This window comes from Mucilaginibacter pankratovii (assembly GCF_014773265.1).
GTDB classification, from domain to species: Bacteria; Bacteroidota; Bacteroidia; order Sphingobacteriales; family Sphingobacteriaceae; genus Mucilaginibacter; species Mucilaginibacter pankratovii.
Genome location: NZ_JACWMY010000002.1, coordinates 518,143 through 575,813, shown reverse-complemented (window position 1 = coordinate 575,813; position 57,671 = coordinate 518,143). Strand labels below are relative to the sequence as shown.

Here is a 57,671-nt window from a genome sequence, read left to right as displayed (position 1 = left end):
GACCAAAACACCTACGCAGTGGAGTAATAATTTCTTCGAAAACCTGCTGGGTTTTGAGTGGGAACTTACAAAAAGCCCCGGTGGCGCTCACCAATGGGTGGCTAAAAATGCAGAGGCTTTTATTCCGGATGCATATGATAGCTCGAAAAAGCATTTGCCAACCATGCTCACTACCGATCTTGCTTTAAGGTTCGATCCGTCTTACGAAAAAATATCAAGGCGCTTTTTAGAAGACCATGAAGCATTCTCTGATGCCTTCGCGCGTGCCTGGTTTAAATTAACCCATCGCGATATGGGCCCGCGTGCCCGCTACCTGGGTGCCGATGTACCACAGGAAATATTGCTTTGGCAGGACCCTATCCCCGCAGTTGACCATGCCTTAATAAATGATGCTGATGTTGCGGCCATTAAAGCAAAGGTTTTAGGTTCTGGTTTAAGCGTGTCTGAACTGGTTTCCACAGCCTGGGCCTCGGCCTCTACTTTCCGTGGTTCTGATAAGCGTGGTGGTGCCAATGGCGCGCGTATCCGTTTGGCACCGCAAAGGTACTGGCAGGCAAACAACCCGGCACAGTTGCAAAAAGTGCTGGGCGTACTGGAAGGTATTCAACAGGAATTTAATAGTGCAGATGGTAAGCAGGTTTCGCTTGCCGACCTGATCGTGCTTGCCGGCAGCGCGGCTGTTGAAAAAGCGGCTAAAGATGCGGGACAGGGTATTACTGTACCGTTTACACCCGGCCGTGCCGACGCTTCGCAGGAGCAAACCGATGTAGAATCGTTCGGGTACCTGGAGCCTGCTGCGGATGGTTTCCGTAATTACCGCAAATCAAAGATCCCGGTTTCAACCGAGGAACTGCTGATAGATAAGGCCCAGCTGCTTACCCTTACCGCGCCGGAATTAACCGTGCTTATAGGCGGTTTGCGTGTGCTGGATACCAACTTTGATGGGTCTAAACACGGCGTATTTACTTCTACTCCGGGCTTACTTACCAACCATTTTTTTGTAAACCTGCTGGATATGGGCACCGCCTGGAAAGCCGCGGACACCAGCAGGGAGATCTACGAGGGAAAGGACCGCAGTACCGGCGAAGTAAAATGGACCGCTACCCGTGCCGACCTCGTGTTTGGTTCCAATTCCGAATTGAGGGCCCTTGCAGAAGTTTACGCAAGCGCAGATGCCGGCGATAAGTTTGTGAAAGACTTTGTAGCCACATGGACCAAAGTAATGAACCTGGACAGGTTTGACCTGGCGTAAGTTGGGTTAGGAGCAAATTTAATATAACATGCAAGAGGCTGTTTCAGAGATATGAAACGGCCTCTTTTTTTTATTCCGCAATACTCAAAATAAAGGATATCTAATAATTGTCCCATGAAAATTACAGGCCGTGTTATCTTTTATTGATGATTGGATATTTACATTTGCCTGGTTTTGTAACAATAATATAAATGGAAATGATGATAAGGCCCTTGGGATCGATAGCCGCTCAAACATCTCTTTTAGGTAGAAGACGATTGATGATAAGAAACTTATTTTTCATTGGCCTCGTTGGATGCATAACCCTGGCCTCCTGCGGCGGTAAAAAACAACAGGATGCCGACGCGCCCGGTACGCAGGTATTAGATTATAAGGTGCTTGAACTGCAGCCGCGCAATGCTACGCTAAGTGTAGATTATCCGGCCAGCATACAGGGCCAGCAGAATATCGAAATAAGGCCGAAGGTTGATGGCTACGTAGAAAAAATATTTGTAGACGAAGGCAGCATCGTAACCAAAGGCCAGTTGCTTTTCAAAATAAACGCCCCGCAGTACGAGCAGGAAGTACGCACCGCCCAGGCAGGCATCAAAACCGCCGAAGCCGACCTTGCCCTCGCCCGCATGCAGGTGAACAAAGTAAAACCCCTTGTAGAAAAAGATATCATCAGCAAGTACGAACTGGAGTCGGCGGAGTATACACAGCAATCTAAGGCGGCGGCTTTGGCGCAGGCAAAGGCGGCGCTGGCCAATGCGCAGGTTAACCTGGGGTACACCACCATCACCAGCCCGGTAAGCGGGGTTATTGGTTCGTTGCCATTTAAATTGGGTAGCCTGGTAAACGGCACTACAACAGATCCGTTAACCACGGTTTATAATACCGCCAATGTGTACGCGTATTTCGCAATGAACGAAAAACAATTGCTCGATCTGAATAGGGATAGCACAGGCACCCGGTCGTTAAAAGCGGTTATCAATAAAATGCCAAACGTATCGCTTATCTTGTCGGATGGCACCACCTATGAGCACACCGGCCGGGTAGAAACCGTGAACGGCCTTATTAACACCGCAACCGGTGCCGCCAATGTACGTGCCGATTTTGTTAATCCGCGCGGGCTTATTCGCAGCGGGAGCAGCGCCTCGGTACGCATCCCCAATATCATAAAGGATGCCCTATTGGTACCGCAAAGCGCTACCTACGAATTACAGGACAAACGTTTTGTGTACGTTATAGATGCGCAGAACAAGGTGAAGAACGTGGCTGTAAAAGTAATGGATAATACCGCCGGCAAATTTTATGTGGTTACCGAAGGCTTAAAAGCCGGGGATAAGATTATCCTGGAAAGCTCAGGCAACATTGCCGATGGCACAGCCATTAAGCCTATTCCGGTTAGCGCCCAATCGGTTTACGGCGATCTTAAATAATCAAATTTCAGCTTACACACTAAAGCAATATCATGCTTAAAAAATTTATAGAACGCCCGGTTTTATCTACCGTAATATCAGTGATACTGGTAATACTGGGTGTGCTGGGCCTTATTACCCTCCCCGTATCGCAATACCCGGATATAGCGCCGCCAACGGTGCAGGTGCAGGCTTTTTATAGTGGTGCTAATGCCGATGTGGTTTTAAAAAGTGTCATCATCCCAATGGAGGAGCAGATAAACGGGGTGGAGAACATGACCTACATGACCTCCAGCGCCAGTAACGACGGCTCGGCATCAATCACCGTTTATTTTAAAGTAGGTACCAACCCCGATCTGGCAGCTGTAAACGTGCAGAACCGCGTATCAAGGGCAACCAGCTTACTGCCGCTGGTGGTAACACAATCGGGTGTGTCGGTATCCAAAAGCCAAAGCAGTAATCTTCTTATTTTTTCGCTATACAGCGAGAATAAAACTTACGACGAAACCTTTCTGCAGAACTACACCAAAATAAACCTGGTGCCGGCCATACAGCGTGTAACGGGTGTGGGTAACGCCATGGTATTCGGCTCTAAAGATTACTCGATGCGTATTTGGCTGAAACCTGATGTTATGTCGCGCTACAGCTTAATACCCGATGATGTTACCGAAGCACTCAACGAGCAAAATATAGAAGCGGCGCCGGGTAAGTTCGGCGAGAACAGCCACGAGCCTTTCCAGTATGTGATCCGTTATAAAGGGCGTTTGCAATCGGCCAAGGAGTTTGGCGATATCATCATCAAATCGGTAGGCAACGGTCAGCTATTGCGATTGAACGATATTGCCCGGGTAGAGCTGGGCGCGCTGGACTATTCCTTCCAGGAAGTGACTAACGGCCATGAATCGGTGGGTGTGGCTATCAGTCAAACGGCGGGGTCAAACGCCCGTGATGTAATTGATAATACCAAAAAGATCTTAGATGAAGCATCAGAGAAATTCCCGAAGGGCGTCAAAATAGCCTACCTGGTTGATGCCAATGAGTTTTTAAATGCCTCGATAGAAAAAGTGATCAGCACATTAATAGAGGCCTTTATACTGGTTTTTATTGTGGTGTTTGTTTTCCTGCAGGACTTCCGCTCTACGCTGATACCCGCCATTGCTGTACCCGTAGCAATTTTGGGTACATTCTTCTTTCTCAACCTGTTTGGCTTTACCATCAACCTGCTAACCTTGTTCGCGCTGGTACTGGCTATTGGTATTGTGGTGGATGATGCCATTGTGGTAGTAGAGGCCGTGCATGCCAAAATGGACCAGGGTTATAAATCGGCACGAAAAGCATCCGTCGATGCCATGAACGAGATCTCGGGCGCCATTATTTCCATCACATTGGTTATGTCGGCAGTATTTTTGCCGGTTACTTTTATCTCCGGTTCAACCGGGGTGTTTTACAAACAATTTGGTATTACCCTGGCGGTGGCTATTTTATTATCCGCTGTAAACGCTTTAACCTTAAGCCCCGCATTGTGCGCGCTGTTTTTAAAGCCGCACGAGAAGGGAACAAAAAAGCATGGCTTTATCAATCACTTTTATGTGGTGTTCAATACCGCCTTTGATGCGGTAAGCGGTAAGTATAAAAAATCTGTTGGCTTCCTGTCGCACCGTAAGTGGATAGCGCTTTTGGCTGTGGCCGTGTTCTCGGCTGTGTTTGTTTACCTGGTAAAAACCACACCATCCAGCTTTGTGCCTAATGAGGACCAAGGGACGATATTCGCTGCTATCAGCTTGCCGCCTGCTTCGTCAATGGAGCGTACTGCAGCGGTTGCCACTAAGATAGACAGCATAGGCCGCACTTTTCCCGAAGTAGAAAACTCGCTAAAACTGGTGGGCTTTAACTTCCTCGCGGGCTCGGGAAGTGCCTACGCCATGGTGATCTTAAAACTGAAGGACTGGGACCAGCGCAAAGAAAAGGAACAAAGCCTGGAAGCCATTATTGGCCAGTTGTTTTATAAAACCAAGGACCTTCGCGAAGCGAGCGTATTCTATTTTTCGCCGCCAACGCTGCAGGGTTTTGGTAACAGCGACGGCTTTTCTTTTGAATTGCAGGATAAAGGTGGCCATACCGTAGAAGAGCTATTTAAGGTGAGTAATAACTTTCAGGCAGCGCTTGGGCAACGTGCCGAAATTCAAAGTTTAAACTCTTCGTTCAATCCAAACTTCCCGCAGTTCCAGGTGGATATAAACGTAGCAAAATGTAAAGAGGCAGGCGTAACCGTAAACTCGGTACTAAGCACTTTGCAGGGATATTACGGTGGTTTATATGCATCAAACTTTAACCAGTTTGGCAAGCAGTACCGCGTTATGGTACAGGCCGATTATGACTACCGCGCCAAGGAAACCGGGCTGAGCAAAATATTTGTACGCAACAACGCCGGTGTAATGGCACCCATCACCACCTTCATCACGCTAAAAAAAGTGTTTGGCCCCGAGGCTATCTCCAGGTTTAACCTGTTTACAGCCATTTCGGTATCGGGGTCGCCAAAACCGGGTTACAGTACCGGGGATGCTATCAACGCCATTAAGGAAGTTGCCAAAACACATCTGCCGGCAGGTTACGATTATGAATTCTCGGGTTTAACACGCGAGGAGCTGAGCACAGGCTCGCAGTCGGCTTATATATTTATTTTGTGTTTGGTGTTTGTATATTTCTTATTGAGCGCGCAGTACGAAAGTTACATTCTGCCTTTCGCGGTATTGCTTTCGCTGCCGGTTGGTTTGGCAGGCACCTATATCTTTGCCACCATATTTGGTATAGGCAGTAATATTTACCTGCAGATATCCCTCATTATGCTCATTGGCTTATTGGCCAAAAACGCCATTTTGATAGTGGAGTTTGCCTTAGACCGTCGCAGGGCGGGGATGGACCTTATTCCATCGGCTATTGCCGGGGCTGAGGCACGCTTACGCCCCATCCTGATGACCTCCTTCGCCTTTATCTTCGGTATTATGCCATTGATGTTCTCTACCGGCGCAGGCGCTAACGGTAACAGATCTATCGGCGTAGGCGCGGTAGGGGGCATGTTTGTGGGGACGGTATTTGGTGTATTTGTGATACCTGTGCTGTTTATCATCTTCCAGCATTTGCAGGAGAAGGTGGGCCGCGATAAATCGCACGACGACGACGATGATGATGTGGTGGCTGAAGTAAAACCAGCCAATTAATTTTGAAGATATTTTAACAATGAACAGATCTGTCATAAAATACATAGCCCTTTTTGCAGTAGTGGCGGTTATCCTGCAGGCCTGCAAGGTTGGTAAAACGTATAAAACGCCCGATGTAAATACCGCCGGTTTGTACCGGGGCGTTGCCGCAACGGATAGCGCCACCATGGCGACCTTACCCTGGCAAAGCCTGTTTGCCGATACCGCCCTAAAAAGTTTGATACAGGAGGGTATCAGTAATAACCTCGACTTGAAATCGGCCGTGCAGCGAATATTGGCTGCTCAGGCAACTTTGCAGCAAAGCAAGGCCGCATTTCTGCCAAGCTTAAGTGGCAGCGCTAATGTAACCCGCTCCAAACAATCGCAGGCAGGTTTAAATTTCCCGGCAGGCATCAGTTTTAATACTTTAACCACTACCTACCAGGCTGGTTTAAGCACTTCGTGGGAGGCTGATGTATGGGGCAAATTAAGCAGTACCAAACGCGCCGCCTTAGCCAACTTTTTGCAAAGCGATGCTGCCAAACGTGCGGTACAAACGCAGCTGATAGCAGATATTGCCAATAACTATTTTACCCTGCTGGCTTTAGACAAGCAACTGGAGATCACACTCGAAACCCTGAAAAACAGGATAAGGGATGTAGAGACCATGAAGCAGCTGAAAGAGGGTGCCGTAGTTACCGGCGCAGCCGTGGTACAAAGCGAAGCCAACCGCTATGCCGCCGAGGTATCAATCCCGGATATAAAACGCAGCATCCGCGAAACCGAGAATGCTTTGAACGTTCTATTATCGCGCCCGCCCGGTCCGGTTAGTCGGACCACGCTGGCAAGCCAAAACATAGCGAGCGACCTGCAAACCGGTTTCCCGGCGCAACTGCTAACGAACCGCCCGGATGTGCAGCAAAGCGAACTGGCCTTCAGGGTTGCGTTTGAGAATACCAATGTTGCCAAAAGCTATTTTTATCCGCAGTTTACCATCACTGCGCAGGCCGGCCTATCCACCCTGCAATTGAGCGACTTTTTTAATAAATCGATATTTTATAATGCCGTGGCGGGGCTTACCCAACCCATATTTAACCAGGGTATTAATAAAGCCCGTTTACGCACCGCGCAGGCACAGCAGCAACAGGCGTTAAACAGTTTCCAGAAAACCTTGTTGGTAGCAGGGCAGGAGGTATCTGATGCCTTGTACGCTCATCAAACAGCTATCGAAAAGGAGGATGCCCGCAGTAAGCAGATAACCGCGCTGCAAAAATCGGTAGAGTACACGCAGGAATTATTGCGTTACAGTTCGGCTACCAACTATACGGATGTTTTGACATCGGAGCAAACGTTGTTATCGGCGCAACTAAGCGGTGTGAACGATAAGCTGCAGGAATTGCAGGCGGTTGTGAACCTATACCGTGCTTTAGGCGGCGGCTGGCGATAACGAAAAAAGGAGATGCTCTGAATTGAACATCTCCTTTTTGATTCAGAAGGGTTAAAATCGAAACTTATCCCTTTTTGGTAACCCTAACCCAGTCTACCAGCATTTTTGCTTTTTGATTTTTAATGAGATTTAACGCTTTCTCGGATAGGCCGTAATAAGGCTTTTTGAGGCCGTTTATTTTGAATGGATAAATACCACCTACAGCAAAGTTCAGTATCAGGTATTGCTTATCGGTGAAAACCCATTTGCCATAATGCTGCGCCATGGTTTTTGTCACCCGGAACATAGGCACGCCATCGTATTTAAACACAAAGCTTTCGGGGGTCCAGTCAACCGCGTAGGTATGCCATTTGGTTGCATCATTGTTTTTATTTAAATATAAGCGGTTTACAAATGGCGTTTCGCCGCTATAACCGGGGCCATGTACGGCAGCGCTAACCCAGTCGGCTTCGCCTATAAACTCCATAATGTCGGTTTCGCCGCCGGCAGGCCAGTTAGGGTAGCCTAACATCCACCAGGCGGGCCATAAGCCATCAGCTGCTACCAGTTTAATACGTGCCTCGGCGGTGCCATAGGTAAAATCAAACTTATTTATGGTGGTGAGCCTTCCCGAAATGAAATCGAAGGTTTGCCCATCGAAAGTTCTAAACCCGGGCGAATACCTTGGGCTTAATACAAGCGCGCCATTACGCGCACCTTCGGCGGCGGCACCGTTTACAAACGAGATCACATTGGCAGAATCTACGTAGGCCTGTAATTCGTCGTTAACATGAAAGCCGGTAACTATTGGCGTCCATTTGCTGCGGTCGAGCTTATTTCCCGAAAAATCGTCAAAAAAAATCACCTTACCGGCTGGTTTCGCCGCGACCGGCTTTTTTGTTTGAGAAAGGGCGGGCAAGGCAATTATCGCCGCCATAGCAGCAGCAAAAAAATATTTTTTGTAAAGCATAAACTAATAGGGTTATGGTCATATAAAAAGGAGCACCAATGTTGGCGCTCCTTTTTATAGATGTTGTTATCTGTAAACTCGTACGTACTCAACCTCCATGGTGGCATTGGTGATGGCCGGATCTACTGCGCCGCCAAAGTTACCGCCCATCGCCACGTTCATGATGAGGAAGAAATTGGCATTAAATGGTTTGCTTGAGTCATTGGCGAAAGTATGGAACACCGTACCATCAACAGAAAACTTCATTTGGGTAGCGGTCCACTCCATGCTATAAATATGGAATTCGGTTGATGCTGTAGGTATCATGGTGGTATTGCCTACCCCGTTGCCCCCGGAATGGCCCGTGTAATGCAGCGTAGCAAATATTTTGTTCTGCTGGTTACCTACATGTTCCATAATATCTATCTCACCGCAGGCAGGCCATGGGGTGGTATCTATACTGCTGCCCAGCGCCCAAAGCGCAGGCCAGGTGCCCGCACCGGCAGGTAGTTTTGCCTTAAATTCTACGCGGCCATATTTAAAGTTGAACTTACCTTTTGACAGCAATCGGGCAGATGTATAGTTAAAGCCGCTGAAGTTTTCTTTCTTCAGCATGATCTTCAGCTTGCCATCTGCTACGATAACGTTATCGGCGCGGTTGGTGTAATACTCCAGTTCGTTATTGCCCCAGCCGCCGTTGTTGCCCAGGTCGTAACCCCATTTACCGGGATCGGGAGCACCGGCTTTATCAAACTCATCTGAAAAGATAAGCGATTCGCTCGCCGCCACGGTAACCTGTGTGGTTTGCGTGGTTACGCTACCTGCAGCGCTTTTTACAGTAACCTTTACGGTATAGGTACCCGCAACCGGGTACTTGTAAGTAAGCGTACCGGTAGTGGAGCTTTGGTAAACGCCGTTGCCGAAATCGAACTCGTACGATGCCGCGTTGGTGGCCGTAACCGTGAACGCTACGTTGCCGCTGTTATCGGCACTCGGAACTGTCTTTATCTCGATATTCGCCGGCTTATTAGGGTCGGTTTTGTTAGTTTCTTTGCTGCAACTTGCGAACACGGCCACAAGCGCAATTATCATATAGGAGCCTAATTTTTTCATATCCTTATTATTTAACCTTAAATTTTTGATACCATGCAAGCCCGTCGATACCGATGTTACGCAAGGTAATTGTTGTTGCGGTAAGCGATAGTATTTCATAAGTATTGCCACCGGTGCCAAAGTTTATCAAACCGTTACCGGGAACTACGAATTGTATGCGTGTAGAGTTTGCGGCTGTTGAGCCGGAAGTTGCATTCATGAAAGTAAGCTTACGCGGCGCTGTTATATCAATGTTATAGCAGTTGTCGCCACCGGACGCTCCATAGAACGCTGTTGCCCCTGCGATAAAGAACGATTGGCCCTTGTTATTGATAGTAAGCGTAATGTTATTATTAGCATCCTTACTAAAGGTCATTTCATCATCGTACAGGCACTCCGCGCGCTGGTTTGGCTCGGCGCTGTAATAATCAGAACTGTAGGTGTTGGTTGGCCCTACACCCACGTGGCCGGGGGTTTCGCGTGCGGTAACCCATGTTCTCGAACTTCCGTTGGTCAGGTTCTGTAATATGGCAGCCGGGATCTCGAAGGCTACAAAAACCGTTATCTTTTTGGTAGCGGTTGATGTTACGCCGCCGGTACCAATTGCGCTTACGATGATGGTATAATCTGATGTGCCCGGGTTAGCGTATTTATGCGTTACCTTACCGGTTGGCACAATTTCCACATTGCCATCGCCATAATCTACTTTGTATGATACGGCACTGGTTGCCGTGGTAGTAATGCTTACATTACCACTGCCGCCGCCATTAGGGTTGGCAGCATCTACGCCTTCAATTTGGGTAGTTACAGTCACATCGGTAGGGGTGATGATCTTCCCGAAGGTATACTCCTGCTTTTTACAGCTCACCACCACTATAACAGCCAGCAGGCAAGCCGCTGTTAATACTTTTATATTGATTTTCATTTTTGTTAAATTAATTAAGTGTTATATCATCAAAATAGAAAGTGAAGTTGGCCGAACCGTCACCTGCAGTACCATTGTCAAATATCAGTACTACTTTCTGATAAGAGTTTGCGGTATTGATGGCGCTATAGTCGAAGGTCAATTCTTCCCATTCGTTGGCTTTGGTAGTCAATACTTCTTTTTCGAAGCTGATACCGCCATTGGTAAGGTTCTCAACCTTAAGCAACACCTTTGCACCAATCCTCGGCGACCATACCTTCATTTTAATGATCTTTTTGCTGAAATCGATAGGATTATCAAGCGCGATGAAACTACCTCCATAAGTTGCACCGGGATTTTTGATCATTTTGGCAACTTTTGTGCTGGTGTTTATTCCGCCCGAAGCAGGGTTGTTTACTACGGTAACGTTACCTCCTTCAAAATCGGTAAAGACGTAGTTTAGGGTTGATGACTGAAAATTAAGTGGGATCCCTAAAACCGAAGATGGTGCAGGTACTGCCTTCAGGTCGTCCCAATAAAATACCTTGCCGGATCCGGCTACGCCAAAATCGAAGAATACGGACGCTTTATCGTAGTTGGTAGTTGCGTTAAAGGCCGGTGTACCTGCCGAATTGTTGAGGAAGTTGAATGTCAAAGTTTCCCAAGCGTTAGCGACGGTGGTTACCGCGTCTGTCTCAACAGATTTTGCGCCGTTGGTATGATCCTCCAGTTTTAATTTAATGGTGAGGCCTGCCGCAGGTGAGTATACACGCAGCGTCATTTGGGCAAAGTCGGCAGCAATGGGCACTTTGGTTGCGAAACCGGCTGGCGTGCCAATAGTTGTACCTGCCCAAACTTCGGCGCCGCCTGGTTTGGTGGTCTTTTTAACCTTATTGGCCGCGTTTAACGGGTCAACTGCATCGATACTACTGTTGTTGCCAAAATCGGTAACGGTGTAATCTGTATTTGCTGCGTCAAAGGTCACCGGTAAGCTAATTTGCTGAATAGGGACACTCATTTTCAGGTCGTCCATATAAAACACTTTACCGCTGCCACCGTTGCCAAAGTCGAAGAACATTGACGCCTTATCGTAAGTAAAGGCCGGGTTTATAGCCGGGGTGCCTGCCGAGTTATTATTAAAATCGAAGGTTAGTGTTTCCCATTGATTTGCTTTGGTAGTTTTGGAGTCTGTTTCAACAGAGTTTGCGCCGTTGGCATGATCCTCTAATTTTAACTTGATAGTTAAGCCCGCAGCAGGGGAGTAGATCCTCGCTGTCATTTTTGAGTTAGCAGCGGTAATGCCCACCTTTGTTGCAAAACCCGCTCCTGTACCCAAAGTTGTACCGGCCCAAACCTCGGCACCGCCTGGTTTAGTAACTTTTAAAACTTTGTTTGCCGCATTATCGGGGTCGGCAGTTACGCCGGATTGGTTGCCACCAAAATCGCTGGTGGTGTAATCAAAGTTAGGATCATCAAAGGCCAGCGGCAGGTCTATCTGCTTACCAACCTTAATGGTTTGCGTGGCCTGGGTGGTGGCTACGCCCCCGCTAAGTGCTACAACGCGTACGGTGTAGGTGCCTGCAGCCTTGTAGGTGTGCGCAGCCGGTTGCCCTTCCAGAAATGTATCGAAAGGTTCGGGAGTGGTGCCGGTTTCGTCGCCATAGTACACATGATACATAGTTTCGTAATCGGCTTTTGCATCAACCGTAACCGTTAAACCGTTGGTGTTTACCGCAGGTACAAGGTTGGCCGGTGCGCGGAACGATACCGTAAGCGCCTGGGTAAACTCAACGGTTTTACCGCCAATGTTGTGCCCAACCAATTTTACGTTATAAACACCCTCCGCATACTTATGGTCGATAGTTTTGCCTGCACCTACTTTGGTGTAGGTTTCGCCACCATCGCCAAAGTAAACATCGTAGCTGGTAACGCCCTCGCCGCTTGGTATGATAGTAACCAGGCCGGTGTTATCCTGCGTAATGTTAAATAACACGCCCAACTTACCCGGCTCAGCGGCCTGGGTAACAAAAGATGTATCAATATAATCCTTTTTACAGCCCGCTACTGCGGCCAGTGCCAGGGTTAATCCTAAATAATATTTTATTGCCTTCATATTTTAAAAATTAAGGTTAATAGCCGGGGTTTTGTGTGATACCTGTAATAGTTATCTCTGTCTGCGGGATAGGGAACAGCTCGTGTTTACCCGCTACAAAACCGGTTAGTTTGCTTGCTGCCTGCCCGGTCCTCACCAGGTCGAAGAAGCGATCTCCGTCCATAGCCAGTTCCAGCCTGCGCTCGTCCCAAATGGCCAGTTTAAGTGCATCGCCGGTGGCGGTAACATCATGTGCATTGTCTTTAAATGCACGGCGGCGTACCTGGTTAAGGTAACCCAGTGCTTTTGCATTATCGCCACCGCTGCGGTTAATTGCTTCGGCTGCCATCAGTAAAACTTCAGAGTAACGCATTACACGGAAGTTATTCAGGTAATTCAACTCTATCTGGCCGGATGTTTCGCCTTTACGTGGTAAGTATTTACCGTTATAAAGGCCGGTGTTTTTATAAGGCGCCACCTGGTAGCTGATGCCAAATTCCGGGTGCGCTGTTTTATAAGCCTCGATATTGAAAGCTGTAATATCCTTACGCTGATCGCCTGCTGCGTAAGCATTGGCCAGGTTTTGCGATGGAAGGTTAGTGCTCCAGCCTGCTGCGTAAGGCATTGCGCCACCGCCGCTAAGGCCCCTTATACCGTTTTGCTGAACCGCGTAGTTACCCTGGCCGCGGGTTGCACCACCCCAGTTATAATATGGCGAGCCATTGGTGTATTGTACCTCGAAAACAGATTCTGTACCGTTTTCGCCCGATGCCAGGTAGATAGATGGATAATCGGCTACCAATGTAAATGCGTTTGAAGCAATTATCGGTTCCAACACGGCATCAGCCTCGCTGAATTTATTCTCGTACAAATAAACCTTTCCTAATAAACCCTGAGCAGCATATTTAGTAATGCGGCCCGGCTGTGTTGATGTTGTTGGCAACACGGCGATTGCGGCAAGCAGGTCTTTTTCTATCTGGGCGTACACTTCCGTCTTTGGTGAACGGGCAAGGCCCCTTGCGTCGGTAAGCGAGATGCGTTTATCCAAAAATATTGGCACATCGCCCCACATTTTTACCAAAGTAAAATAGTAATAGGCACGTAGGAAATAAACCTCGCCGTACATGGCATCTTTACCGCTGAAATTAACGGTTTCACCTGCGGGGTTTTTGTCCTTATACTGAACAATATAATTGGTGCGGTTAACACCTTCATAAGCAACCCTATACAGGTCCTCCAGCGCGGAGTTGATAGGTGTAAGCGTAAAATCATCTATCTGTTGCAGCGCCAGTACGTCTGATGCGCTTTCGCCGCCTGCTACCGAGTTATCAGAAGCAATATCGCCAATTACGGTAACCTGGTTAAGCCATTGCACCGGCGTATAAGCGCTCACCACCATGTTGCGGTAATCGCTTTCCGATTTAAAGTAATCCAGATCGGTTACAATAAAATCTTCGTGCGGGTTATAATCAATAAACTTTTTGCATGAACCCATTAGTGTTGCAACAACAACCAGGGCAATCATCTTCATATATATCTTTTTCATTGTTTTCCGGTTTAATTCATTACAAGTTAATATCAAGCCCTACTGCGTAAATACGTGCCTGCGGGTATGCACCACGGTCCACGCCGTTCTCTAATAAGTTGCCGCCGCCCGATATTTCAGGGTCGTAACCGTTATATTTGGTAATAACGAACGCGTTTTTCACCTGCGCGTAGATCCTAACCGACCTGAACACGTTTTTCAACGCAGCTTTCGAGAAGGTGTAACCCAACTGGATGTTTTTTACTTTCACAAAAGAACCATCTTCAACATACCTGTCTGATACGCGGATGTTGCTGTTTGGGTCGGTGAAAGAGTAACGCGGGTAGCGTGCATCGTTGGTGCTGCCTTCGCCTGTCCACCTGGCCAACACCGCGCGGTATTTGTTGCTGAAGTTGGCGTTACGCTCGTAAGCACGATAGATATCGTTACCTATTGAAGCGTAGGTTAAGGCGCTGAAATCAAAGCCTTTGTAGGCCATGCTCAGGTTCCAGCCTAAAGTAAAGTTAGGGAAGGGGTCGCCTATTTTTACCCGGTCATCGGCGTTTATCAGGCCATCTTTATTGGTATCAACAAAGCGGATATCGCCCGGTTGCGCGCCTGCCTGTGTTGGCGCTGCTGCAATTTCGGCGGCGTTTTGGAACAAGCCATCGGTTTTATAGCCGTAGAAATAAGCAGGCGTTTGGCCTTTCTCAAACACGGTAACTGTTTGCGACTGGCCGTTAAAGAAACCACCACCCAGGATCCGTGCGGTACCATCGGCGTTGGTAGCCGTTACCATGTTTTTAATAGTGGTAATGTTGAACGAGTTGTTCAATTTAAAGCCGGTACCAATGGTTTCGTTGTAACTTATGGTAATATCTAAACCGGTGCTTTTTGTGGAGCCAATGTTATACGGCGGCACGGGTATGGTACCGTAGATGCCCGGCGCATTTGGGGTAAACAACAATCCACTAACCCTTTTTTGATAATAATCGGCAGAGATAGACAGTTTGTGGAACATGGTAAGATCGAACCCGATGTTGCCTTGTTTTTGTTTCTCCCAGGCCAGGTCGTCGTTACGCGATGAAGCAAGCGTTGAGCCGGTGTAGAAAACGTTACCATAGTTGTAACCGTTGCTGTTGGCCGTAGAGCCATAATCAGGGCCGCCTGTGTTTATTTTATTATACTGAGGGGACACATTTTCGTTACCGGTTACACCGTAGCTGCCGCGGATCTTCAGAAAATCGATGAACGATGGTTTAAAGAATTCCTCGCTGGTAACTACCCAGCCTAAGGAACCTGCATAGAAATCGGCAAATTTGTTGTTGATACCGAATGCATACGAACCATCGCGGCGTGCCGAGAATGAGGCCAGGTAACGGTTTTTGTAATCGTAGTTAACACGACCGAAGTACGATAAGTTCCTCCTGAAGTACTGAAAGTAGCCGCCTGTTTGCGCATTTGGGTTATCGGCACTGTTGGTGCCTGTTGCAGCAGAATAATCGGCAAACTCCCACGAGTTGAACGGAACATCCTGCCGGCCTACATTCATACCGTTGCCGGTGATCTTAGCCATTGAGAAACCTAATACGGTCTCAAAATGGTGATCTGTAGCAACGTTGAAATTGTAGTTGGCAAAGTTTTCCCATGTGTAGTTGAAATTGCTGTTTTTGCTTTGGTTTACGCTGTTGTGCCTGCCTGCAATGGGGTTGCCTCCGGCATCAAGGCCGTTCTCAACGTTCTGAGGGCCGAAAAATACCAGCGGCGAGAAGCTTTTAGATTTATCATCGTATTTGGTATAACCAAAGCGGCTGTTAACTTTTAGGCCTTTTATGATATCGTACTGCAATTCAAACTTGCCGTAAATTTTGGTGCCGGTGTTTGTATTGTAAGTATTATCCAGTTGGGTAAGCGGGTTAGAGATCTCTGAAAGCAACAAATTGCTATAACCATACTTGCTTGTCACGCTCGGGTCGGTGTTTAAAACCGATACGGTAGGGTCGAAGTTGAGAGCGTTGCCTATAACACTGTTAAACGAGTTTTCGCCCACACCCTTATTGTTCAGCAATACACCTGTAGTGTTTACAATGAACTTTAGTTTCGATGTAAAATCGAAAGTTAAATTGGCTGTGAACGTACCACGGTTAAAGTGCGATTTATCATAACCACCTACAATACCGCCCTGGTTGAGGTACCCTCCCGACAGGAAGTACGACATTTTTTCGCTGCCGCCGCGTGCCGATATGTTATGCGATTGCATAGGCGCGGTCTGGAAGATCTCTTTTTGCCAGTTGGTACCCGCGCCCAATATAGAAAGATCGGGGAAGATAACGTTACCGCCCGATGCCACGCTGCCTTCGTTTACAATGGCACCGTATTCAGAAGCGTTAAGCACCCCAATGCGGCGGGAAACATCCTGTACGCCGTAGTTGCTGTTGATGGAAAACTCGGTTTTTTGGTTTTTGCGGCCTGTTTTTGTGGTCACCACAATAACGCCGTTACCGCCTTTAAGGCCGTAAATAGCTGTGCTGGCAGCATCTTTAAGCACGTTGATAGATTCGATATCTGATGGGTTGATAGAATTCAGATCGCTTAAGGTTTGGATAGATCCGTCGACCACCACGGTTGGGTCGTTACCCGAGAAAGAGGGGATACCCCTTACCAGTACGGACGGCCTTGCACCCGGCGAACCCGGCTGTATAACGGTAACACCTGATACCAGGCCCTGCAGCGCTTCCTCGGCGCGTACAGCGTTGAGCTTTTTGATATCCGAGCTTTTTACTACAGATATAGCACCCGAAATATTGGTAACTTTTTGTGTACCGTAGCCTACTACTACCACTTCGCTAAGTGCTTTAGCATCATCATCCAAAACAAAGTTTTCAACTCCGGCTGCGGTTACGGTTCTTTCAACCGTTACCATACCGATGAAGGAAACTACTATTACACCGCCACCTTGCGGCAAATTAAGCGTGTAATTGCCATTTACATCTGTTACTGTACCTAAGGCGGTGCCTTTAATGGCAACGGTTGCACCGGGTACGCCTTGTCCGTCGGATTTCTGGGTTACTTTGCCGGTTAAGCGGGCGGATTGTGAATATGCCTCGCCAACAAAACAAAACAGCAAAGCGATAACCACAAGAAACTTGAGTTTAAATTGCATAAGGTTAAATGTTAGTTTATAATTAATTGAAAGGGGGCTGAACCCGTGATTGGTTGTAAAAGTTTTTTCATAAAAGGATTTTAGGTGCACGGAAATGCACATGTTACATTAGATCATGATTTAGTTATACGTTTATATTGGTTTACAAAAGCGCCGGATGCGCCTGGTTCGGGGTCAAAAGTATAGCACAGATGGGCGTTTGCACGAATAACAGACTACATCACTACTACAACAAGGCAAAAAAAAGCCATAAAAAAAACGATATTAGTACCACCATCATAACCTCTGATTAATAATGTTCATATTTCGGCATAAATTGCTGTTTTTCAGTTTTTTACTTGCGATGCTTTTTATTGCGGGGAGTGATTTTGCCTTTGCGCAAGCGTACATTGCGCAACGAAAAACCATTAATTACGAGAAAAGGCAGTACAACGCGGGCACTCAAAACTGGAAGATACGCCAGGATGCGCAGAAGCGTATCTATTTTGCCAACAACGAAGGCGTACTGGTTTTTGACGGTGCCAGCTGGCAGCTTTTTCCGTTGCCCAATCGTACCATTGTACGCTCGCTGGAGTTTGGTAGCGATAAAAAGCTATACGTGGGCGGGCAGGACGAGATAGGGTATTTTTCGCCCGGTAAAAATGGCTCGCTGGTTTTTACTTCATTAAAACACCTGATCCCGAAATCCGACCAGGTATTCTCCGACCTGTGGGATATAGTAAGTTATGGCAATGATGTGTTCTTTCGTTCTAACGACAAACTGTTTAAATATAGCAATGGTAAAATAACGGTGTATCATAGCCGGTCGTGGTTGTTTTTGGGCTGTTACCAGGATAAACTGCTGGCACATGACGAACAGAAGGGCCTGCTGGAGTATGTTAACGGCGGCTGGCAACCTTATATCGATAAAAAAGACCTGCCTAATGGCTTTTATATTACGTCGATATCCAAATATAGCACCCCATTTAGCCTGGTTACCACGGCTAAGGATGGCATCTTCCTGCTTAGCGGTAAAACATTGCGCAGTTTTAAACTTTCAGGATTAGGTATAGATAATCATCAGCATTTTTCGGCAGCCGTGGCATTAAACGACGGTACTTACCTGCTGAGTACGTTTTTAAACGGCGTTTACCAGGTTGACCGCACAGGAGCGGTAATAGAGAACATCGCAAAAAAAGAGGGGCTGCAAAATATTTTTGTGCGCAGTATGTATACCGATGCTAATCATAATGTTTGGCTGGGGCTGGATAACGGCATCGATTTTATTGCTTACAATAACGCCGTAAAACACATTAGCCCGGATATATTTAAAGATGGCGGCGGCTACGCTACGGCATTATATCATAACAAACTTTACTTCGCACTGTCTAATGGGATCTACCAGGTGCCCATAACGGATATGGGCGACCTGAGCTATGTAAAAAACAACTTTAAAGTAGCTGCCGAGGGCCAAACCTGGAACATCGCAGCGGTAGGGGGGCACTTATTAGCCGGCCGCGACGATGGGTTGTTTGAAGTAGGGGATGGCAAAATATCGCCGATATACAATTCAACAGGGTTTTGGATCTTTCAGCAATTGACTGGCAAGCTGGGGGTGCCAATGATAGCCGCCGGTAATTACTACGGTGTGCGTTTGTTTGAAAACAAAGGTGCATCCCTTGCGGATAAAGGTAATTTGGGCACTTACTACGAATCTGCCAGGTTTTTGCAGGTTGATGAGAATAACGTTGTATGGACATCTCACCCTTATCGGGGCATTTACCGGCTTGATCCTGAAACAAAACAGGTAAAAAACTATACCAATGAGCAGGGGCTGCCATCACCGCTGAATAATTTTGTGTTTAAGGTAAAAGGACGCATTGTTATAGCCACCGAAAAAGGTATTTATGAATACGATGCAGGCACCGATAGATTTAAACCTTCTAAAGCATTCAAAACCATATTTGGTACGCGGGGCATAAGGTATTTAAATGAAGATGCCACGGGCAATATTTGGTTTGTAGAAGGCAAAAGCCTGGGCGTAGTCGACTATTCGGCGTCGCCAACTATCATCAATTTCCCCGAGCTTAACAACCGTATCCTTAGTGGTTTTGAGAATGTTTACCCCATCGATGCTGAAAATATATTTGTTGGGAGCGAAAACGGATTTTATCATATCAACTATGCAAAGTACAAGCAGAATATTCAGCCCTTAACCGTTTATATCCGTAATGTACGGTCCGGGTCGGATACCGACAGTTTGTTATTCGGCGGGTACAACAATAACATAAGTAACGCCAATAATGAGGCAGGTACCGATGCACTTGATCTGGGGTACGAGTTCAATTCGCTTCATTTCGAATATTCGTCGCCTGTTTTTGAGGAACAGTCAAACGTAGAATACAGCTATCTGCTCAAAGGTTTCGACAAGGGATGGTCTGAGTGGTCAAAAAAGTCCGAAAAAGATTACACCAACCTGCCTGCCCGCAAGTATGTGTTTGAGGTAAAGGCCCGTAATCATAATAAGGAATCGGGCGTTACGGCGTACACTTTTGTCATTAACCCGCCATGGTATCAAACCGTGTGGGCATATGGCTTATACAGCCTCATTTTTGCCGGTATATTTTACCTGTTATACCAAATGCAGGAGAGGCGGCATACTTTAAAACAACAAAGAGGATTGCAGTTACAACGACAAAAGAGTGATGAGGAGCAGCGACAGCTTGCTTACCAGCACCAACTGGAGCTTGAACGATCGGAAAAGGAGTTGGCCAACTTAAGGAGTGAAAAATTGCTGGCGGAGGTGGAGTTTAAAACATCAGAACTGGCATCATCCGCGTTAAACCTGGTGCAGCAAAAAGAATTTTTAACCAAGGTAAAAGAAGAGTTACTGCGTTTGCAAAAATCGGGCACAGACACGGTAGAAGTAAAGGAAATTAAAAAGATCCAGCGGATGCTTACCGAAGAGGATAAGCTGAACGAGCAATGGCAGCAATTTTCTATCCATTTTGACAGGGTGCACGCGGGCTTTTTATCGCTGCTTAAAGATCGTTACCCAACCATAAACCAGCAGGAACTGAAACTTTGTGCCTACCTTATTATGAACCTGTCGAGTAAAGAAATTGCCCAGTTAATGGCTATATCGGTACGTGGCGTAGAAGTAAGCCGGTACCGTCTGCGGAAAAAACTGCAGATCCCTACCGAGATGAACCTTTTTGAGTTCCTGTTCAATATTCAGCGGGAACTGATGAAGTAGGTGCTTTCGCCGTCCGGGTAATTCTGCGATATACATTCTATCAAACCCGGCTTTTTAATTTAACTGGTGGTAGCCCATTTTTCCAGCATATTTACCAGCCCTTCCAATTTAAATGGCTTGCTTATATAGTCGTCCATGCCGGCATCTATACAAATCTTCAGGTCGGCCGGCAGCGCGTTGGCTGTCATAGCTACAATGGCCGGTCGGTTGGGGAACCGTTTTTTTATTATCTGTGTGGCTTCCAGGCCATCCATTTTTGGCATTTGTACATCCATTAAGATAATATCGTATGCTTTTTTATTAACACATTCCAGGGCTTCCAAGCCGTCTACAGCCAAGTCAACCTCATATCCCAGTTTACTCAAAATTTTCATGATCAATTTCTGGTTCATCTGGTTATCCTCGGCCACCAAAATATTTAATGGGTACAGCTCCGAAAAGTTATCCGGCAATGCCCGTTTCAGCGTATCAGGCTGCTGATGCTCACCAACCGCTGAATTTACCTGCCTGCTAAGTTCCTTTACAATGTGTTTAAATAAAATATGCTGCTTTGCCGGTTTTGTTAATATGGAGCAGAAAAGGGTGGGATGGTCTTTATGCAAAATGTAATTTACCGAACTTAACAGCATAATTGGTAATTCGGGGTACTCGCTGCGGATGATGGTTGCCAACTGTATGCCGTCCATAGAAGGCATTTGCATATCGGTAATTACCAGTTTAAAATCATTCGCTTCTGATAATGCTTTAAGCGCCTGTTCGCCAGATTTAACAATTACCGGGCTTAACTTCCATTGTTCCAGCTGGGCCTTTAAAATCCGGCAGTTGGTATCATTATCGTCAACAGCTAAAATTTTAAAGTTAGCAAAACCATTCATGTCATAATTTTCATGTGGTAATTCCGGCAGCATGCTTTTTTGCGAGCGGATAGAAAAACGGAACGTGCTTCCTTTGCCAATTTCGCTTTCTACGCTAATTTGGCCGCCCATTAACCTTACCAGCTGTTCGCTTATAACCAGGCCAAGGCCGGTGCCGCCATACTGGCGGGTTGTAGAAGAATCTACCTGCGAAAATGCTTTGAACAAACGGTGCAGCTTATCGGCAGGAATACCGATGCCGGTATCCTTTATATCAAAACCCAGCTCTATTTGGTTATCATCCGAGATGTTAAGTAAGCGCACGCTCACAAAAATTTCTCCCTTTTTTGTAAACTTAATAGCGTTGCTTATTAAATTGATGAGCACCTGCCTAAGCCTTAAACTATCGCCAATAATTTGTGCCGGCACATCGTAGTCTATCTGATAAACCAAATCGAGTTTTGAATTAGCCGCTTTTAAAGCAAAAACATCAAAAACTTCTTCAATGCAGGTACGCAGGCTAAAATCCTTTTCTTCCAGCTCCATATTGCCCGATTCTATTTTAGAAAAATCTAAAATATCGTTGATCACCGCCAGCAGGTCTTCACCGCAGGTTTGAATAGATTCTGTAAAGGCCCGCTGTTCGTCATCCAATGGGGTTTCGCCAAGTAAGGCCGCCATGCCTATTACCCCATTCATCGGTGTACGGATCTCATGGCTCATCGTAGCCAAAAATATACTTTTAGCCTTGTTAGCTTCTTCTGCCTCAAGGGCCAATTTTTTTTCAATCTCTATTGCGCGCGCTAACTGCTCTGTACGCTCTTTAACCTGCCGCTCCAGTTCGGTTTTCTGTTTCTGAATAGCGCGTGTGCGGATAAAGTAAAACGCCGGCCCGCTAAAAACAAATAGTAAACCTGCCGCTAATTTAAACCACCAGGTAAGCCAAAAGGGAGGCTTTATGTAGATATTGATAGCGGTGCCCTTGTCGTTCCATTTGCCATCGTTATTTGAGGCCTTAACCCTAAAGGTATAATTCCCCGGGTCGAGGTTGGTATAGGTTGCAGTTCGTTTAGTGCCAACGTAATTCCAGTCTTTATCAAAGTTCTCCAGCTTATAAGCGTATTGGTTTTTTTCGGGGAAGGTGTAATTAAGGGCTGCAAATTCAAATGTAAATACCGAGTGTTTATAGGATAAATTGATGGCATTCGTTTCGGTGATATCCGTTTGAAGCGGGGAGTTTTTACCGCCTGCTATAACTTGTTTGTTGAAAATTTGGAACCCGGTTACATAAACAGGCGGAATAAAGGTATTGTCTTCTAAACTATCAGGATAAAAAGTGCTGAACCCGTTTACACCACCAAAAAACATTTGCCCATCCTTAGTTTGAAAACTGGAGTGGCCTTTAAATTCATCTCCCTGCAACCCATCAGAAATACCATAGTTCCTCACGATCTTAGTTTTGGGGTTAAACCTGGAGATGCCTTTATTGGTACTTAGCCATAAGTTGCCTTTGCGGTCTTTTAAAATGTTGTAGATCACATTATTAGGCAAGCCGTCTTTTTCGGTGTACACCGTGAAGGTTTTGGTACGCCTGTTTAAATAGTTTAACCCGCCGCCATTGGTGCCTACCCACATATCTCCGTTGCCCGCCTCGGCAATAGCCTCTATCGTGTTGTTTGATATGCTTTGCTTATTTGCCTCGTTGTGTTGGTAATGCGTAAAGCGGCCGGTTTTAGCATCCAGCATATCCAGGCCGCTATCGGTGCCTACCCATATATTGCCTTGTTTATCCTCCAGCATGGTATTACTTATATCGCTGGCTATGCTATTAATATCTCCGGGCTTATTTTTATAGTGGGTAAAAACACCGGTTTTAATGTTGTAATGATTAAGCCCACCTTTCCAGGTACCTATCCATATACTGCCGTCCCGGGCTTTATACATATTGTTAACATCAGACAGGGAAAGGCTTTTTGGGTTATTTGCCTGTGGCATGTGATGCTTAAAAACGCCCTTTTTTTTGTCGAATAGGTCAAACCCTCCAATGTGGTAACCAATGCCAATGAGGTTTTTATCTACAGGCACTATCGCCATTGCGTAATTGTTGCTGATGGTATTAATGTTACCATCGTTATGCAGGTAGCGGACGAACGTTTTTTTCTTCCTGTTGAATAAATTGAGTCCACCACCATCGGTGCCGATCCAAATATTTTCGTCTGTGTCGTCCCCGGAGATGGAGAGCACGTAGTTATTGCTTAAACTATTTGGGTTGTTTGGGTTTTGCCGGTATGAGTTGAATTTGTTGCCAAACCGCGGCAAAAAATTTACACCGCCCGAGTATGTGCCTATCCAGGTGTTTCCGCCATCATCTTTATATAGAGAATAAACGGAATTACTGCTAAGGCTGGAACGGTCATTCGCGTCAAATTTGTAAGTAACAAACTTATTGGCCGGATAATCAAATATGCTCAGACCACCGTTTTCGGTTCCAACCCATAGTTTGCCGTCGCTGCCTTCCATAATCGAAAGAATATCATTATGGCCGATGCTGTTGCTGTTATTGGGGTTATACTTAAAATTTATAAACGAATTGGTTTTGGGGTTATATAAGGCCAGCCCGGCGCCATGCGTGCCTATCCAAATATTGCCTTTGCTATCTTTATAAACGGCTTTTATCCAACTGGCGCTAATGCTGTTTTTATTCGCAGGATCATGTGCATAGCGGATAAACTTACCGTTTTGCGGATTAAAATGATACAAGCCGTCATCCGTTGCTATCCAAAGCCAACCGTTATTATCCTGGGTAACCTGGGATATATAATCGTTGGCTAAATCATTTGTTCTCTTATCGGCATGGGTGAATTTCTTAAATGTGCCATTTGCTGCATTAAACAGATACAAACCCTTGCTGGTGCCCAGCCACATCCTGTTTTGAGTATCTAAAAAGATAGACCGGACGGCGAAAGTTATACCATTGGAGTAATGGATAAATGTGTTTGTGGCCCGGTCGAACCTGTCCAGTCCGCTCTCCGTCCCCACCCACAAATTGCGGGCACCATCCTCCGCTATCGCTAATATATAATTATCAATAATGCTTTTTTTGTTGCTTTGGTCGTGCTTGTAATGGGTGAATTTATATCCATCATACTTATTTAAGCCATCTTCGGTGCCAAACCACATAAAGCCGCGGCTATCTTTAATAACGGCACACACATGGCTTTGCGAAAGGCCTTCATTCGTACTAAGCTGTTTAAAATTGAGGTCGCGGGTTTGCGAATAAGATAAACCGGAGTAAAGCAGGTATAAACACAGAATAAAAGGAAATACGCGTTTCATTTTATCGTATCAGTGATTTGTTGCAAATATTTTTTAAGTAACCCACCGGATATTTTAATCAAAGTAAAACTACAACGGTAAAATAATGCTATAGACTTCGGAGGAAGCAATTGGTGTTTTAGCTATTTACTTTGGTAATTTATAAAGGAGGGGCAGCACTGTGTTTTAGCATCATAAGAAATTTGAATCGCCTGCATTTTATTGTATGTAGCCTGGTATCTACTCTTACGGTGTTTCGGCAAATTTGTTTCATTAATATTGTTTTTTGTCGTAAACATTAGTAACAAAAAACTATTTCGTTTCGGGTGGGGTGAAGTAAATTATTCAGTAAGCTTATCGATCCTAACAAATGCATTTAAATAGTTGATTTAAAGGTTGTTTTTTGATGGTTAAGCAAAGCCGGAGGAATTCCGGTCGAACACCGTAATCAATTTTTGATGTTTTTGGATAGATTGTACTAACGGTTCCTGTGATGTAGTTGATAAAGGCATTGCCGGGGAATGGGCGCTAAGCGATATCGCAGTATAACACGAAAGCCCATAAAATAGCCTTGCAGTATTTACAACCGCGCCCTTACTAAGCCAGCCCAAAAAATGGCAATAATTGCGCTAAGCAATAATGCCAGCCCCAACAGTTTTAACAAGAGAATAACTAAACTGACCAACCAAAGCGGCAATTTAAAACCTACCAAAGCGAAACTTTTCAGGGCGCAGAATTACGGCGTTATGAACACCCGGAATGGTATCTTGAGGTTCGGCGTTACAAATAACTCAGCCACCACTTTTCTTTGTGCGCTTGCTTATAAGCGTCGTAACGTTTGCATAAGGGGTATAAAGCTATTACTATTGCCAACCAAAACAAGTAGGCAACAGGCAAAGAAAAACCGTAACCCTGGAGGCCTCTTGTGAACCAGATGGGTTTGGTCAGTATCCAAATTTTCCAATCCTGACCTGCTGTAACCGCCGACTATAGAATAGCGATGGTATGGATAACGTATATATGAATAAGGTAATAGAACATTGGCACCCTGCCATATACTGAAATTATGTTTACAATACGCCCTCTCAGCAACTCGGTAAGCGACAGGAATATAAATGCAGCGCCTAAAGTCAACAACAGGTATAAAAACGATGGCGGGTACTTACTTACATTGATAAACGACAAGAAAGTAAAAAAGGTGTTCTTTTGTACCGACCATTTTACCGGATCCCCGTACACGTTAGTGTAACGCAATGCGGCAAACACCGCTATGCATAAAATGCCCGCAAGCAATAAATTTCGCTGCCTTTTGTTGCTGTTGTAGCCTGTAGCAAACCAGGTACCCAGGCAATAACCCAGAGGCATCACAGCCATTAACGGCAAAATTGGATAACCTACCAGGAAAAGCTCGTTGTGCTAGGTAAAAAACCGTTGATCGTGAAGGAGCGACCAACCAAACGCCGGCAGGGAATTGCCTTCTACATGAATTCCATCAAGCAGATTGTGCCCCGCTATGATCAGGATGCTGACAACCAGGATGGCCTTTATGGGCAAATGAATAATAGCTGCAAGGATGAGCATGCTTATACCAAGTGCCCAAATGGTGATGAAAAAAAACATCGGAAACGTGATATTGAAATTCCAGCCGAGGTTAACCACAATCAGTTCGAGAAACACCAGCCATAAACCTCTCTTTACAAGAAATATTGATAGTTCCGTTTTAGTTTTTCGCTGGCCGATAATGTATGCCGAGGTGCCGGCTAACAACATAAATATGGGCGCACAGAAATGGGTGATCCACCGGGTAAAAAATAATATGCCGCTTGTTTTGGTAAGATCCAAAGGATCATAAAGAAAAGAGCCTGAATATAAATAATCCCTTACGTGGTCAAGCGCCATGATGATCATGATAGTGCCGCGCAGAAAATCAATGGAAGTTATCCGGTTTTTTAAAATTGTGCTCATTGCTAGTTAGGTAAAAATACCGGAAATTCGAAGCCTCCAAATTCACAGTCGAACTGGTATAGAAGCATCACGTTTTACGGCAAGGTGATAGCTTAGTTTGTTATATGGAGATAAAATTACACGTAGGGTGGACTATTCATGTAGTCCAGAAATAACAATCGGTATAGTCCAGTTATTGTCTGACTTTGAATTGACTGTTGCCGCCTCTGCCGGTTTGCCTTCTAAGCTTACGGGGTAGAAAAACACGGTATTTGTACCGTGTTTTAACCCTGCCGGGTATACGATAAGTTAATATTTAGCTTCAAATTAATTATGTGTTTAACCATTAATTACATATTTGAATGAATGTTTTTGTAAGAAGCAATAATTTCATTTGCATTAAATAAAATTAACTCTACCTTTGGTTTGCATTCCCCGTGTATATCTACCACCTAATCTTATGTTGTGAAGTTGGTTTTCTATTTTTTCAGGGTAAAACATATTTTTTTGTAGGTCTGGCGTTTTTTTGTTTTTTGTGAATTTTAGCTTTTTTGGCGATGATTAACGAGACTTTAAAATTTCTTTTAGACGAGGTAAACCAATTTCTATCGCAGAAGCTGGGGGCCAACACCGATCCGCGTTTTGTATTGGGCAACATTACAAAAGCCATGGATAATGAAGGGGCCGGTACAAACTCCTTATCCAATAAGGGCATACTTTCGCTTGTTAACGTAGAGGAGGACCGCATTGCCCGTCAGCAAGAAAATTTCGTAAAAACAGATAACGGCATCAACTACAAAAACCCGCCGCTGTATCTTAACTTGTATGTAGTATTTGCTGTAAACGTTACCGAATATGCCGAGGCGCTTAAATGGCTGTCGTACGTTATCCAGTTTTTTCAATATCAGCGGGTATTTACCCCGCTTAGCCATCCGGCGCTGGATCCTAAGATACAAAAGATAATACTTGATCTGCACTCGATGAGCTTTGAGCAGGTAAACCATCTGTGGAGCATATTGGGCGGTAAATATCTTCCATCGGCGTTATACAAAATAAGGCAGATAACCCTTGATGAAGAAGCCATTATTGCAGGCGGCGGCATCATTACCGAAATTGAACTAAGTGGCCGTACTAAACTTCAACTAACATGAGCCTGCGATATAAAATAGTGTTCAGCGTAGCTATTCTGCATGAATACTATACTAATAAGTTTTGTGAGGACCTGGCGGTGACACCATCTACCGCTACCGCCGCTATTTTAAAAGGGCATGGTATGGTTTGGAAACAAGCCGGCCACAAGCTAATCGTATTAACCCGTGTAGATGATGCAGGGAAGCCTTATGTAAAGCTTAGCCCCTCAATAAAGCTGAGCTTCTACCTGCGTATCAACAACCCGTATTTCAATAATTATACTAATTTAAGCTATCACCCTGCAGAGCCATTAAGGTATTACTTTAGCAATGGCAACCAGGTAAAAATAGGCACAGATCTGTATCTCAACTTGAAAATAGCTGCTTACAATAATGCCCGCCAGTATCCAATTGGCAGTTTCGCTGCAAATGCGGCAAAAGATGTTTTTGAATCGATAAAGCCAAGTAATTCGGGCAACGCACACGCTTTATCTGATGTGGGTTATTGGATGAAGCTCGGAAAATTCCAGTATGCCAACGCTGCCGACCTGATAGAAATAACGCCCTTTTTATACTTGTTTAATACTGTGGCCGCAACCAATTTTGTTGTTAGTGTTTTTGGCTTTAACCCGGCAAATGGCAATTATGATAAACAAGTTACGGATCCTGTCAACATTGCGTTTGACACACCTCAAACTACCGTCCCTGTACGTTTAGAGGCACTGCCACCGGGTAAATACCGGGTAAATGTTAACGGCACCGACAAATTGATATACCTTGATGGCGACGTTGTTTACCGCAATGTTTTCGGCGTGCTCGAGCTCGTAAATAACCTGCCTGCCGCAAATGATTTTGCCTTGTTTGATGCCGCCGGCAAACCTAAAGGCACATTATTTACCCTGCAATTTGCAAGCCGGGCTGTTATTTGGAAATACCTCTCCAGAACCAGCGATGTTACCACTATAGAAGATACCGCAAACAATATCACTTTTTCTTCAGATACTGTAAACCAATTTACATCCGATAAACCCATCCCTCTAAAAGAAATCCCCCTTACTACCATTTTGTTAAAATCTGCCACCCTGGGCGACATTTTACCTATTGCCAACCCCGGGAAAGACAGGCTCGGTACAATTGTCAGAGCCGGAAATACCTATTTGTGTTCAGAATTGCATTTAAACTATTAGCGTATAAGAATTTATTATGTATCACATTTAATCATTTATTATGGCAACAACCTACAAAACCCCTGGGGTTTACATTGAAGAGATCCCAAAGTTTCCGCCGTCAGTGGCGCAGGTAGAAACCGCTATCCCGGTGTTTATCGGCTATACGGAAAAAGCCGGTTTGGCCGGTACGCCCTTACCATCAGAAACCATTAGTGGTGTAGTGGTAACCGAAGCGAAGCGTATAATCTCATTGCTGGAGTACGAAAGCTATTTTGGCCGTACACCTATGGAAAGCTTTGATGTTACTATTGAAGAAACCTATAAAAACGGTACCACCGAGCTGAAAAACCGGGTGATAACTGCAACGGTGCCTACGCCATCAACACAAACCATGTACTACCATATGCAAATATATTTTGCTAATGGCGGCGGCCCCTGCTATATTATTAGTGTAGGCGATACTACCGGTACAACCATAGCCAGGGCCAATTTGGCTGCCGGCTTACAAATGGCCGAACGTTATGACGAGCCAACCTTGCTGGTTTTCCCGCAGGCGGTGCATGTTGCCAATGCAGGCGATGCCGGCGATTTGTATGATGCTGCATTATTGCAGGCCGGTACTTTAAAAGACCGTTTTGTGGTAATGGATTGCTATGCCGATGATCCGCAAAATGTACGTGATGAAATAGGTACCACCAACTTAAAATACGGCGCGGCCTACCATCCGTTCCTGCGCACATCGTTAAACTATTTGTATGATGTAACTGTAGCTGCCAACTTTACTATCGCGCTGAATAAGGATATGAACGAGGACGGCACCTTTGAAGTTACCAGCACACCCGATTTTGACGCGCTGAGCACCGAACTGCAATCGCTGGTTAAGCTGGAACTGGATAAACAGCGCGTTACCCTACCGCCAAGCGCCGCTGTAGTAGGTGCTTATGCATTAACAGATAGTACCCGCGGTGTGTGGAAAGCACCGGCCAACGTAAGCCTCAACATGGTATCAGGCCTAACTAAACAAGTTACCGATGAAGCGCAGGGTGGCTTAAATGTTGATGTTGATGCCGGTAAATCTATCAATGTTATCAGGGCGTTTACAGGTAAAGGCATACTGATATGGGGTGCCCGCACCCTGGCCGGTAACGATAATGAGTGGCGTTACATACCCGTTAGGCGCTTCTTCAATATGGTGGAAGAAAGCAGCAAAAAAGCCAGCGAAGGCTTCGTGTTTGAACCTAACGATTCGGGCACCTGGGTGCGCGTACAGGGTATGCTGGAAAACTTTTTGACCACACTTTGGCGCCAGGGTGCCTTACAGGGAGCCAAGCCCGAGCATGCTTTTTATGTAGCAGTGGGCCTTAACAAAACAATGACCGCGCTTGACATACTGGAAGGGCGGCTCATTATTGAAATTGGGATGGCCGTTGTGCGCCCGGCAGAGTTTATTATCCTGCGCTTTAGCCACAAAATGGCCGAGAGTTGATAGATAATGTTCTGTTATCACCAATTATATAAATACATCTGTTAAAAACCTATTACATAAAAACAATGGCAACACAATATCCACTTCCCAAGTTTCACTTCTCGGTAACGTTTGGGGATAAAAGTTTCGGTTTTACCGAAGTAACCGGGCTTGATATGCAGGTAGAACCTATTGAATACCGCGATGGTTCGAGCCCGCAATACACCAAAATAAAGATGCCCGGTATGCAAAAATTCAGCAACATCACCCTTAAACGCGGCACTTTTGAGGGCGACAAAGAATTTTATAATTGGATAAACACCGTGCAGATGAACAAGGTAGAACGCCGCGACCTGCTCATTAGCCTGTTGAATGAAAACCGCGAACCGGTTATCAGCTGGAAGATCATTAACGCCTTCCCGATAAAGGTGCAGGCAAGTGATTTAAAATCAGATGGCAACGAGGTGGCGATTGAAACGCTCGAACTGGCGCACGAAGGCCTCAATATACTTAATTAGATAAATACAGCTGAAAAGATCGCGCCTGTTGCCCACGCTAAAATTGGTAACAGCGGGTAGTTTATTGCTTAAAAACTAAAATTATGGCTAATAACACGTCGGCGGGGGGCTATTATCCCCCCGTAGGGTTCCATTTTAAGGTTGATTTTGTTGGCATTGGTAACGACAACGATTCGCGCTTTCAAACTGTATCGGGCCTCAATGTAGAATACGATACCGAGGCTTACAAAGAGGGCGGCGAAAACCGGTTTGAGCATAAGCTGCCCCTGCGCAGCAAGTACCCCGACCTGTCGTTAAAACGCGGTATGCTTACCGATTCGAAGGTGATCAGATGGGTATTGGATGCCTTGCAAAACCGCACGTTTAAACCCGTGCAGATCAACGTAATGCTGCTTAACGAAGAGCACCAGCCGCTTAAAACCTGGAACATTTTTAACGCCTGGCCAAAAAAGTGGGCTGTATCTGATTTTAATGCACAGGAAAACTCGGTAGTCATCGAAACGCTGGACATAAGCTATAACTATTTCACTGTAAAATAATGCCTTTAGAGATAAAAGAACTCCACATCCGGGTAACGGTAAACCAGCCGCAGGCTGGCGGTGACGCGCCGCCTGCCTCAGACACATCGGCGCAGGACGATGATAAGGACGGCGTTATCAGGCAATGTATTGAACAGGTGGTTGACATGATCAACGCTAAAAACGAACGATAATGGCTGAAGGAAAACTGGAAAAGATCAAAATACTGGCATACAACAATCCGGATTATGCCGATAGCCACCAGGTTGGGGCGCCGTTTACCGCGCTTATCAACCCCGAAGCTTATGTGCTTGATTATAAAGTAGAGTTTACCGAAGGGCAGGGGCACGGCACCAGCGCGGCAACGCAACGCTTTAACGTGAAGAAACCCGAGGAAATGTCCTTTGAGTTTTTGTTCGACTGTACCGGCATTATTGATGGCAAGCCAAAGGCCAGCGTGCACGATGATGTAGAAGACTTTAAAAAGCTGCTGCTGGAATTTGACAGCTCCTCGCACGAGCCAAAGCACTTTAAGCTGGTATGGGGCAACTTCATTTTCAAGGGGCGCTGCAATGCCTTAACCATTACCTACAAACTGTTTAACCCTGATGGCAGCCCCATCAGGGCGGTTTGCAAAGCCGGGTTTAAAGGCAGTATTGAGGAGACGCTGCGGGTGGCAACAGAAAATCCGCAATCACCGGACCTTACACATTACCGGGTTGTAAAACAGGGTGATACCCTGCCGCTGATGTGTTTCCTGATCTATGGCGACTCGAAATATTATGTACAGGTGGCTAAGGCAAATAAGCTATATAATTTCAGGCACCTGCAACAGGGAACGGAGTTGTTTTTCCCGCCGATAAGTAAAATAAATAACCGGTAAGATATATGCCCAACGAAAGAACAATACCCTCTGATGCGCCTAAAAGCGTATGCACATTTACCATGCTATCAGATGGGAATGAGGTTTCTAAGGCGTACCAGGTATTGTCCATCATTGTGAATAAAGAGGTTAACCGTATTTCATCGGCCAATATAATTCTGCTGGATGGCGAACCCTCAAAGGAATCATTCGCGATAAGCAATACGGCCGATTTTGAACCCGGGAAAAAAATAGAGATAAAAGCGGGTTACCGCGCACAGGAGGAAACCATTTTTAAAGGAATAGTAATAAAACACGGCATCAAAATAAGAAAAACAAGTTCGGTGCTGATGATAGAATGTAAGGACGAAGCGGTTAAAATGACGGTGGCTTGCAAAAGCAAATACTTTAAGGATATAAAAGACAGCGAGTTAATGGAAGAGCTGATAGACAAGTACGGTATTCAAAAGGATGTAGAAGCTACCACGCTTAAACACGAGGAAGTGGTACAATACAATACTACCGACTGGGATTTTATGCTTTGCCGGGTTGATGCTAACGGTTTGCTTTGTAATACCGATGATGGCAAGATCAGCATAGCCAAACCCGATTTCGCTTCGGCACCGGCATTAACTGTTCAATACGGCGCTACCGTGCACGACCTCGACGCCGAGATTGATGCCCGCCTGCAATTTAAGTCGGTAAAAGCTGCCGCCTGGAATTCTACTGAACAGGAAATGATAGATACCGTTGAGGCCGAGGACCCCAATGTGCCCGATGCAGGCAATATTACTGCCGATACCCTGGCCGATGTGATAGGAGAGGATAGTTTTAACCTGCAGCATAGCGGGAAGCTGAACGAGCAGGAATTACAACAATGGGCCAACGCCAAAATGTTGAAGCATAAGCTGGCAAAAGTTCGTGGCCGGGTAACTACCGATGGCACCGCTGCTGTAAAACCCGGGCAAATGATACAGGTGAATGGCATAGGCGAACGGTTTGAAGGTAAATTGTTTGTAACCGGCATACGCCAGCAAATAGATAAAGGTAATTGGGAAACCGTATTTCAGTTTGGCCTTAACCCCGAATGGTTTGCGCAAACCTATAACCTGCAGCAGCCACAGGCGGGGGCCTTACTGCCGGCCATACAGGGCCTGCAAATTGGCGTGGTAACCAAACTGGAAGGCGATCCTGAACATGAAGACCGTATTATGGTACGGCTGCCATCAATAAATAAGGACGATGAAGGCATCTGGAGCCGTATCTGTACACTGGATGCCGGTAAAAAACGCGGCACCTTCTTCAGGCCCGAGATTAGCGATGAAGTGATAGTAGGTTTTATTAACAACGACCCGCGTTTTGCCGTGATACTGGGTATGTGCAACAGCAGCGATAAGGAAGCGCCGCTGGAAACCAAAGACGATAACCACGAAAAAGGCTATGTATCGCGCAGCGAAATGAAAGTGATATTCAACGATGAGAAGAAGACCATCAATATAGAAACGCCTGCAGGCAATAAGTTCATCCTGTCCGAGGATGAAAAGTCCATCAGCATGGAAGACCAGCATGGCAATAAGTTCGTGATGGATCAGGATGGTATAAAGCTGGATAGTATAAAAGATATAGTAATGAAGGCCGCTACCGATGTAAAGGCCGAAGGGGTTAACGTAAATATAAAAGGCAGCGCCCAAACCAAAGTAGAAGGCAGCGGAGGCGCGGAGGTATCATCGGGCGGTAATACGGTGGTACGGGGTTCAATGGTACAAATAAATTAAAAACTAAACGATATGCCCGCAGCAGCGCGAGTAGGAGATATGCACGTTTGCCCCATGGTTACAGCCACGGTACCGCATGTTGGCGGCCCCGTTTTACCTGCCGGATGCCCAACGGTATTAATTGCCGGGCAACCGGCAGCAAGGGTTGGCGATATGCTTACCTGCGCCGGCCCGCCGGATAGCATAGTGATGGGTTCATCAACAGTAATGATTGGCGGTGCACCGGCCGCACGTATGGGAGATTCAACGGCGCATGGCGGGACAATTGTTTTGGGCGCGCCAACAGTAATGATAGGCGGTTAAAAATAAAGCGATATGGAAACTGAATTTAAGAACAACGATTTTTTAGGCAAGGGCTGGAGTTTCCCGCCCGCGTTTGATGTGGCCGCACAAGGCGTGGAGGTTACCGAAAAAGTGCTGGATATTCAGAGAAGCCTTGAAATACTGCTTTCAACCAAAGTAGGCGAGCGTGTAATGCAGCCCAAATACGGCTGTAATATGGACGAACTGGTTTTCGAATCGCTGGATACCACCACCAAAACCATTATAAAAGATAAGATTCAAACGGCCATCCTTTATTTCGAACCGAGGATAGACGTAAAGAAAATAGAGATGAACACCGATAACGAGTTAGAGGGCATCATTATGCTGGAGATAGAATACATGGTGAGGGCCACCAACTCCCGGTTCAATTTTGTGTACCCGTATTACCGTAACGAGGGCACCGAGCTGGAACTGATCACTACTAATAACCTTGTAGCGCTATAAACTATGTCATGCAGCGAAAATAAAAATCCTTTACAACGCGGCGGCACCAACCAGCAGCAGCGCCTGCTTGCGGCCACAAAAAGCGGCTACATCAATATTGATGAACGCGATTATGCCGACTGGATTGTTTTTGCCAGCCAGTTTGCCGCCTACCTTAATTATTACGATGCTACTAATAACATCAACGGCAACTGGAAACCATTTTTTGAGAACGATATTTCGGCAGCCATTGGTACCGTAGCCATACAGGATATTAACCAGTACCGCATTGCCTTAAGCGAACGTTTTGCCATCATAAAAGGCGATGAGGATTTTAGCACCGTCACCCTTAAAAAAGAAGCTTTGGGCGGCTTGTTTGCTTGTATACTTACCTTATGCAAAGGGCTTGATGGTGCTTTGGTAAAACTGCCCGATACGCTTAGCCTGAAGGCAACCATACAAAACCTCATCCGCATAAAATTGCAACCATCGTTGCAAAAGCTGCTGGCCTATTACAAGGGCGGCAAGGCAATGGGGCTTATTAAGGAAGTTGATAATCCGGATTGGAAGGTGCTCGATCTGCCTGTTTTAAAAGCATCTGCGCTGATTGCCGCAGGGCTATCACCCATCTGGATAAAAAGCGCCCTTAACTGGGGCGATTTTATGAATGCCATACCAGAGGACCGGAGTATTTATGGCGATATCAGCTGGAACAATCACCGCAAAATAAACCATGCGGCCAACCATAACCTGTTTTCGGGGCTGTTTGATCAGTTCCTGCTGTCGTATTCAAAGATCATCAGCGATGCCGGTAACAGCTTAGAGCAGACACTTAACGCCTGGAACGAACATCTACCGCATTATACCTTATTCCTGGCATTTTTAAAGCTGTTCCGCACTGCCCGCGATCATGCCAATACCTTAACACAACGGCATCTCGATTTTTACTATAAAGAAGTATTGCAGCTTTTCCCCAAAAAAGCCGAGCCTAATAAAGCGCATGTTATTTTAGAACTGGCCAAACAGGTTGATAATTACCTGGTACCTAAAGGGACTTTGTTTAAAGCCGGTAAAGACAGCACAGGTAAGGAAGCAAGCTATGCTATCGACCGCGATGTGGTATTTAACAAAGCCAAAGTTGCTAAGTTAATGGCCGTTTACAAAGGCAACACAGCCGATAGCTTTGGCGCGGTAAATAACGCGGGCAGGCTTTTTGCCTCACCTGTGGCCAACTCGGCCGACGGGTTGGGCGCGCCGCCCGAATCGGCATGGAAGGAATGGCACCCATTTATCAATAAAAAATATACCGATGGCGCGGTGAGCGCGGTTACCATGCCCAAAGCTACTATAGGCTTCGCGGTAGCGTCGCATTACTTGTATTTAACCGAAGGCGACAGGCTGGTAAATATTAAGTTTGCCACCGCGTTTACAGCAGCCCAGCATACTGCGCTGTTAAAGGCCGAATGCTACCTCACATCAGAAAAAGGCTGGGTAAAGGTAAACAGCTTTAGCTGGGGAAGCGGCGTAATAAGCGGCACCACCACGGCAGCCAGCGTGCTTAGCTTTAGTCTCGCGGGCGATGTGCCGGCCATTACCAATTACGATATTAAGGTTCATGGCGGCGCGTTCAGTACCGCGTTGCCGGTATTAAAGCTGGTGCTTAAAAATGAGGATACCGTACCGTATGTATACGAATCGTTAAAAAATATAGTGATCTCGGCCGTTGAGGTTGAAGTAAAAGTAGGCCTTAACGCTGCAGATTCGGTTATTAATGGCGGTATAAAAAATCTCTCCCTATCCAACGATACCGGTGTTTTAGATGCAGCCAAACCGTTTCTGCCATTTGGCACGGCACCAAAAAAAGGTGCCTCGTTCATCATCGGCAGCGAAGAAGTGTTTAAAAAGAGAGGCGCTAAGGTGTTTTTTAGGGTAGAGTGGAAGGACCTGCCTGATAGCGCTTACTATATTGATTTTAATAGCGGCACTTTTTTGGGGAGTGATTATGTAGATTCCAATCCACGGGTAAAAGCACTTGCCTTACAGCAAGGTGTTTGGCAGGCGGTAAGCGGTGGTTCGGATGTAGCAATATTAAGCGATTTTATAGTAGAGCCGCCTTATACAACGGTAAATCCATACCTGGCCACTATTAATTTCCCGGATAGTTTGCTCGCCCTGCCCGACGCAGCTATACTCGACTATGCACAAGTATGGAGGCCCTTTGATATTACAGCCGTAAAAGGCTTTTTAAAGCTCACATTAAAAGATGGTTTCGGCCACCAGGAATATCAAAAAGCTTATACCAAGTACCTGATAGATTTGGCTAATGAGGGTACGCCTTCCTTACCTGTAGAGCCGTACACGCCGTGTATTCAAAAAATATCACTGCATTACAAGGCATCGTCGGTGCTTGATGTATCAACTGCCTCATCATACGATAACCGCGCCGTACAATTTTTCCATGTTTTTCCTTTTGGGGAGGTAGAGCAGCATAAAAAACTTACAGGTGGCAACGTAAGCGTTTTACCTCAATTTGTAAACCCTGCAAACACCGCCTTAAATAACGAGGGCGAGTTTTACATCGGCTTCGAAAATTTACTTGGAGGGCAAAGCGTTAACGTGCTATTCCAGGTACTGGAAGGTACCAGCAACCCTTTATTAGAAAAGCCGGATGAACACATCAGTTGGAGCTATCTAAGTAAAAATAAATGGAAGGCATTTACCAAACAACAGGTAAGCGATAATACCGGCCAGATGGTGCGTTCGGGTATTGTATCGTTTGTGCTGCCTGCCGATGCAGGTACTGATAACACTGTGCTTCCGGCCGGGTATATCTGGATCAGGGCATCGGTAACAGACAAAGCCGAAACCGTTTGCAAGCTGATGGCGGTATTGGCGCAGGCTGCCGTGGTGACCTTTCAGTATAATAATAACGCTGCCGATTTTATGGATAAGGCCCTGCCCGCCGGCGCCATAAGCAAGCTTAAAGAAACCACATCGGCCATTAAAAAAATTGAACAGCCGTATGCCAGCTTCGGTGGCAGGGCTAACGAAGCCAACGGCCCGTACTATGTGCGCGTAAGCGAGCGGCTAAGGCATAAAGCCAGGGCGATAACCATTTGGGATTACGAGCATTTGGTTTTAGAAGCTTTCCCGGCCATACATAAGGTAAAATGCCTTAACCATACCAAATACGAGGGGAATGATTATAACGAGGTAGCGCCCGGCCATGTAACCATTATTACCATACCAAATTTGGTTAACCGTAACGATGCTAACCCCCTGCGCCCTTATACCAACCAGGATGTATTGAGCGCGATAAATGATTTTCTGCGCGAGCGCTTATCCTGCCATGTGAAACTGCACGTGCGCCACCCGCAGTTTGAAGAAGTAAGGCTCGATTTTAAGCTTAAACTGGTTAACGGGCTGGAATTTAATTTTTACCACGACCTGCTGCAGCAGGAAATAACCGCCTTTTTAACGCCCTGGGCTTATGGCAAAACCACGGATGTGGAGTTTGGCGGAAAGGTGCATAAATCGGTACTGATAGATTTTATTGAAGAGCGCAGCTATGTGGATTACATCACCGATGTGAAAATGTATCACCGCGTTGATGAAACTATAGCTGCAGAAAGTGCCGATACGGATTTGATAGAAGCCTCAACAGCAAAATCGGTACTGGTATCGGCACCGGCTAAGAAACATGCCATTGCCGGGATCATTGAACTGCTGTCGGCAACGCTGGCAGAGGATTGTATAGACGAATATAATAGTGCGGACTAATTTAAGGTAACATACTATGCCCGAAAATATAACCATACAAAAGAACCCTCAGCTGCCTCAAAGCATGGATTACGCCGTTCTGCGCGAACTGGGTATGAAGTATATTGAGGGCCTGGGCAATAAATTCTGGACGGATTATAATATTCACGACCCGGGTATTACCCTGCTGGAACTGTTTTGTTACGCCATTACCGATCTGGGGTATCGTACATCGCTGGATATTAAGGACCTGCTGGCACCGGCACCCGGCGAAAAAGCCGATTATAACCGCCAGGGCTTTTTTACCGCCCGCGAGATATTAACCGTTAACCCTTGGACAACCCGCGACTACCGCAAGCTGCTGATAGATATTGATGGTATTAAAAATGCCTGGCTCTTCTGCAAGGAATGCCCCTGCGATGAGATGTACCTGTATGCCAGTTGTGCCAAAAGCATACTGCAATATACACCCGCTACCGAGCACCAGATAATTATAAAAGGCCTGTATGATGTGCTGATAGAATTTGAGGACGAGGAGGGTATAGGTGACCTGAACAGTGGCAAAATAAAATACAATTTCAGCTTTGCTACCGATGCGATGACTACCGTTTTCGCTACAGCCACTATAGAAATGCGGCTGCCCTCCTGGCACGATGTGGAAGCGGATAAGCCTAAATACAAATCGTTCCGCAATGCTTTAAGTAAGGTTACCGGGGTAACTGTAAGGTTCATATCGGGTAACAAAGGCGATAATCTGGATATCCCGCAAAGCGAATTGGGCAGAGCCTTGCGCCGTCCCATTTTTGCGAGCCTTGATATTGAGTTTTTACCTGATGCGGCCGATGAAACCCTTACCGAAGTATTGCAACTGGATGATGTACCGTTCTCGGTTTGGTTTAGCAGCGATGCTGAGCGCAAAGCTATCCAATTGGCCGACCTGAAATTCGCAATCGCGGATGCTTCGGCTTCGGGCATCATTGTAAAATATCTTGATAAAATAAAAAAAGGCGACCAGGTTATAGCCGAAACAAGAGTTGTATTGCATGGCCACCGCAACCTGTGCGAGGATTATTGCACTATAAAAGCCATAGAGGTAGAAGATATTGCCATTTGTGCCGATATGGATGTTACGCCCGACGCGGATATTGAAAAAGTAATGGCGCAGGCCTACTACCTTATCAGCCAGTATTTTAGTCCGGATATTAAGTTTTACGCACTTAAAGAACTGATGGACAGTGGCGTAACTGTTGATGATATCTTTGATGGCCCTGCCTTGAACAACGGCTTTATCAATAACGACCAGCTGGCTTCAACCCAGTTGAAAAAAGTGCTGCATACATCAGATATTATTAACCTGCTGATGGATATTCCGGGTGTGGTAGCTGTGCGCAACCTGGTGCTGGTAAAATATGATGAAGAGGGTAACCGCATAGAAAGCCAGTCGTGGACGATGAATGTATCCTACAACCATCAGCCTCGCCTGTATATCGAAGGCTCCAAATTCCTGGTGTTTAAAAACGGCCTGCCATTTCTGCCCGACAGGTTCGAACTGGCCGATACCCTGCAGGTAATAAAAGGCATCCACTCACAACCCCAATATTCGGTGTTGGAAAATGACTTGCGCGTGCCCGAAGGCAATTGGTACCCGCTGAATGATTACCAGCCGGTACAAAATTCCTTGCCTTTAACTTATGGCGTGGGGTACGAGGGGTTGCCGCCGCATGCAACACAACAGCGCAGGGCGCAGGCCAGGCAGCTAAAGGCGTACCTGTTATTTTTTGAGCAGGCGTTTGTAAACTACCTGAGCCAGATCAGCCATTTAAAGGATTTGTTTGCGCTGGATACTGCTGTAGCACATTCATATTTCTCAACCGTGCTGGATGATACACAGATCAGCGATGTATCAAGCCTATACGCTACGGTTGATGGAAGTGTACTTACGCAAGCCACACTGGATAAACTGGCCGAAAATAATACCACGTTCCTCGATCGCCGCAACCGTTTCCTGGATCACCAGATGGCGCGCTTTGCCGAGCAGTTTGCCGATTACGCACTGATGCTGTATTCGTACACCGGCAGTAAACAGGTGGCCGATGAAATATTGATAAAGGATAAGATCAGTTTTCTGAAGGATCTTCCGTTCATGAGCCGCAACCGCGCAAGAGCGCACAATTACAAAGATCCGGCCCCTGTATGCAGTAACGAGAATATAGCCGGCCTCAAAAAACGCATAGAGCGTTTGCTGGGCTTTAAACAGGCCGAAAATCATTTTGAGTATTATGAAGAAAGCGATATAGACAATAAACTGTATGAACGCCGCTGGCGCCTAAAGGACGAAAACGGTAAGCTATACCTGAGCGGTACCACACGGTATTACGATATGGATTTTGATGCCGCGCAGGCAAAAGCCGCTACGGAAATTCGCGAAGTGCTGAAGTATATGGCCAATCCGGCTATGTACGCTGTGCAGCAGGTAAAGAAATGGGTCATCAACCTGAAGGATCCTGCGGGCGAAATCATAGCCACCCGCAAGCAGGTATTTGAAACCGAGGCCGAAGCTATGGCTGTTCGCGATGAGATTGTGGCCTTTGCAAAGAAACTGATAGCGGCCGAAAAGATATTTATTGTTGAACACCTGCTGCTTAGGCCGCGCAACAAACCGGGGGTAGATTTTCCGGACGGCGACCCCCTGCTCTCTATTTGCCTTAGTCCCGACTGTTCAGTTTGCGGGGAGGAAGATCCGTATTCGTTCCGCCTCACTATTGTAATGAACGGGGAAGAAGGCCTGGCTAATGAGGGCATAGCCTTCCGCCGCTTTGCCGAAAACACCATCAGGCTGGAAACGCCTGCACATCTGGGCTTAAAAGTTTGCTGGGTGAGTACCACGCAGCTCGAAGTTTTTGAACAGCTGTATTGCGATTGGTCTGCCGAACTGGCAAAACAAGAACCCGATGCGGTTGCGCTGTACCTGAAACTGGTGGCCCTGTTAAATGAATTTAAGCAACTAAAAAGTGTATATCCAAAAGCGTCGTTACATGACTGCGCCGATGGAAATGACGAAAACAGGGTTTACCTGAATCAAACCATAGTATAAATTTTGTAAAACGTACCGTTATGCTGCCTACACAAGTAAACTATCCCGAATTTGTACCTGATCAATTACTTACTTCTGAGCATCTCAATCAGTTGTTTGGATACCTCGAAGAACAGGGAAGGCTAACCAGAACCAACCTGATAGGGATTGGTATAGTTTGCGGCCTTGAGGTAAAAACCAATGCCACGGGTACGCAGATAACCATAACAAAGGGCTGCGGCGTAACGTCGGAAGGGTACCTCGTGGCCGTGCCCGAAACAACCTATACCCAAAGCAAACCCTTTAACGCGGTACAGGAGCGGATATACGATAGGTTTGTGGATGCCAGCAAAAACCCGCGTTTCCCGATACTGGAACTAAAGCAGGCCGCCGTTGAGGAAGGCACCACACCGCTTACTGCTGCCGGCTTAGCTAATAAGGTGGTGCTTGTTTTTGTTGAGATACTGGAAGAAGGCGCTAAAAACTGCAACCCAAATTCCTGCGATGATAAAGGCATTAATGTTACCGTAACGTTTCGCCCGCTGCTTATTGATAAGGATGATGCCGACAGTATGGGCGTGGGCAATGTGCTGCCACAAAATGTGCAGGCACTGCCGGGCCTAAAAATGCGCCGGTACGATGTTACTTCAACTTCGCTAAAAGATACCGCGGCCGTATTTGAGGCTTATCAAAAAGTACTGGATGCTGCTTTTATTGATAAGGCAAAGAACGTGCTTAGCCAGGCTTATACTACCTTTACGCCGCTTTTGCTTGATGTGTATGCCAGTGATCCGTTTGCCGATCTGGTGAACGATTTTAAGTTTTTGCACGATGGCACCATCAACAACCAGCAACTGCTTAACCTGCAATATTATTACGATCTGTTTTCGGACATACTGCTAGCTTATGAAGAATTGCGGAAAACCGGGTCGGAACTCATCAGCATTTGCTGCCCGGACAGCAACCTGTTCCCGCGGCATTTATTCCTCGATCTGGCCATACCCAATACCGGCAAAGCTACCAGCGATTATCGCCATTATTTTATACCATCGCCTATATTACAGGGCAATGCGGCTTTAGTAAAAAGCTTACGCTCGCTGTTTAAAAAGATAGTATTGCTGCTGCAAAAGTTTTATCTGCCGCCTGTGGAAATTGGTGGCGGCGCCGCAACCAAAAAGCAGGGGACCGATGAAAATATCCGCATCACCCCAAGTAAATACGGCGATATACCGTTATCAGAAAAGTCTGTTCCGTTTTATTATAAGGTAATTGATGGGCCCGATAAATTGTTGGAGGAATGGAGCTTCCGGCGCTCGGTAACCGGGCAGGCCAACAAAAATCTTTCGTACCACGCCGCTACATATAACGCTGCAGATGAAGATGTTTACGCGCCGCTGTTGTACGATATCGAGCCGTATAACTTTTTACGCATAGAGGGGCACCTGGGCAAATCATATACCAGTGCGTTACGCAATATATTACAGCTAAAAAGGCAATACCGCTTGCCATTCGAAGTAATTGCGCTTAGCGCCGATGTGGCCGCCCTGCGCAACGAGATCAGGGGCTTATCAGGCAAAACATCTGCTTCTGGATTGAGCGGTACAGTGCGGGGGCAGGAGTACCCGCAATGCCAATTCCAGGATCTTGAATCATTATACGATACGCTGGCCGCCGAACTTACCTGTTCGCTGTGCAAGGAAATGAAATATTTTTACGACATGCCCGGTAGCGATAATTTACCTGCGCCGGCGAGTACCGTACCGCAAGCCACCCTGTTGAGAAAATGCGACCCCAATTTCAGGTATACCGCGGGTACGTTTGGCCAGGAGTTTGAAACGTTTTTTGCCGGGGTTAAAGATCAGCCTTATATAACATCAAACGTTTTTCTGGGTAGCCTGTTAGGCAATTTCTCGGTAGCGGGGGCTCCTGCCGGCAATAATGCTATACTGGGCCTCGGGCTGTTGTATTATATCGAAAAACTATCGGAAACCATATCTTCCGATCTGAGCGAATTTGATATTGCCCAGTTTACCTTGCGCTATACCGATATGGTAAAGGTAGCCACGCAAATACGGGACAGCATGCGGCAGGGTAACGAAACAGGCACCATGTCTGAAGATGTGCTGGATCATTTGGATGCACTGATATTTGCCTGCAAGCAGGCACAGTTTAAGGCGCTTTACAAGGAATATCTTAGCCGCTGGCTGTATGTGATGATGTTGCAAAAGTTTGGCTACTTTTTACAAATGCACCCCGGCATACAGCATAAAGCCGGCGTAAGCATTGGTGGTACATTTATACTGGTATATCATCAGGTAACCGAAGACAACGATGCTACCACGCCGGTAAACCCGGCAACGGGGGCCATATTAGGAGATGCTGTAGCCAATCCTGTGTTTTTTGCAGAGGCCGCACCTTTAGCTAAGGCAGTGGATGCAGTAAAAACAGCCCGGCCCGCAGCAAAAGAAGCCCCTAAAACGGGAGAAGCCAAAACCACTAAGGCCGAAGCGGAACAAACCGTGGCACAGGCAAAAGAAGCTGCAACTTTGCAAAGCGAACAATTGTTGCGCAAATCATTAGCAGGCAATAAAATAAACGGAAGCAGGCACTTGCAATACCTGGAAAGCGTAATGGCGGCCAGTGAAGGAAGTGGGCTCGACTCATTGATCAACGAGATAGAAGATGGTACGGTAATAGCCGACTTTTACCTGCCCTACCTGTGCTACTCTGATTGCCCGCCCGTAAACTTCATATTGGGAAACGAAAAGGAGCCCGATGAAAAGCTAACTATTGAGGTTAAGCAAAAAGATTACTGCTCTATCGACAAAACATCTTATCCCATTGATGTTACACCGGCAGGCGGTACAGTAACCGGTGAGGGTGTAAAGGCAACAACCAGCAAGGTCAGCTTTTCGCCGTCAGCAGTTGATATGCAGGGTAATAAGCAAAAAAGCATTACGCTTACCTACACTAAAGACGGCCAGTCGGCATCAACACAAGTGGTGGTATTTCAAACCCCAACGGCTTCGTTCACCTTTACCAGCGGAAGTAAAGCAAACATAGTAAGGTTTACCAATACCTCTGATTTTGCCGACCTTTGCCTGGGACTTTGGCGACGACGATACATCAACCGAAGAAAATCCGCAGCATCCCTATGAGGAAGAAGGTACCTATACGGTAATTTTAACAGTAACCAACGGCCTGTGTACTTCTAACCCCAAAACGCAAACGGTTGATGTAAAACAGCAGCCCGAGCGCAGTTGTTTGCCCCTGGCTGATATTATTGGCGAGTTTGCCGATCTGCAGCAGGGCGAGCACTTCGACGCTTTTAAAATAAATTTTTCTGCTTACAACGATATAGAAACGGTATTTAAAGAATTGGAGAGTATTGCAACCACGCCAGTGGCCGACCAGCTGCAATACTTTGTTGATAATAAAATACCTGATCGTTTGCTGGAATGGCTGACCGAATTGTTCAGGATGATACAGGTCGGCGATTTAAAGAAAATAGCGTTGGCCTTATACCGTGTTTTGGCAAAACTGGCCATGTATATTCAATGTATACAAAAGCCCGATGACCTGGATAAAGCTAACGTAGATATGCGCGACGTTTTCGGGCTGATACAAAGCCAAATGGACATTTTAGCTAAACTGGCTAAGCAGTCGCCAACGGTATATCAAATTGGGGTTAATGCACTGATAGCTGCATTTAGGGAGGAAATTGGGCGCATTAACAAATTAAAAAGACCGCTGTACTTTGAGATGATCATGAAGTACGTTGAAACGTTAAGCTGATACCATGCAGGGAGCCGATAAGCATATCATTCAAAAGCAACTGTTGGAAGTTACAGCCAACGGTGCTGATAATGCCTTTACTTTTCAGCAGGACGTGGAAGCTTTATGGAAGCAAAACCTGGCACCTCGGTTAGAGAAGCTGCTGGATAGCTACAATACCGGCGGGGATAGCATACAGATAGGCCAATTATATATTGATGTCAGCGTGGGCTCGTTAGCAGATATTGAGGGAAAGGTAGTTGCCGAAATAGACAAACAATTACGGCAAAAAGTAGCTATACCGCCGGGTGAGCCGGTTACAACTGTTGCCCGGCGCCAAATAGAGCTGTTGGTGTTTTACCTGCAAAAGGGCCACCTGCCCTGGTGGAGCCCGGTTAAAAACCGCATGGAATGGCAGCAGTATTTAACCGAATTATTATCAAAGCAGATAAATAATTCAGACAGCTATGTATTAACCACAGCCCTTAAAGCAGATGCAGTAAGAAACCGGCTTTTAGCCGAACTTACCGCACCGCAATTCTGGCAATTGGTGGCAGCCATCACCGCAAAAAGCAGCGAAGCTTTAAAGGCTGATTTAAGTTCTTTTAATAAGGCACTGGGTGGTAGTTACATTTCAGATGATTTCAGTGTAGCGTACAAGCACGCTGTGCTTAGGTCCGTACAAGCAGAAGCACCCGCGAATGATATTTACGCTTCTATAGCTGCGCATCTTGCCGAATTAATATCCGGGCTTTCACAGCCGGTAATTTCTGCTATCAGCAAAGCAGCTATTGGTAATATGCCGTTAAAACAGGTTATAGAAAAACGCGCGGTAAATTTAGCAGCGCGCGAAGAGGTATTTAAAGATATAAAGCCCGAATTGCCCTTAAGTAATGAGGGGAAAAGGGCCGAAGATCAGGCAGTCGAACAAAAAAAGGAAATTAACGCAACTGATGATACCGGTAAGCCGGAGGATATTTATATAGCTAACTCGGGCCTGGTGATCGTGGCGCCGTATCTGGCTGAATTTTTTAAGCAGATGCAACTGGCGGATAAAGGCCGGCTTACTGCATCCGGTAAGGCTGTTGCCTTATTAAACTATCTGGTTTACGGCCATGATGAGCTGGCTGAGTTTGAGTGCGTACTATCAAAAATTTTATGCGGGCTTGAGGTAAGCGCAGTTGTGAAAAGCTACCGGCTTAATGATGCCGAAAAACATGAGGCTGACGAATTGCTAACTGCGGTGATAGCACACTGGCAGGTATTAAAAAACACATCGATACAAGGGCTGCGCGCTTCATTTTTACAGCGCGAAGGACGATTGAGCTTCGCGGATAACGAATGGCGGCTAAAGGTACAGAACCAGCCTTACGATGTGCTGTTAGCGCATATGCCTTGGAATATTTCGATGATAAAATTAAGCTGGATGCCACATTTGCTAAAAGTGGATTGGGTATGATGGCTTCATAAAGGGTAAAAGAGATTAAAAAATGTTTTCAACTGCAGAAAAAACAAAGAATGTATCTGTATCGCGGCAACAGCAGGCGGGCGGCACGTTCTTTCGTAAAGCTGCGGATGAGTCATTTTTTAGCACGAATGAAAGCCCTGCATTTTTTGGCGCGGCCATACAACCCAAATTATCGGTAAGCCAGCCAGACGACCCTTATGAAAAGGAGGCCGACAATGTGGCCGATACCGTTATGCGCATGCCCAACCCGGTAACCGCGCCACCCACACAACGGGATGAGGGCTTGCAGCTAAAAGAGGATGAAGAACAGCAAGCGATCCAACCCAAATTAGCATCGCAAATAAGTGCTGTACAATGTAAGGAAGAAGAACATGAGGAAGTAGTTCAGGCCAAGCTGATGTCCTGCATACAAAGGCAGGGCTCGGGTTTTGAGTCGGCAACCAGCATGGAAGCCGATAACTATCCCGATGGCATACTCAGCCGCAAACCACTTCAAAATATCAGTACATCTATTATACAACTCAGTGGCAGAGGGCCGCCGGCAGCCGGAACATCTTTCGAACAAAATTTAATGAGCTCCAAAGGAGGTGGCAGCGCTTTGCCCGAAACTACCCGTAGTTTTATGGAAAGCCGCTTTAGTTCCAGCTTCGAGGGGGTGCGTATCCATACCGGCAGCACGGCGCAAACGCTGAGCAGGAGCATTAATGCCCAGGCCTTTACGCATGGAAACGATATTTATTTCAACAGCGGTAAGTTCTCACCTGATACCGCTGCGGGTGGGCATTTGCTTGCCCACGAGCTAACGCACACCATACAACAGGGGGCGAGCAAACCCGCAGCCGCCAATACTTCTGTATCCCGCAAACCCATTATACAACGCAGTGCCGAGGGTTCGGTTCCTCAATTAACAAATGCCGTAGCCAAAGCAAAAGGGGAAGAAGGCAAAGTAAACGCCAATAAAGAAGGCCCCGATGGTTACCGCGAAGGCTGGGAACGCCTGATGGAATACTTTAAAACAACTTTTGGCGAAGATAAGATCATCCGTAATGGGCAGCCAACTGTTGAGGGCGGTGTAGGTGAAGATCACATTAAAAAGAAGAGCACGATAAAAGGCCCTGTTCCGGCTGTTGCCAACCCAAGGCCGGCCAATGATATGCGCGATGCCATGCCAAGCTGGTGCGGCATATTTGTATTCTGGGCGCTTAACAAGGGCGGTGTTCCTATGCCTAAATGGGAACTGGGCGGCCGTATGGTTACGCCGGAATCGGCTTACCCGCCGGGCTATATTCCCAAAGCAGGTGATATTGCTTACCGTGATAATTTCTCGCATTATGCTATTGTTGAAAAGGCCGACGGCAGCACCGTTACTACCGTTAACGGCAATACATCCGGCGAAGACAACCTGGGTGCGCAGGTGCAAACCCGGGATCATCCGCTGTCAGACTGGACGGCATTTTTCGACCCGATAAAACTAAAAACCGGCGCGCTTGGCAACGGTGAGGGTGCGATTGAAGAAAAACCTAAGACATTAAAGGAACTGCGTAAAGAACTGTTCAACGTGAACAGGAAAGCAGAGCCGGGTACCGGGCAGGAGGAAGACCATGAGGTGCCTGCAGGCGAACATGTACAGGCGAAACCCGAGCTGAGCGACTGGAGTATAAACACTGATGGCCATCTGCATCATACTCCGCAGGTGCAAACCAAAACTGAAGACGAAAAATTACAGGCCAAAGAGGAAGAAGCGCCTGAAGAGGCCTTATCCGCCAATAATATGGAGCACAGCCTGCAACGCAAAGCGGGTTCATCGCCTGTAAATGATGGCGCGGCTTCAAATAGTAAAGCTAATACCGGTGGCAACGGGGCAACAGCTTCAATAAGCACAGCAAGTGTTGCCAGTTCTTTAAATAGTGATCAGTTTATACAAAAACAGGAAGAAACAGCCGAGAATGACCGCGGCCCGCCGGTACAGTTAAGCGCAGAACATAACAGTGTACAATGCTCATGGTTCGACGATGCATTCTCCACTGTAACCAACTTTGTAGCCGATACCCTTGCCGAGGGTAAACGGATGCTATTGGCCGAGGCCCGCGATTTTGTAATGGCCATACCGGGCTACCGTGCTTTACGCGTGGTGCTGGGCGAGGATCCTATCACCGGTGAGGAAATTGACCGCAACGGGCACACGTTTATAGAAGCTGCTTTTGATATTATGCCTGGCGGCAGGCTGCTGCACGAAAAGCTGACCGAATTGGGCGCATTGGATGATGCCGCAAATTGGATAGACGGGCAAATAGCAGGCGTAGAGAACCTGGTTGATAGTGTGCTTTCCCGTGTAAGCCAGTTTATTGAAAGCATTACGCTGGAAAGGCTGGGTTCGCCGCGCGAACTGTTTGAAGAGGCCGGCAACATCATTTACAGCACCGTACAAAGTATAGTTGATTTTGCTGTAAAAGCCGGTACTGAATTGCTGGAAACGGTTAAACGCTTCCTGATAGATCAGCTGGTAACCTTTATCCGCGAGCAAACACCGGCTTACCCATTACTGCGCGTACTGCTGGGTACCGATCCGGTAACCGATGAGGTAGTGCCACAAAACGGTACCACCATACTGGATGCCCTGCTTGAACTGGGCGGCGAAGAAGGCCGCGAACAGCGCAAGCAAATGCAGGAAACGGGCACCTTCCAAAAAGTGGCAGGATGGATTGACGAGGGTATTGCAGTATTTGGCGGCGCTTATGACGAGATAAAGGCCGGCTTTAAGGCAATATGGGATGATGCCAGCATCGAAATGCTGATGCATCCTATTGATACCTTTAACCGCATATACAACCAGTTTGTAGCCCCGGTTACCCGTGTATTTGAATTTGTTGAGCGTGCCGCGAGGGTGATACTTGAATTTATTAAAGAGGTACTGATGCGCCGTTTGGCCGCCTGGGCAAGCACGGTGCGCGGCTACCGTTTGGTAACAGTTATTATTGGCGAGGATCCGTTTACGCACGAACTGGTTCCTTTTACAATGGAGAACGTTATCCGCGGTTTTATGAGCCTGATGGATGGCGGCGATGCACAGTACGATCAGTTGAAGGAGTCGGGCGCTATAGATCGCACCACAGCTAAGATTACGGCGGCGGTTGAAAAGCTGAACATGACACCGGCATCCATTGTGCAGTTGTTTATCGACCTGTGGAATTCATTCAGCCTGGACGACCTGGCCGATCCGATAGGGGCGTTCCAGCGTATTATCGACCGCTTTGGCGAGCCAATTGGCAGGCTCATCGCCTTTGTGGCCGAGATAGTAATGATCGTTATCGAAACTATCCTAACGCTGATGAACTTTCCGTTCGCTCTGATCAACAACATCATAGCGAAGGCTATGCAGGCGTTCGAACTGATAAAGGCGGACCCGGTAGGCTTTTTGAAGAACCTGCTGCGGGCTATAAAACAGGGCTTTATCCAGTTCTTTGATCATATTGTGCAGCACCTGGTAAGCGGGCTCGTTGGGTGGCTCACGAGTGAGCTTAAAGATGCGGGTGCTCCGGAACTGACCGATCTTTCCTTAGGCGGGATCATAACATGGGTGCTCGCTGTGCTGGATATCACCATGGAAAAAATATGGGAGAAACTGGCGGCACACCCCCGTATAGGGCCCCAACGGGTGGCGCGCATCCGCAGCATGATAAATACGCTCGAAGGCATCTGGACCTTTATTAAAGATGTGCAGGAACGTGGTATGGCAGCCATTTGGGATAAGATACAAGAGCAGCTAACCAACCTGTGGGATACCATTATCAACGCGGTTAAAACCTGGGTGATGGATCAGATCATAAATAAAATGATAACCAAGCTGCTCTCCATGCTCGATCCTACCGGTATTATGGCGGTGGTTAATAGTGCGATAGCCTTGTATAGCGCTATCCAATCGGCCATTAAATACCTGCGCGAGATGCTGGAGATAGTAAACAGCTTTGTAGAAGGCGTGGTTGATATTGCCAACGGAAACATTGCTACAGCGGCCAATTATTTAGAGAATACCATGGCAAGGGCCGTGCCGGTCATCATCGGCTTCCTGGCTAATCAGGTAGGTTTAAATGGTATTGGCGCCCGTATAGGCCAACTGATAGGGCAAGCCCGCGAACTGGTAGACCAGGCCATAACCTGGCTGGTTAATAAGGCGGTAGATACCGGCTTTGCTATATTCGATAGGCTGGTATCGATGGGGCGCTCTGCGGTTAACGCGGTAATGGGCTGGCTGGGCTTTAGAAAAGATTTTACAGCAAATAACGGCGAACATCATGAACTGTATTTTGTTGGCAACGAAGAAGATACTGCAGAAATGTGGGTGGCCAGCCGTAATCCGATGCGCTACCAGGAGTTTTTGAATCAGCTTGGCGACGCGGTTTTAAACACGCCCGAAAAAATCTCCAAAAAGAACGAAGCGGTTACCATATTAGACAGCATACGTACTGCCAAACGGCAGCCATTGGATGCAGCAGTGCCCGAAGAACAAGCCAGGACCGCAAAATCAAATGTGATAAATGGTTTGGTGATCAACCTGAGCGTACCTACAGCATACTTATTTGGAGGGCCCCAAAGGCCCCTGGAGATGAACTACTCGGGAGTTGACCCGGCTGGTTTTGGATTGGGGATGACCATTAAAAATTTAAATAAAAATAACAGGCCGCCTACAGGCGGGCCGCCAAGGGTAAGTAATGCTGCATACCGTAAACTGGATAAAAGGCGCAATGGCGGCGGCACCTACTATATAAAAGGGCACTTGTTAAATGGTTTCCTGGGTGGTAGCGGCGCTGATTTCCGGAATCTTACACCGCTATCGCGCGAAGGTAACGGCAGTCATGAACGCGACGTTGAATCAAAAGTAATTACAGCAATAAATGCAGGAAAAACGATAGAATATATAGTTACGCCGGGCGGCAGCGCGGGTACCAGCAGAAATATGGAAAATGAATTGAAGACAATTGATGCAAGTAAACATGCTGCCCTAACAGATATCGTTTCGGCAGAAATGAATGTGCCTGCTACGCTGAACTGCGAGGCTTATGAATTAAATGACGATGGCAGCCGGGGCACCGCAATTGCAAACGTGCCGATAACCAATTCCATCGCGCCATCAAACCTGTCAAGTTATGAAGTATGAGTATGATAACACAAATAAGTAATGAGCTTTCGCAGCTCGATGAGTTTTTAACCGGCAATGGCGCTATTAACGAGGTAGCTTATGCGTTTGAGGAGGCCAAAAATAAAACGGCAGCGGTCAGTCCGCTTATCAACGCGGTCAGGGCGCATCAGTTTTATCAGCATTATGATAAGGCGGTTTTGCAGTGGAATTTAAAGGATGCAGATGGATACGACCTGAGATTAACGGGCAGTATCAAAATACTTTCGCCGGAGGAGATTGATAAAGATTGGAAAGGCACTGTGTATTTCGATTCAACACCAAAAGAATACGATTTGCAACGGTTTAAACCAGTGGATATGTTTTCGGAGGATGCCGTTGCCGGTATTTTCGGGGGTGACCTCCAGCATGTTATGCACCTTTACCTGTATGAGGGTAAGCCACAAAGTTTGCAGCTAACGCTTGATAATTATATACTGATGGCGCTTAAATGCCGGGGCTTTTATTTTTGGCATTACCTGGTATTGTACTTTATAACCGGCGATAAAAATGAAGTGGTTGCCGATTACGAGAGCTTCTGCAATACCATGAACCATCTGTATACTATTAATGAATTAAGAGATGAATATGATAAATTGAGAAAGATATGAAAGCATTACCCAAACGTATGATCCGCAGGCGCAAAAAAGCGCCGGCCGACGGGGCCTTCTTCAAAAAGGAAGGGCAGGAACCGGGGTTCTTTAGTGAAGCCGCCCACGATACTTTCTTCCAACCCTCGGCTGCTGCGGTGCAGCGTAAATGCGCCGATTGCGAAAAGGAAGAAAAGGCCCAGCGTATGCCCGATAAAAAGGAGGAAGACAAAAAACTGCACAAAAAAGGAGAGGAAAAAAAAGAAGAGGATAAGAAACTGCATAAAAAGGGCGACGATAAAAAAGAAGAAGACAAAAAGCTGCAGCGGCAGGAGGCGGTTTCGGGCGCTAAGGCTGCAAATACTTCGTCATATATCAATACCTTATCGGGCAGCGGTAACCCGCTGCCAAATAGCGCGCAACAGTTTTTTGGCGAACGCATGGGCTATGATTTTAGCGGTGTAAGGGTGCATAATGACCGGGGCGCTGTTGAATCGGCACAGGAAATGAATGCTAAGGCTTATGCAATTGATAACCATATTGTATTTAGCGAGGGGCAGTACGATACTGAATCGCATGCAGGTAAAAAGCTGCTGGCGCACGAGCTTACGCACATTATGCAGCAGGACGCCCGGAATACCATATCCCGTAAGGAGGGAGAAGCGGTAGAAGAGGAGCCAGCCTGTACCGCCGGCTCTGTAGACCTGGAAGCAAATACCTCTGCCGGGTACGCTAAAGGTGCTGGTACTGTAGCCAAAGAGAACAAGACAAAAAGCAAAGGTTGCCCCAATTGCGAGGACGAATGCGTTTCGGTCACCGGATCGTTGAGCGTGCCGTACAAAGTAACTACCAACATCACACTGCCTGCGGTGCCGGCAAATCTTACGCCCTGCCAGCAGGATAGGGTAAAAACAGCTATCAATGGCCCATTGGCAGCGCACGAGCGGCAACATGTAAAGGCATTTGAAACCTTTAATGGCACGCCCTCGTTACCCATTAATTACCAGGGTTGCGAAGGTGGCTACAATTCGCACCTCGAAGCTATGGCCGAGGCCGAATTCGAGCGCCGCAAGGCATCGGCTGATGCCAAAAGCGCCGCGTTAGATCCGTTTAGCGTTCCGGTTGATTTATGCTGTAAGGATAAAGAAGTGCCAAAAAAATAATAACTTTAATTGTTACACACTTAAAATCAATAAGGTGCTATACACTATCCATAAAAACACAAGTCCCGAAAACGGCATAACCGCGGCCATTGGTTTGCTTGGCGGCTTAATAACCAAACGCATCCAATCGCACGCCGGCGAAGGCTTTTTTAACCCGGATACCTGGCTTAACGATGCTTTTGCCGGGACGGAACTTAAGCAGATCTCGGCATTCCTGCCCGGGCTAAGCAATGAGGAATGGGTAATTGTTATGTTAGCGCTGGTGCCGCACGTGCAGCCCAATTTTTTTGAATCTATTATACTGCAGCATTTTCCTAACGGGGGGGATTTTTCGGAATTTGGCGGTGTAAAGGCCACCAACCAGCGCAGTATGCTGCCCACCGGCGAAACCGCGCAGTTTATCATAGCTGGCAACGATATCGGCAGGCGCTTACAGGCACAGCATTTTTTTAGGGAAGATCATTTCTTTTTTAAACTGGGTATTTTATGGCTGGAGCCGGTTAAAGAGGGCGAACCATTAATGAGCGGCAGGATAGTATTGGCGCAGGAATGGGTGGAAAAGATCTTGTTCGGCATAGAATCTTCACCACGATTCGGGCTCGATTTTCCGGCAAAACATATCGAAACCAGTATGCTATGGGAGGATGTAGTGCTGCATCCGCGAACCATGCAGCAGATAAAGGATATCAGCACATGGCTGGAATATCATCCTAAATTAATGGACGATGAAAACCTCAAACGGAAGATAAAACCGGGTTACCGTGTATTGTTCTACGGCCCGCCTGGTACGGGTAAAACACTTACCGCAGCACTTTTAGGTAAGCAATTTGGTAAAGATGTATATCGTATCGACCTCTCACAGATAGTGAGCAAATTTATTGGCGAAACAGAAAAGAACCTGGAAGGCGTTTTCAAAAAAGCTGAAACCAAAAACTGGATCTTGTTTTTTGACGAAGCCGACGCACTATTCGGCAAGCGCACCAACGTGCAAAGTGCGCACGATAAATATGCCAACCAGGAAGTAAGCTACCTGTTGCAGCGGGTAGAAGATTACGCTGGTTTGCTGATACTGGCTTCAAACTTTAAAAATAACCTGGATGATGCCTTTATACGTCGTTTTCATGCAGTGGTACATTTCCCTATGCCCGGCAGCCGGGATAGGCTTACCTTATGGCAAAAATCACTACCCGCCGGTTTTGCCTTGCACTCATCAGTTAACCTTAACGAGCTATCAAACAAATATGAACTAAGCGGCGCATCCATTTTAAATGCGGTGTACTTTGCTGCCCTGCAATGCTACGCCCGCAACGATGGCATCCTTACACAAGCCGACCTTATAGAAGGTATACGCAAAGAGTTTTTTAAAGAAGAAAAATCAATTTGAATAAATAGCGTTAATCAACGGGGGCTTTAAGGGGCATCCACAAAAGCAGGTGCCGGGCAAACTGGTAGGTCATGACAGAAGTGCCGATAGTGTGCTGGCGTGGCTCACGCTCAATGAAGTGATCCGTACTGGCGCAGTTATTAGTTTTGGCCGGGAAAGTTTTCCCGGCCAAAACCAATCCTGATATGCTGGTTCCCGTAGCCATACATTTTCTGAAGGCAAGAGCATAATCCCATAATCATAAGCCGTTAGCGGGGATTTTAGTATTGCGAAAGCCGCCGAACCGGACATTCTATTATGATTTCCGAAAATTTATAATAATAACTCTTCTACTAAGGGTAAGCTATGTTTTAATGTACTCCAGTATATGGGCGTGCTATGCCGTTGCTGGAAGGGTTTGCGACCAACGCCTATAAATTAAATCTTAGCAATAACATCAAACTTTTACCCAAACTAAAACAATAACAAATGAAAAGAAGATCTACAAAACTTTATTTGGCCCTTGTAGCTGTTATGTCAATTCTGGCTTCGTGCTCTAAAACAGATGATAACTACAATTATAAAAATATGCCCACATCCATTGAGCTGCCCATAGCTGCACATGCGGGGCCTGCAATGTTTGATAATGGCGGGTTTAAATTCAACATTGCCAAAAGCATTAGCTCTGCGCCCCAACCGCTGGTTACAACTGTGCTTTTGTCGGCAACAAAGCCGCTTAGTAAAGACGTAACGGTTACCCTAAGCGTAGATAATGGATCCATATCAGCCCTTAATGCCACACACAAAGCACTTTATACTGCAGATAGCCTGGCCGCTGTAAAAGCAGATACCGATGTGCCTGATGCTACCGACTTTAAGTACGAAATTTACCAGCCGTTACCCGCCGATGCTTACAGCGTTCCCAGTACAAAGGTAACCATACCAGCAGGGCAAACCACTGCAGACCATATTGTAAATATTATTACCGATAAGTTAACCCTTGGCGTTAAATACATGCTGCCCGTAGCAATTGCCGATGCGCAGGGTGAAAAGATAAACTATTACAGCACCGTATATTACATAGTAGGTATAAAAAGCGAGTACGAAGGTGAGGCTAAGGCCAGTGGATCAATTGCTTTTCCAGATCCCTCTATAAATAGGTCGTGGACAGACAGGGCAAAAACCTTGACAACTGTAAATGGCAACATCATACGCGCCGAAGCGGCTGACTTAGGCGGGAGTAATTATTATATGTGGTTAATAGTAAACCCAGATAACTCAGTTACAGTGATCTCGGCACCAGGCGCTGCCAATCCAAGTATCCAAACTAACGGAAGCTGTACATTTGATCCCGCTACACGTACCTTTAACCTTAATTATAAATACGTTGGAGGTACAGGCGACAGAAGAATAACTGAGGTTATTAAGCTTAACTAAATTCGATCGAAACAATTCAGCCGCTGCCGGGATGCAGTGGCTTTTTTTGTGAAAAGCGTTTTGACTTTGCGTTAAAACAATATTTTTTAATCACTATTGCATTAAAAACAACTTATTGTTAAAGAATTATTAATAATTTAGTAAAAACATTGCCATGCCCGATGAAAATTGACGTAAAGCCAACTGATAGCGAATTACTTGAACTTTTTACCACAGGTAATGATGCCGCCTTTACAGAAATTTACAACCGGTATTGGAAAAAGTTAATTGCATTAGGGTATAGTTATACCAAAGACAAGTTTGCAGCAGAAGAAATAGTACAGGAGGTGTTTGTAAGCCTCTGGAACCGGCGGGATGTTGTGAAGATTGATACCCTGAGTTCGTATCTGGCCACATCGATAAAGTTTTCTGTCTTTAAAAGCATCTACACAAAAAACCGGCGTGAGAAACTTCTGAAGCATATGCCCGGCAGTCCGCTGGCCGAACTGCCGGAAGACCTTTTCCATGCAAAGTTCCTGGAAGAATATGTGAACGGACTGGTAGAACAACTGCCCGAAAAATGCCGCCTGGTTTATCAGTACAGCAGGCAAAAAGGCCTCTCTCCCCAGGAGATAGCCGATGAAATGAATATTGCCAAAAAAACGGTAGAAGCCCATCTTACCAAAGCTCTTAAGATGCTCCGCTTAAACCTTAAAGAAATGATGGTGCTTCTTATAGTTCTTAAAGAGCTATAAAAGTATTGCTGACGGCTGCGGTAGTAATTAAATAACACTTTTTTTAAAAATATTGTACTTCAACTAAGGGTACCCCCTTGCTTATGGTACTTCTAATTAATTGCGCTGAAATGGACGAATTAAGACAGACCTATTTAATAAAAAAATATATCGACGGCACAGCTACCCAGGCCGAGCGGGAAGAGTTGTTGCTATGGTATCGCCAAAAAGGTATTGATGATAACTCATGGCCTTACCTAAGCGAGTTGGACGAGGCTGAAGCAAAAGAACGCATATTTAAGGGTGTAAAACGGCAGGTAAGTGATACGCCGTCGGCCCGGGGCCGTACCGGTACCCTTTTTTATAAAATTGCTGTTGCAGCTTCGGTAATTGGGGCGGTATGCTGCTTTGTGTTATGGCGTTTTGCACAAAAGGAAGTTGCGCCCGCGTTGATCACCATTAGCACAAGGGCCGGCGAAACAAAAACCCTTCAATTAACAGATGGCTCGGTTATTTGGTTAAGTGCAAAAAGCACGCTTACGTATCCGGCATCCTTTAAGGGGCCAACACGCGATGTAGCCTTTTCGGGGGAGGCGTTTTTTGATATTGCCAAAGATAAGCAGCAC

At 46.3% G+C, this 57,671-nt stretch carries 37 protein-coding genes (2 of these 37 only partly in view); 27 read left to right on the top strand and 10 right to left on the bottom strand.

The genetic code is table 11. The features are described 5' to 3' along the window. From katG to IDJ77_RS05150, 4 genes are all read left to right on the top strand, one after another. Positions 1-1,252, top strand: partial view of a catalase/peroxidase HPI gene (gene katG / locus IDJ77_RS05165; RefSeq protein ID WP_191187859.1) — the 3' portion only. The gene continues 1,016 nt to the left of window position 1, outside the view; 1,252 of the gene's 2,268 nt are visible here — the last part of the coding sequence; the start codon falls outside the window, past its left edge; the stop codon is at positions 1,250-1,252. Between the two features lie 260 nt (positions 1,253-1,512). Beyond that, positions 1,513-2,673, top strand: a complete 1,161-nt coding sequence (locus IDJ77_RS05160; protein WP_191187858.1) for an efflux RND transporter periplasmic adaptor subunit — start codon at positions 1,513-1,515, stop codon at positions 2,671-2,673. Positions 2,674-2,705: 32 nt separating this feature from the next. Beyond that, a complete protein-coding gene (locus tag IDJ77_RS05155) occupies positions 2,706-5,870 on the top strand; it encodes an efflux RND transporter permease subunit (protein ID WP_191187857.1) in 3,165 nt (1,054 codons plus the stop codon). Between the two features lie 19 nt (positions 5,871-5,889). Continuing rightward, positions 5,890-7,296: an efflux transporter outer membrane subunit gene (locus tag IDJ77_RS05150; protein ID WP_191187856.1), complete on the top strand. Its 1,407-nt coding sequence runs from the start codon at positions 5,890-5,892 to the stop codon at positions 7,294-7,296. A gap of 64 nt (positions 7,297-7,360) precedes the next feature. Here IDJ77_RS05150 and IDJ77_RS05145 read toward each other — a convergent pair whose 3' ends face one another. From IDJ77_RS05145 to IDJ77_RS05120, 6 genes are all read right to left on the bottom strand, one after another. Beyond that, positions 7,361-8,245 carry a glycoside hydrolase family 16 protein gene (locus IDJ77_RS05145; RefSeq protein WP_191187855.1) on the bottom strand — a complete coding sequence of 295 codons (885 nt, stop codon included), beginning with the start codon at positions 8,243-8,245 and terminating at the stop codon, positions 7,361-7,363. Between the two features lie 66 nt (positions 8,246-8,311). Then, positions 8,312-9,337: a family 16 glycosylhydrolase gene (locus tag IDJ77_RS05140; protein ID WP_191187854.1), complete on the bottom strand. Its 1,026-nt coding sequence runs from the start codon at positions 9,335-9,337 to the stop codon at positions 8,312-8,314. A 7-nt stretch (positions 9,338-9,344) separates the two neighbouring features. Continuing rightward, complete coding sequence (locus IDJ77_RS05135; RefSeq protein ID WP_191187853.1) at positions 9,345-10,241, bottom strand: PKD domain-containing protein; 897 nt, start codon at positions 10,239-10,241, stop codon at positions 9,345-9,347. 10 nt (positions 10,242-10,251) lie between these two features. Next, entirely contained in the window at positions 10,252-12,333 is a 2,082-nt protein-coding gene (locus IDJ77_RS05130; RefSeq protein WP_191187852.1) for a PKD domain-containing protein, read from the bottom strand. A gap of 16 nt (positions 12,334-12,349) precedes the next feature. Next, entirely contained in the window at positions 12,350-13,858 is a 1,509-nt protein-coding gene (locus IDJ77_RS05125; protein ID WP_191187851.1) for a RagB/SusD family nutrient uptake outer membrane protein, read from the bottom strand. 19 nt (positions 13,859-13,877) lie between these two features. Then, on the bottom strand, positions 13,878-17,000 hold the full coding sequence (locus IDJ77_RS05120; RefSeq protein ID WP_191187850.1) for a SusC/RagA family TonB-linked outer membrane protein: 3,123 nt from the start codon (positions 16,998-17,000) through the stop codon (positions 13,878-13,880). Between the two features lie 295 nt (positions 17,001-17,295). Between IDJ77_RS05120 and IDJ77_RS05115 the strand changes: the two genes are divergently transcribed. Next, the gene (locus tag IDJ77_RS05115) at positions 17,296-20,235 is read left to right on the top strand and encodes a triple tyrosine motif-containing protein (RefSeq protein WP_191187849.1); all 2,940 of its coding nucleotides are present in this window, start codon (positions 17,296-17,298) and stop codon (positions 20,233-20,235) included. Between the two features lie 59 nt (positions 20,236-20,294). Here the strand turns inward: IDJ77_RS05115 and IDJ77_RS05110 are convergent, their stop codons facing one another. The 3 genes from IDJ77_RS05110 to IDJ77_RS27570 all read right to left on the bottom strand — a co-directional run bounded on the left by IDJ77_RS05110 (position 20,295) and on the right by IDJ77_RS27570 (position 26,369). Continuing rightward, on the bottom strand, positions 20,295-24,425 hold the full coding sequence (locus tag IDJ77_RS05110; RefSeq protein ID WP_191187848.1) for a hybrid sensor histidine kinase/response regulator: 4,131 nt from the start codon (positions 24,423-24,425) through the stop codon (positions 20,295-20,297). Positions 24,426-25,391: 966 nt separating this feature from the next. Further along, a complete protein-coding gene (locus IDJ77_RS27575; RefSeq protein ID WP_224750968.1) occupies positions 25,392-25,778 on the bottom strand; it encodes a hypothetical protein in 387 nt (128 codons plus the stop codon). Between the two features lie 42 nt (positions 25,779-25,820). Next, positions 25,821-26,369 carry a DUF1624 domain-containing protein gene (locus IDJ77_RS27570; RefSeq protein WP_224750967.1) on the bottom strand — a complete coding sequence of 183 codons (549 nt, stop codon included), beginning with the start codon at positions 26,367-26,369 and terminating at the stop codon, positions 25,821-25,823. A 536-nt stretch (positions 26,370-26,905) separates the two neighbouring features. On the opposite strand from IDJ77_RS27570, the gene IDJ77_RS05100 reads away from it, so the two are divergent. From IDJ77_RS05100 to IDJ77_RS05010, 19 genes are all read left to right on the top strand, one after another. Continuing rightward, complete coding sequence (locus IDJ77_RS05100) at positions 26,906-27,499, top strand: DUF4255 domain-containing protein (protein WP_191187847.1); 594 nt, start codon at positions 26,906-26,908, stop codon at positions 27,497-27,499. Continuing rightward, a complete protein-coding gene (locus tag IDJ77_RS05095) occupies positions 27,496-28,665 on the top strand; it encodes a hypothetical protein (protein ID WP_191187846.1) in 1,170 nt (389 codons plus the stop codon). Before IDJ77_RS05100 ends, IDJ77_RS05095 begins: the two co-directional genes overlap by 4 nt. A 40-nt stretch (positions 28,666-28,705) precedes the next feature. Then, positions 28,706-30,133 (top strand): phage tail sheath family protein, encoded by a 1,428-nt coding sequence (locus tag IDJ77_RS05090; RefSeq protein WP_191187845.1) that lies wholly within the window; start codon positions 28,706-28,708, stop codon positions 30,131-30,133. A gap of 65 nt (positions 30,134-30,198) precedes the next feature. Further along, positions 30,199-30,630, top strand: coding sequence for a phage tail protein (locus tag IDJ77_RS05085; RefSeq protein ID WP_191187844.1), 432 nt, complete (start codon positions 30,199-30,201; stop codon positions 30,628-30,630). A gap of 83 nt (positions 30,631-30,713) precedes the next feature. Then, a complete protein-coding gene (locus IDJ77_RS05080; RefSeq protein WP_191187843.1) occupies positions 30,714-31,169 on the top strand; it encodes a phage tail protein in 456 nt (151 codons plus the stop codon). After that, on the top strand, positions 31,169-31,342 hold the full coding sequence (locus IDJ77_RS05075) for a DUF5908 family protein (protein WP_191187842.1): 174 nt from the start codon (positions 31,169-31,171) through the stop codon (positions 31,340-31,342). Before IDJ77_RS05080 ends, IDJ77_RS05075 begins: the two co-directional genes overlap by 1 nt. Further along, complete coding sequence (locus tag IDJ77_RS05070) at positions 31,342-32,031, top strand: CIS tube protein (protein ID WP_191187841.1); 690 nt, start codon at positions 31,342-31,344, stop codon at positions 32,029-32,031. The genes IDJ77_RS05075 and IDJ77_RS05070 overlap by 1 nt, the downstream gene beginning before the upstream one ends. A 5-nt stretch (positions 32,032-32,036) precedes the next feature. Further along, complete coding sequence (gene vgrG / locus IDJ77_RS05065; protein ID WP_191187840.1) at positions 32,037-33,785, top strand: type VI secretion system tip protein VgrG; 1,749 nt, start codon at positions 32,037-32,039, stop codon at positions 33,783-33,785. Positions 33,786-33,797: 12 nt separating this feature from the next. Continuing rightward, positions 33,798-34,088: a PAAR domain-containing protein gene (locus tag IDJ77_RS05060; RefSeq protein WP_191187839.1), complete on the top strand. Its 291-nt coding sequence runs from the start codon at positions 33,798-33,800 to the stop codon at positions 34,086-34,088. Positions 34,089-34,100: 12 nt separating this feature from the next. Beyond that, entirely contained in the window at positions 34,101-34,553 is a 453-nt protein-coding gene (locus tag IDJ77_RS05055; RefSeq protein ID WP_191187838.1) for a GPW/gp25 family protein, read from the top strand. A gap of 3 nt (positions 34,554-34,556) precedes the next feature. Further along, positions 34,557-38,312: a baseplate J/gp47 family protein gene (locus tag IDJ77_RS05050; RefSeq protein ID WP_191187837.1), complete on the top strand. Its 3,756-nt coding sequence runs from the start codon at positions 34,557-34,559 to the stop codon at positions 38,310-38,312. A gap of 16 nt (positions 38,313-38,328) precedes the next feature. Further along, positions 38,329-41,385, top strand: a complete 3,057-nt coding sequence (locus tag IDJ77_RS05045; protein ID WP_191187836.1) for a hypothetical protein — start codon at positions 38,329-38,331, stop codon at positions 41,383-41,385. A gap of 20 nt (positions 41,386-41,405) precedes the next feature. After that, the gene (locus IDJ77_RS27925; protein WP_191187835.1) at positions 41,406-44,522 is read left to right on the top strand and encodes a hypothetical protein; all 3,117 of its coding nucleotides are present in this window, start codon (positions 41,406-41,408) and stop codon (positions 44,520-44,522) included. Continuing rightward, entirely contained in the window at positions 44,452-45,159 is a 708-nt protein-coding gene (locus IDJ77_RS27920; protein WP_317174306.1) for a PKD domain-containing protein, read from the top strand. The genes IDJ77_RS27925 and IDJ77_RS27920 overlap by 71 nt, the downstream gene beginning before the upstream one ends. A 4-nt stretch (positions 45,160-45,163) precedes the next feature. Further along, a complete protein-coding gene (locus tag IDJ77_RS05030; RefSeq protein ID WP_191187834.1) occupies positions 45,164-46,597 on the top strand; it encodes a contractile injection system tape measure protein in 1,434 nt (477 codons plus the stop codon). Positions 46,598-46,628: 31 nt separating this feature from the next. Continuing rightward, positions 46,629-51,761, top strand: coding sequence for an eCIS core domain-containing protein (locus IDJ77_RS05025; RefSeq protein WP_191187833.1), 5,133 nt, complete (start codon positions 46,629-46,631; stop codon positions 51,759-51,761). A 2-nt stretch (positions 51,762-51,763) separates the two neighbouring features. Then, the gene (locus IDJ77_RS05020) at positions 51,764-52,390 is read left to right on the top strand and encodes a hypothetical protein (protein WP_191187832.1); all 627 of its coding nucleotides are present in this window, start codon (positions 51,764-51,766) and stop codon (positions 52,388-52,390) included. Continuing rightward, the gene (locus IDJ77_RS05015; RefSeq protein WP_191187831.1) at positions 52,387-53,532 is read left to right on the top strand and encodes an eCIS core domain-containing protein; all 1,146 of its coding nucleotides are present in this window, start codon (positions 52,387-52,389) and stop codon (positions 53,530-53,532) included. Before IDJ77_RS05020 ends, IDJ77_RS05015 begins: the two co-directional genes overlap by 4 nt. Positions 53,533-53,566: 34 nt before the next feature. Beyond that, positions 53,567-54,916 carry an ATP-binding protein gene (locus IDJ77_RS05010; RefSeq protein ID WP_191187830.1) on the top strand — a complete coding sequence of 450 codons (1,350 nt, stop codon included), beginning with the start codon at positions 53,567-53,569 and terminating at the stop codon, positions 54,914-54,916. A gap of 10 nt (positions 54,917-54,926) precedes the next feature. Here IDJ77_RS05010 and IDJ77_RS05005 read toward each other — a convergent pair whose 3' ends face one another. Beyond that, a complete protein-coding gene (locus IDJ77_RS05005; RefSeq protein WP_191187829.1) occupies positions 54,927-55,121 on the bottom strand; it encodes a hypothetical protein in 195 nt (64 codons plus the stop codon). 263 nt (positions 55,122-55,384) lie between these two features. Between IDJ77_RS05005 and IDJ77_RS05000 the strand changes: the two genes are divergently transcribed. From IDJ77_RS05000 to IDJ77_RS04990, 3 genes are all read left to right on the top strand, one after another. Further along, a complete protein-coding gene (locus IDJ77_RS05000; RefSeq protein ID WP_191187828.1) occupies positions 55,385-56,332 on the top strand; it encodes a DUF1735 domain-containing protein in 948 nt (315 codons plus the stop codon). Positions 56,333-56,493: 161 nt separating this feature from the next. Continuing rightward, entirely contained in the window at positions 56,494-57,066 is a 573-nt protein-coding gene (locus IDJ77_RS04995; protein WP_191187827.1) for an RNA polymerase sigma-70 factor, read from the top strand. 110 nt (positions 57,067-57,176) lie between these two features. Then, positions 57,177-57,671, top strand: the 5' portion of a protein-coding gene (locus tag IDJ77_RS04990; RefSeq protein ID WP_191187826.1) for a FecR family protein. Its footprint extends 477 nt past the window's final position; only the first 495 of its 972 coding nucleotides appear in the window; its start codon is at positions 57,177-57,179; its stop codon lies beyond the right edge, outside the window.

Coding starts and splice junctions, on each gene's coding strand:
- IDJ77_RS05160 (WP_191187858.1), top strand. CDS start 1,513: ATGATAAGAAACTTATTTTTCATTGGCCTCGTTGGATGCATAACCCTG.
- IDJ77_RS05155 (WP_191187857.1), top strand. CDS start 2,706: ATGCTTAAAAAATTTATAGAACGCCCGGTTTTATCTACCGTAATATCA.
- IDJ77_RS05150 (WP_191187856.1), top strand. CDS start 5,890: ATGAACAGATCTGTCATAAAATACATAGCCCTTTTTGCAGTAGTGGCG.
- IDJ77_RS05145 (WP_191187855.1), bottom strand. CDS start 8,245: ATGCTTTACAAAAAATATTTTTTTGCTGCTGCTATGGCGGCGATAATT.
- IDJ77_RS05140 (WP_191187854.1), bottom strand. CDS start 9,337: ATGAAAAAATTAGGCTCCTATATGATAATTGCGCTTGTGGCCGTGTTC.
- IDJ77_RS05135 (WP_191187853.1), bottom strand. CDS start 10,241: ATGAAAATCAATATAAAAGTATTAACAGCGGCTTGCCTGCTGGCTGTT.
- IDJ77_RS05130 (WP_191187852.1), bottom strand. CDS start 12,333: ATGAAGGCAATAAAATATTATTTAGGATTAACCCTGGCACTGGCCGCA.
- IDJ77_RS05125 (WP_191187851.1), bottom strand. CDS start 13,858: ATGAAAAAGATATATATGAAGATGATTGCCCTGGTTGTTGTTGCAACA.
- IDJ77_RS05120 (WP_191187850.1), bottom strand. CDS start 17,000: ATGCAATTTAAACTCAAGTTTCTTGTGGTTATCGCTTTGCTGTTTTGT.
- IDJ77_RS05115 (WP_191187849.1), top strand. CDS start 17,296: ATGTTCATATTTCGGCATAAATTGCTGTTTTTCAGTTTTTTACTTGCG.
- IDJ77_RS05110 (WP_191187848.1), bottom strand. CDS start 24,425: ATGAAACGCGTATTTCCTTTTATTCTGTGTTTATACCTGCTTTACTCC.
- IDJ77_RS27575 (WP_224750968.1), bottom strand. CDS start 25,778: ATGGCTGTGATGCCTCTGGGTTATTGCCTGGGTACCTGGTTTGCTACA.
- IDJ77_RS27570 (WP_224750967.1), bottom strand. CDS start 26,369: ATGAGCACAATTTTAAAAAACCGGATAACTTCCATTGATTTTCTGCGC.
- IDJ77_RS05100 (WP_191187847.1), top strand. CDS start 26,906: ATGATTAACGAGACTTTAAAATTTCTTTTAGACGAGGTAAACCAATTT.
- IDJ77_RS05095 (WP_191187846.1), top strand. CDS start 27,496: ATGAGCCTGCGATATAAAATAGTGTTCAGCGTAGCTATTCTGCATGAA.
- IDJ77_RS05090 (WP_191187845.1), top strand. CDS start 28,706: ATGGCAACAACCTACAAAACCCCTGGGGTTTACATTGAAGAGATCCCA.
- IDJ77_RS05085 (WP_191187844.1), top strand. CDS start 30,199: ATGGCAACACAATATCCACTTCCCAAGTTTCACTTCTCGGTAACGTTT.
- IDJ77_RS05080 (WP_191187843.1), top strand. CDS start 30,714: ATGGCTAATAACACGTCGGCGGGGGGCTATTATCCCCCCGTAGGGTTC.
- IDJ77_RS05075 (WP_191187842.1), top strand. CDS start 31,169: ATGCCTTTAGAGATAAAAGAACTCCACATCCGGGTAACGGTAAACCAG.
- IDJ77_RS05070 (WP_191187841.1), top strand. CDS start 31,342: ATGGCTGAAGGAAAACTGGAAAAGATCAAAATACTGGCATACAACAAT.
- vgrG (WP_191187840.1), top strand. CDS start 32,037: ATGCCCAACGAAAGAACAATACCCTCTGATGCGCCTAAAAGCGTATGC.
- IDJ77_RS05060 (WP_191187839.1), top strand. CDS start 33,798: ATGCCCGCAGCAGCGCGAGTAGGAGATATGCACGTTTGCCCCATGGTT.
- IDJ77_RS05055 (WP_191187838.1), top strand. CDS start 34,101: ATGGAAACTGAATTTAAGAACAACGATTTTTTAGGCAAGGGCTGGAGT.
- IDJ77_RS05050 (WP_191187837.1), top strand. CDS start 34,557: ATGTCATGCAGCGAAAATAAAAATCCTTTACAACGCGGCGGCACCAAC.
- IDJ77_RS05045 (WP_191187836.1), top strand. CDS start 38,329: ATGCCCGAAAATATAACCATACAAAAGAACCCTCAGCTGCCTCAAAGC.
- IDJ77_RS27925 (WP_191187835.1), top strand. CDS start 41,406: ATGCTGCCTACACAAGTAAACTATCCCGAATTTGTACCTGATCAATTA.
- IDJ77_RS05030 (WP_191187834.1), top strand. CDS start 45,164: ATGCAGGGAGCCGATAAGCATATCATTCAAAAGCAACTGTTGGAAGTT.
- IDJ77_RS05025 (WP_191187833.1), top strand. CDS start 46,629: ATGTTTTCAACTGCAGAAAAAACAAAGAATGTATCTGTATCGCGGCAA.
- IDJ77_RS05020 (WP_191187832.1), top strand. CDS start 51,764: ATGATAACACAAATAAGTAATGAGCTTTCGCAGCTCGATGAGTTTTTA.
- IDJ77_RS05015 (WP_191187831.1), top strand. CDS start 52,387: ATGAAAGCATTACCCAAACGTATGATCCGCAGGCGCAAAAAAGCGCCG.
- IDJ77_RS05005 (WP_191187829.1), bottom strand. CDS start 55,121: ATGGCTACGGGAACCAGCATATCAGGATTGGTTTTGGCCGGGAAAACT.
- IDJ77_RS05000 (WP_191187828.1), top strand. CDS start 55,385: ATGAAAAGAAGATCTACAAAACTTTATTTGGCCCTTGTAGCTGTTATG.
- IDJ77_RS04995 (WP_191187827.1), top strand. CDS start 56,494: ATGAAAATTGACGTAAAGCCAACTGATAGCGAATTACTTGAACTTTTT.